The sequence below is a fragment of the Empedobacter sp. UBA7611 genome (genome assembly GCF_002484365.1).
Lineage (GTDB): Bacteria > Bacteroidota > Bacteroidia > Flavobacteriales > Weeksellaceae > Empedobacter > Empedobacter falsenii_B.
Window position 1 is genome coordinate 1 of sequence record NZ_DLJR01000062.1, and the last position, 57,671, is coordinate 57,671.

Here is a 57,671-nt window from a genome sequence, read left to right on the forward strand (position 1 = left end):
CTTTCAGCGGAGAGTGAGGGATTCGAACCCCCGGAGGTGTGACCCTCAACAGTTTTCAAGACTGCCGCATTCGACCACTCTGCCAACTCTCCAATAACGCAGTCTACTGCGGTATTGCGAGTGCAAATATAGAACGCTTTTTCGTTTTTCCAAATTCTAAAAACAATTATTTTTAAAATAATTTTTAACAAAATGATTCTCAATAGAATATTTTTATTGTTTTTTTTGAAAAGAGTCGTTTATATCTTTGTCTAAATTAATTATAGTCATGATTAGAAGAATTGAAGAAGTAGATTTTCCGAGATTGAGAGATATTTGGGTAAGTTCGGTTAGTAACACACACCATTTTTTAGCAAAAGAAGATTTTGAATATTATAAAGAAAATTTACCTAATTATTTTCCGCATGTTACTTTATTTGGTTACGAGATTGAGAATAAATTGGTAGGATTTGTCGGTGTCGCAGAACAAAATCTCGAAATGTTATTTATTCACAATGATTTTCGACGAAAAGGAGTAGGGAAGGCGTTGTTGGATTTTTCTATTCAAGAATTGCATGTAAAATCTGTCGATGTGAATGAACAAAATCAGCAAGCAATTGATTTTTATTTAAGTCAAGGTTTTAAGGTTATTTCTCGTTCTGAAAAAGATGGTGAAGGAAAAGCTTATCCTATTTTGCATTTGAGTTTATAATTTCGGGAGAGTAGCTTAACTTTGCAAATCATTTTTTAGCCATGCATTCATCAACAGAATTATCATCAACTCAAAAAAATCGCATTCGATTCGCTGTTTCGCTCTTCTTTTTTTCGCAAGGTTTAGCTTTTTCGTCTTGGGCAAGTCGTATTCCGACGATTAAATCAGATTTAGGAATTTCAGAAGGACAATTAGGAACTTTGTTGTTGATAATGCCGATTGGTCAATTGTGTACAATGGCACTTTCCGGAAAATTAGTAGCGAAATTTGGAAGCAAAAATGTCTTACGAATAGTTGTTTTAATTTATCCTTTGATCCTTTGTTGTATTGGTTTGGCTCAAAATTTTTATCAATTAGGTGCTGTCTTATTTTTCTTTGGAGTAATCGGAAACATGTGCAATATTTCGGTGAATACGCAAGGCGTTGAGGTTGAGAAAATATATGGAAAATCGATTATGTCATCTTTTCATGGAGCGTGGAGTATTGCGGGTTTTACTGGTGCTTTGATTGGATTATTGATGATGAATTTGCATGTGAATACATTTTATCATTTTGTGATTATTTATGGCTTAATTATTTTGAGCTGGTTCATTAATAAAAAATATTTAGTCGATTCTACATCAACTCCAGCGAAGGAAAAGAAATCTATTTTTTCAAAACCAGATACTGTTTTGGTTCAACTAGGAATTATAGGTTTTCTAAGCATGGCAACAGAAGGTGCGATGTTCGATTGGAGTGGTGTTTATTTCCAAGATATCGTAAAAGCACCTCAAAATTTGGTTGTCGTTGGTTATGCTTCGTTTATGGTAATGATGGCAACAGGACGTTTCGTTGGTGATTATTTTATCAGTAAATATGGAAAACAACGCGTGATGCAAATTAGTGGAATTTTGATGTTTTCTGGTTTGATGCTTTCAGTATTTTTTCCTCAATTTATTGTGTGTACAATTGCATTTATGATGGTTGGATTGGGTGTTGCGTGTAATGTGCCAACGGTTTATAGTGTAGCGGGAAAAAACAAAAATGTAAATCCAGGCGTTGCATTGGCAATGGTTTCTAGTATATCTTTTTTAGGATTTTTGATGGGACCACCACTGATTGGTTATATTGCTGAAGCTTTTGATTTGAGATATTCTTATGCGTTATTTGCTTGCTTTGGATTGATTATGGTTTTTATGGTTGGTAGAATGAAAATCTTTAAAAACCTTAATAACTAATTTATAGCTTTTCAAAAAAAAAGTAATGATTAACTTGTAAGAAGTATACATAATTATAAATTTGCCTTTTTAATTATTATGAAACAAATATGTTTCGAATTTTAGTCAATAATAAGTTTTTTAACGTAATCCTTTCAATATCGTACACATTAGCTATTATAGCATTATTGGTAATGTTTGGATTTGGATTTCCGGTTGTTTATAAACTTTATATAAACATTTTTTTTATCATTCTACTATCTGTCGGAATTTTAAGAACAATACTTAAATATGTTTATTTTAAAGAAAAAATTATTCCGCGAGTCATCATTTTTGATATAGTAAGTATACTATTTATTCTTTATTGCATTAAAATGCAAATAACCGATTATAGTTGGTTTTTTGTCAGCAAATATTTGCAATTTGCTATTGTTTTAAAATTAGTAAGAGAAATTGCTACACCTAACCTTAATTTCAAACGTTCTGTAATTACTCCTCCCCAATTATTTATTTTCAGTTTTTTTATTTTAGTTTTTGGAGGAGCTTGTTTACTTATGTTGCCAAAAGCAACATATCATCCAATTTCTTTTCTAGACGCACTATTTACAGCGACGAGCGCAGTTTGTGTAACAGGATTAACTTCTGTTGATACTTATATAACTTATACGCCTGTTGGTCATTTTATTTTAATGTTATTAATACAAGCAGGAGGTTTAGGTATTTTGACATTTGCTGGATATATTGCTTATTTTTTCAAAGGAAATAGTTCTTATGAGAATCAAATAGCATTAGGAAGTATTGCAAACAACGATTCTTTGAGTGAAGTTTTTTCTTTTGTAAAAAGGATTATCTATTTAACTTTTGGTATCGAATTCGTAGGAGCTGTATTAATTTATATTTCAATTGCACCTTATAATATTAGTATTGTTGACAAATTATTTTTTAGTATTTTTCATTCAGTTTCGGCTTTTTGTAATGCAGGTTTTTCTACATTGCCAAATGGATTAATGAACAAAGGTTTTGTTCACAATTATGGATTTCAATCTGTTCTAATCACATTGATATTCTTAGGAGGAATAGGTTTTCCTATCTTGATTAATATTCTACGTTATACAGATTATTTAATCAGAAAATTAATTTCAAAAATTCTCCATAATAAAAATAATCGTAAGAATTGGGTTTTTACATTAAGTTCTAAAGTTAATTTAATCACCTCATTAACAATACTAATTATTTCTACAATCATATTATTCTTCGAAGAATATTATTCTACATTAGGACAACATCAAGGTTTCGGAAAGTTTATTTCAGCTTTATTTATCGCCATAACGCCTCGTACAGCAGGTTTTAATAATATAGATTTTTCTCACTTACAATTCTCTTCCATACTTTTGGTTATTTTGTTAATGTGGATTGGTGCTTCACCAGCATCAACAGGAGGAGGAATTAAAACGAGTACTTTTGCAATTGCAATTCTTAATTTTATTAATATTGCACGCGGAAAAAATAAAATCGAAATTTACAAAAGAGAATTAAGCCCTATCAATGTACAAAAAGCTTTTGCTACAATGACCTTATCTTTTTTAGTCATTGGAATAGGAATATTTTTAATAACAAAATTTGATAATCATTTACATCTTATTGATGTTGCATTCGAAGCTTTTTCAGCTTATTCTACTGTTGGTTTATCATTAAATTTAACACCTACATTATCAGATCCAAGTAAAATTGTTGTCATTACAATGATGTTTATTGGTCGTGTTTCAATGATTACAATTTTGATGGCTTTTTTTAAGAAAACTGTTTCATCTAATTATCGTTATCCATCAGATGATATTTTAATTTAAAAGAAAATTATGAAAATAATAATTATAGGTTTAGGAAATTTCGGCGCGGCGCTTGGTAAGAAAATGGTAAAGCTTGGTCACGAAATTATCGGTGTTGACAATAATATTCAACGTGTTGAAGCTTTGAAAGATAAGTTATCCTATACCATTTGTTTAGATGCAACAGATGAATTATCAATTAATAAATTACCACTAAATAATACAGATATTGTAATTGTAAGTATTGGGGAAAATGAAGGTGCCAATATTATGGCTACTGCTATTTTTAAAAATAAAAATGTAAAACGTTTGATTAGTCGTTCTATCAATTCTTTACACGAAAATGTTTTGCAAGCAATTGGAGTTACAGAAATTATTCGACCCGAAGCTGAATCTGCAGAACGTTGGACAAAAAAACTAAATGTGAAAGGAGTTGTAGATTCTTTTGAATTAAACAAAGAGTTTAGCATTATAGAGGTTGTAACACCAAATGAATTGGTTGGAAAAACATTTGATGAAATCCAATTCAAAAAGCAACATAATATTTTGGTAATGACGATTATTAAAAATAAAGAAGAAGCAAGTTTCTTGGGTCAATATAAAATTGTGCCAGAAGTACAAGGTTTTCCGTCATCTAATACGGTAATTACCAAAGATGATGTGTTGGTGATTTATGGTGCAAATCAAGAGATTTATAAGTTTTTGAAGAAATTTAATATTCAATAATCTTATGCTCATTTTTTAAGAGATAAGGCTTATGGAATTTTAAGTAAAAAATAATTCCGATAAAATAGCAGACAACATCCAATATATCTGCTGTGTAATTTGAAGAAAATTTTGGCATAAGAAATTCTAACAAAAAACTGAGAACGAACGCTGTAATGACCAAATAACTTGTAGGGTAAATATATAATTGATTGTTGTATTTTACTTTCGAAATGATATAACTTCCCAAATGTGTCATTGCAGGAACGGCAAAAATATCTGTCAAATAATGGTTGAGATACTCAATTTCTATGGAATAAATTCGTGTAAGTTTGATGAAAATCCAACTCAGAATATAGAAACTAAAATAAGTATCAAATAGTTTCATTTTTTAAACCACAACAAGAATTATTAACACACAAAAAGCTCCAAGAATCATCAAGAATAGGAAGAAAGCGTCGTCTATTAATTTTTGAGAGGTACTTCGTTTGTCTTTTTTTTCTTCCATTTTTTCATTCTTTCAAGCAAAAGTATTTAATTCATTTCGAATTGCATAAGACGAATGTCATTGTAAAGTTTTTAAAATTGGATAGATTGAATCTTTAAAATATTTTCATAACTTTAAAACAGTAAATGATTGATAATGAAAATACTTTTATTCTTTCTTTTTCCAATTGCTCTTTTTGCGCAAGAAGTTGCTCAGAATGATAATTTAAAAAATAAATTGTTGATGAATTTTGCTCAACAATCTGGCTATTTTGATTTTAAGTATTCGCAAGATTTATCGCTTGAAAAGAATAATGAATTGATGGAAGATTATTTTAAAAATTATTCAAATAAACAACAAGATGTTTCTCCTTTAAAGCCAGTTGAGAAAAGAATTCCTTATGAATATGATGATTCAAAAACATACGGACAAAACTTAATAAGAAGTGTTGTGCATGAGATATTTTTTAGTAAACCACTGAAATTAGGGAAATAAAAAAAGCCCAATCCTTGAATTGAGCTTTAAAATACTATAAAAATATATAAAAATTCTGAGCTTAGAATTTTATATCCTCTGTTGTTGCGATTAAATCTTGAATTGTTTCGCGACGACGAATTAAATAATCCTTATCGTCAATTAATAAGACTTCTGCAGGTTTGAAACGCGAATTGTAGTTCGAAGCCATCGAGAAGCAATATGCTCCCGCATTGTGGAAACACAACACATCTCCTTCGCTAATTTCATTTATTTTACGATTCGATCCAAATGTATCTGTTTCACAAATGTATCCCACAACTGTGTAATAACGGCTACGACCTTCTGGATTCGAAATATTTTCAATTTCGTGATGAGCACTGTAAAACATCGGACGAATTAGATGGTTGAAACCTGTATCAATTCCAGCAAAAACAGTAGAAGTTGTTTGTTTCACAACATTTACAGTCGCTAAGAAAGATCCTGCCTCAGAAACCATATATTTTCCTGGCTCGAACATTAATGTCAAAGGTTTTCCGTACGCTTTCTCAAATTCATTAAAACGAGCAGATAAACGCTCACCTAAATATTCAATATCTGTTTCGTCTGCGCCTGGATAGTAAGGAACTTTAAATCCTGATCCAAAATCGATGTAAGATAAATTCTTGAATTCTGCTGCAACTTCAAATAAAATTTCAGCTCCTTGCAAGAAAACATCAATATCTAAAATATCAGAACCTGTGTGCATATGAACACCGTCCAAATGTAAACCTGTATTTTCTACAACACGTTTGATATGTGGTAATTGGTGAATAGAAATTCCGAATTTTGAATCAATATGTCCAACCGAAATATTTGCATTTCCACCTGCCATAATATGTGGATTAATACGCACACAAACTGGATATTTAGGAAAATCTTGACCAAATGTTTCTAAAACAGAAAGGTTATCGATATTGATGCGAACACCTAAATCAATTGCTTTTTTAATTTCAGCATACGAAACACCATTTGGCGTATAAATGATTTCTTTAGGCTTGAAACCCGCCATTAATCCCAATTCTACTTCTTGAATAGAAACCGTATCCAATCCTGAACCAAGTGATTTGAAATACTTTAAAAGATTAAGATTTGTGTTCGCCTTACATGCATAATTTAACTTTAAACGTTTGACTGTAGAAAATGCATTTGTCATCTTTTCATATTGCGATCTAATTTTGTTCGCATCATATACATACAAGGGCGCACCATATTTTTGCACCAATTCCAATAGACGTTCTCTATTCAGTTCCATTTTGTTTATTTTTTTGTTTAAAGTTAAATTTCAGTTGCCAAAATTACGGAATACAAATGGTTTTCTGAAGATAATTCAGAATAAACTTATTATAAATCAATAATTTCGAATATTGTTTAAAGATTTAAAAAATATTTCGAATATTATTCGGGAATAAATGTTTTAATCCCTCCACCATTCTTTGAAGTTGAAGACAGAATCGTTCAAATTTAGTGGTTCACCAATCATAGGCGTCAAAATATCGAGCTTATTTTGCTTACCATTCTCTATAATTTTTTCCAAAGGTTCGTCCCAAGCATGTTTTGCCAAAGCAAATTTTGCAGCATGTACAGGAATAATATGTTTTGTTTTCAAATCGTTGATAATTACAGGCAAATCTGTTGGTAAAGCATGAATATATTTCCACGCATCATTATATTGACCATTTTCGAGAATTGCAAAATCAAACGGACCATATTTTTCTCCAATTTCTCTGAAATGCGTATCATAACCGCTGTCACCACCTAAAAATATTTTTTGCGTAGGTGTTTCCAATACATAAGAAGTCCAAAGTGTTGTATTTCGTTTAAATTTTCTACCAGAAAAATGACGAGCTGGTGTAAAAGTAATTTTTAAGTTATTTTTTAATAAAACGCTTGTGTTCCATTCTTCTTCGATTAATTGTTCTGGTAGATAATTCCACTTCTCGAAATGTGCGCCAACTCCAAGCGGAAGAATCACTTTCTCCACTTTTGGACGTAATTCTTTCACTGTTTCATAATCCAAGTGATCGTAATGATCGTGTGAAATAACCAAATAATCAATCTTTGGGAAATCTTTTGCGTGATACGTATTTGCTCCTTTAAATGCTTTATTGAAAATTGGTAAAGGCGAACCGTAATCACTAAAAACAGGATCGATTAGGAAATTAACACCATTCAATTGAATATAATAAGACGAATGTCCCAACCAAATAAATACATTTTCAGATTTATCAATAGATTTGATATCCGTCTGAATATGCGGAATAGAATCTTTCGGATTGAGTTTTGGATTTTTAGCACCAAAGAAAAAATCCCACATCACTTTTTTGGTATCAAAACCTTCTGCAAATGCAGGTGTGTGATGAATATTTTGAAATTGTCCATTTTTATACAACTTTGATTGTTTCATTCGTTCCAATCGTTTTCCAGTTGCATCAGCACCAAAAGTATCCATTTGTAGAATAGCGAAAGTTGCAATTACAAGAATTACAATCAAACTTAATAGGAAGTAAAGCATTCGTTTAAAAACTTTTCGTTTATTGATTTTTTTCATTAATGATCAAATGTATAAAATTCTTGGATTGCTTTTGAAATAATATATCTTAAGTAAACTGTAACATTTGTAACTTTCATTTTAATTTTGATTTACCAACTTTGTACACGTTTTAGAAAAAATACAAAATGGAATTTATCTTACAACCTTGGCCATGGTATATTGGCGGACCAATAATCGCAATTGTAATGCTTTTATTGATTTATTTCGGAAAAAGTTTTGGATTTTCATCAAATTTCAGAACTATTTGTTCAGCTTTGGGAGGAGGAAAATCATGTGATTTTTTCTCGTTTGATTGGAAAGCTCAAAAATGGAATTTATTATTCTTAGTTGGCGCAGTAATAGGAGGTTTTGTTTCGATACATTTTTTATCAGATAATCAAATACCTGAAATTTCAGAAGCTACAATTGCAAAATTGAATGCAATGGGATTTGAAAGTGCAGGAAAAGCATATTCTCCAACCGAAATTTTTGAAACGATGTCTGTTAAAAATATTGCTTTATTATTTGTTGGTGGATTATTAATTGGTTTTGGAACGCGCTACGCTGGTGGTTGTACATCTGGACATGCGATTTCGGGTTTAAGTGATTTGCAGTTACCTTCATTAATCGCTGTTATTGGCTTTTTTATCGGTGGACTTTTGATGGTTCACGTTTTGTTTCCTTTAATTTTTTAATTTCATGAGAAGTTTAGTTTATATCATATTAGGCGTTATCTTTGGTGTAACCATGTACAAGGCAGAAACGGCCTCTTGGTTTCGCATTTTTGAAATGTTCAATTTTCAATCTTTCCACATGTACGGATTTATCGGTTCGGCTTTGGTTGTAGGTTTGATTGGAATACAATGGATGAAAAAGAAAGAAGTAAAAGATATCGATGGTGAAAAAATTGTGATTCAACCCAAAACAAAATCAATTGCTCGTTATTTGATCGGAGGAATTTTCTTCGGATTAGGTTGGGCGTTAGTTGGCGCTTGTCCTGGACCAATATTTGTGTTGTTAGGGGCAGGAGTTTATCCAATTTTAATTACAATTGTAGGTGCATTAATCGGTACTTTTCTTTACGGAAAAATTAGAAACAAAATCCCACATTAAACATGATAAAAGAGAAAATAGAAGCAACTTATCCATATCAATTTGAAGAAGAATTATTGAATGAAATTGATGAATTAGGATCTTTGATAGAATTTAAAGTGAATGATGTAATGATTGATTTAAACCAATTTATCAAAGGAATGCCCATTCTTTTAAATGGAGCAATTAAGATTATGCGTGAAGATTTTGACGAAGGAGAATTGTTATTATATTTTCTCGAAAAAGGAGATACATGTGCTATGACGATGGCGTGTTGTTTGGGTGATAAACAAAGTAAAATACGTGCTGTTGCCGAAACTGATGGAGAATTGGTAATGATTCCGATTGTAAAAATGGACGAATGGTTAGCAAAATATCCATCGTGGAGACGTTTTATTTTTGATAGTTACAATAATAGAATGGAGGAAATGTTGGTAGCGATTGATAATTTAGCTTTTAATGATATGAACGAACGTTTGAAAAAATATTTGTTAGATGTCGCAAGTATCAATAAAGGTAAAGTTGTGTTAAAAACGCATCAAGAAATTGCTTATGAGCTCAATACTTCTCGTGTTGTTATTTCTCGTTTATTAAAAGCTTTAGAAAAGGAAGGTTTCCTTCAACTGAATAGAAACGAAATCACGATTAAGTAAGTAATTATTAAAAAATATAAAAGGAAGCGCATTGTTAAGCTTCCTTTTTTTTTGTTGAAACAATTTATAATAGAAAATTTTATAAAAATAATATCATTTGTAACAAATGTTACAATCTATTTTGATACGGTCAATTACTTTTGTTTTTGTATTTCATAAAACAAATGATTGCCCGTATAGTTTATTTTGGATTGTTGCTATTTACTTTTTTTCCTTTTGTAGAGTCGTCTGTGGCGTTACTTTTAGGGATTGGTTATGGTTTAATTTTTCAGAATGAATTTGGGAATTCTCAAAACGATATTCAAAGAAATTATTGAATATTGCAATCATTGGTTTAGGGTTAGGTTTGAATCTTCACGAGGCAGTTTCGGTAAGTAAAGATGGATTTTTTCTCACTTTTATTTATGTGTTAAGTGTTTTTACATTAGGATTTGTATTCTACCGATTATTAAAAATCAATAAGAATACATCGCTGCTGATTACTTCAGGAACTGCTATTTGTGGAGGAAGTGCCATTGCCACAATTTCTTCGGTTTTACAACTAAAAGCGAATCAAATTACCATTGCTATGGCAGTTGTGTTTGTGTTGAATGCGATTGCATTAATGATTTTTCCGTTTATTGGACATTATTTTCAGTTATCGCAATATCAATTTGGTTTGTGGTCGGCAATTGCAATTCACGATACAAGTTCTGTTGTCGGTGCAGCCAAACAATACAGTGAACAAGCTTTAGAAGTTGCAACTACTGTGAAATTGAGCCGAACATTATGGATTTTTCCGTTGGCTTTATTAATTGGTTATTTCAACAAAAAAGAGAACTCTTCTTACAAATTTCCTTATTTCATTATTGGTTTTATTACAACAATGCTTATCGCTACTTATTTTCCTCAAGGCGAAAAAGTCTATCATATTTTACAAGGAATTTCGAAACAATTAATGGTTGTTGCTTTATTTATGATTGGCTCGTTGATTAACTTACAATCCATCAAACAAGCAGGTTTTAAAACCTTATCATACGGAATATTACTTTGGATTTTTATTTCCATTTGATCTTTGGTTTTGGGTTTGAATTATTTTTAAAATCTTTATTCTCTCTATTTTAAGTCTGTAACATTGGTTACTGTCGATTGTTTTTTAGCAACTTAACTTTGCTTCAACAAATTAGAAAAGGTTAAACCATAAAAATATTATCATATGTTTTTTCAACACATTTTTGAAAAGTCATTGGCACATTCAAGTTACCTTGTAGGTTGTCAAGCAAAAGGAGAAGCAATTGTAATTGATCCAAAAAGAGATATTGATACATACTTAAAAATAGCAGAAGAAAATAAGCTGAAAATTACGCATATTGTCGAAACACATATTCATGCTGATTATCTTTCTGGTAGCCAAGAGTTGGCTTATGTAACAGGTGCGAAGATGTATTTGTCTGATGAAGGCGGAGAAGATTGGCAATACGATTTTGAACATGTCGGATTAAAAAATGGCAATAAAATAGAAGTTGGAAATCTAATTTTTGAGGTGATGTATACACCAGGTCATACGCCAGAAAGTATTAGTTTTTTGTTGACAGATACGCCTGCGACGAAAGAACCAGTTATGATTTTTACTGGAGATTTTGTTTTTGTAGGAGATATTGGTCGTCCAGATTTATTAGAAGCAGCAGCTGGATTAATTGGTACTAAAGAAGTAGGAGCGAAGCAGATGTTTGAATCGTTGAAAAAATTTCAAGCATTACCAGATTATCTACAAGTTTGGCCCGCACATGGAGCAGGTTCTGCTTGTGGAAAAGCTTTGGGAGCTGTAGCTAGTACAACGGTTGGTTATGAGAAAATCAGAAATTGGGCGTTGCAATTTGATTCGAATGAAAAAGGATTTGTTGATTATTTGTTGGCAGATCAACCCGAAGCGCCAGCTTATTTTGCAATGATGAAAAAGCTGAATAAAACAAAACGTCCTTTATTGATTGAAGTTCCGAAATGGGCTAAATTAACATACATCGAATTTGAAAAAGCGAAAGATTTTGGAATGAAAGTGATTGATGCGCGTATCAAAACAGATTTTTCTCAATTCCATTTACCAGGAACATTAAATATTCAAAACAATAAAACATTCAATACATGGATGGGTTGGATGGTAAATTATCAAGAGCCAATTGTATTGATTGTAGAAGAGGATGAAGTAGAAGAAATGACACGGAAATTGATGCGAATTGGTTTGGATAATGTCTATGGTTATATTACTCCAACTGATATATTGAGTAATTTTAGTTCTTTACAATCTTCTATTTTAATCGATGCAGATACAATGGAAAATTACATTGGAAATGATGAGGTTCAGATTTTAGATGTTAGAGGAGAAGCAGAATTTAAAGAAGGTCATATTGAAGGAGCGAAGCATATTTTTGTTGGTTATTTACCAAAAAGATACAATGAATTAGATCCAATTAAAAAAATTGCTTTGCATTGTCAAGCTGGAGATCGAGCAACGATTGCACAAAGTTTTTTGGAATCGAAAGGTTTTGAAGTTGAAAATTATAGTGGAGGAATTGCTGACTGGAAATTGAATCAAAAACCATTAGTTAAATAATATGTTTTTCAAAAGGATTTTAAAAATGTTGACATCAAATTCGAATGTAGAGAACTATCTACAAGAAGGTGCTTTATTGTTGGATGTTCGTACAAAAGCGGAGTTTTTGGCGGGACATCATGCAGGTGCGGTGAATATTCCGTTGCAAGAATTAGAAGTAAGATTAAAGGAATTACCAAGCAAAAAAATTGTAACAGTTTGTAGAAGTGGAGCTCGTAGTGCGCAAGCAGCAACAATTTTAAATAAAAATGGATTTGAAGCAATAAACGGCGGTCCTTGGCAAACAATAAAATAAGTGTAATAATATCTAAATTTTAAAATGGATTTATTGGATAAAATACAAGGAAATAATTTTTATTTGATTGATTTTTATGCAAATTGGTGTGCTCCATGTCAGTTACAACTTCAGTTTTTAGAAAATTTGAAAGAAAAATTTTCTGATAATGTAGAAATTATAAAAATAGATGTAGATAAAGAGAAAGTAAGTACTATTCAATTTGATGCAATGTATCAAGTAAATGGTGTACCAACTTTGATGCTTTTTCATCAAGGAAAGCTACTTTGGAAACATTATGGAGTAAAGTTTGAAGATGATTTACAGGAAATTGTAAAACAATTTTTGATATAAAAAAAGACAGTAGCTGCTTAATGATTCTTCTTAGAATCAAGTGCAACTACTGTCAAATTATTTTCTTTCTCTTACTTTTTCTTCACGTATTTTTTTGGATTTTTTTTGAATTCAACTTTACAGCTTTTACTACAAAAACCATAAATTTTCTTTTGATAAATTGCGGTATCTGTTAAGAATTGTGCGGTATTCATTCCACAAATAGGATCTTTCTCGTTTACAACTTTTACTTTTAGTTTTTGTTGAGCAAAAATTGAAAAAGAGATGATGAAGAATGTTAATGTTAATATTTTTTTCATTGTTATTGATTTTTAGATTGAAATAAATTGTAATTAAAAAAGAAACCTATTCTGTTTTTTACTTCGATTTCTCCCGAATTTAAATCAGAAAGTATAGGTTGAAAATATTCTATACCAAAATTAAATTTTCGAGCAGCTGCTTCTAATCCTAATTTCGCAAATTGAGCTTTTCCCTTAGATTTTGGAATCGTCTCCCCAAATTGTTCATTTTTATAATAAAGTTCGTTTTGAAAACCGACTTTTCCAAGTAATTTTAATTCATTGTTAATGAAAAGGTGTTGTAATTGAATTAATTGATTCCATTGATCTCCAAATTTGTATTTCTTCTTATTCTCTCCTTTCAAGTTGTAGTCTGTTACTAATTGTAAAGTCGAATTCTTATAAGCTAATTGGTAATTTATTGCAAACTGAGTATCCCAACTTCCTGTACCTAATTGAAAACTAGGATTGGTTGTTTCAGCATTTGCTTGATTAAATTTTGCGATTGGAATTTTTAAACCTATTGCAGCACTTAATCCATGTTTTAGCTCATTAGAACTTGTATTTGATTTAATGACTTTAACAATTCCCATCATATTTAAATCTCCAATACCAGAAATAGAAGAAGAGTTTTTACCTTCTTTATTATGAAAATGGTAAGGAATGCTAGCATTGATGTCAATTCTATTATTTATTGGAATTCTTGCCCATAATTGAATGGTGTTGAATTGTTGTTTTTGTGTTCTTTTATTAGAAAAAGCATCTTCTTTAGCTTTATAAGATTGATGAAGGTAACGAATACCAACGAAATTTGAATTTATAAGATTTTCAATTCCATTTGAGGTTGAAGTTGCTGAACAACCACAAGCATCACAATCTAATTCTAAATCATATAAATGAGAGATTACAATAGAATCATTATCAGTATGTGCAAATAATGAAATGGGAGTAAATAATATAACGAAAAATAAATTGATATATAATTTCATTTGAATAGATTTAAAATTCTGCATAAGCAGGGTTATTAATAAATGAGTAATCAGTTAATGTTTTTAGAAAAGAAATAATTGCCTTTTTTTCTTCTTCTGTCATAGGAATTCCAATTCGATTATTTTGTTTGAGTTGAGAATCCAAATATTTATCATTTTGTACACCTTCTGAATAAAAATTCAAAACAGCTTCTAAACTATAGAATCGACCATCGTGCATATAGGGTTTGGTCATTTCAATATTTCTTAAACTTGGAACTCTAAACTTCATAAAGTCAGTCGAATCTAATGTTACACGATATAAACCTCCATCTTTGTATTGTTTATTATAATACATTCCTGTATTTCGAAAAGACTCATCTGTAAAAAGTGTTCCTTTATGACAGCTTGAACATTTCTGTTGAAAAAGTTGTAAACCTTTTTTTTCGGTTTCGTTTAAATCTGCCTCTTTCCTTAAATATTGATCATATTTAGAATCTTTTGATACAACTGAAGCCATAAACTGTCCTAATGCGCTGAGAATACGATTTGCATCTATTTTATCATCTCCAAAAGCATTTTTAAACATTTTTCGATAAGAAGAATCTGATGATAATTTCTTAATAATTTCGGGAAAAGTTGTATCCATTTCTTCTTCAGCTGTAATAGGAGAAATTGGTTGTTGAGCTAAATCATGAATAACGCCATCCCACATAAATCGATTTAGAAAAGCTAAATTTTGAATAGGAGGAGCATTTCGAATTCCTAATCGATCATCAATTCCATGACTAACAGGATGTCCGTGGTGAGTAAAGGCATTTTCTTGAATATGGCAAAAAGCACATGAAATAGTATTATTTCTAGATAATCGACCTTCATAAAATAGTTTTTTTCCTAACTCAACACCATTCTTAGTTAACGGATATTTATCTGTATCAAATGTTATTTTAGGAAAATAAGAAGGAATTTCTAATTGATAAGGTTCATCAACGATCTGTCCATAATCAATATCATCATCGTTACAACTTAGCAAGATGAATAAACTGAAAATGATTGTTATTATTTTATTCATTGTTTGTAGAATTATGCGGTGTTTATAAAACACCGCTATAAACTTTATTGATTTTTTTCGTCGTTATGTACATGATCAACTCGAAACATATTTTGTATATTTTCTGTTACCAATTGTGCAAAGTTGGAAGATCCCATAATATTATTGTTCGACTCATCTAATATCAATTTATGATCACCACTTAAATAGGTATTCAAATTTGCCATAATATGAATAGAAGGCTTAATCTTAGAAGTTACTCGTGCAGATGTAGGCAAATTTAATGTTACTTCTCTATATAAATCTTGAACATTATTTTTGTTAATATCTCCCATATTTCCTGTGTGAGTTAAAAAGAATGTATCAGTAGTAGTTTTGCCATAAAAACCTTCTATTTTAAAGAAAACATAACCAGCAGCCCAAGCCCAAGTCATTCCATTTTTCTTTGCTTTTTCCCAAAAAGTAGCTTGCCCAGTCTGTCCTAATAAATAAGCTTTCTGAGATACACCAAGTCCGAAACGTACTTTTGTATATTTATTTTGAGGGATATTATCCAAATTTAAATAAACGACATTAGCTATAGCAGAATCTTGATTAATAACAAAAGCGCCTTTGTCTGGATCGTTTTTATGATAATCAAATTCATTTCCTTTTTCGTCAATTAATGTGATGTTAGAAATGATATATTTTAATGTTGTTAATTTATGTTTTTGTCCGTTTGATGAAGTTTGCGTTGTTTGATCTAAAACAATTCCTCCCAAATTATCAAATCCATTTTCAAACTTTAATTGAATTTTACCTGTTTCGGTAGATTTAATTTCAGAGAAATCATCATCGTTGTTGCAGGAAGTAAATAAAGTAAGTAATGCAATAAATGATAAGTTTAAAAAATATTTGATTGTTTTCATTGTAATAATTGTTTAATTTTTTTGAATAAAAATGCTGTTGGAAAACAATTATTGTTCTCCAATACTGGATATTTGTTCTATTAATTAAACAATTGGAGGTTTTAGATATTTAAAAACCCAATCGATAGAATAGGATGATTGCCAAAAGAATCGATGTTTTATTTTTACAATAAAATCTTGAATAAATGGAATAGCTAAGCATTCGAAATGTATATAGATTTCTGCAAATCGAATATTCTTTACTAAAACTGAATCAGATTGTTGTTCTGTTTCTTTTAGTTGCTTCGATAAATAACATTTTCCATTGCATTGCATTTCTGGTCGCTCTTTATTGATACAATATTCATCAATAATCTTCTCCTGAGTACTAATGAATACAGTAAAAGGAATTAATGATCGAAAACCAATTAAAAGCACGAACAATGCAATCAATAAACAATTGAAACTTTTGACAAATCTTATATGAAATGTCAATTTGATTAAATGTTAATGAGATAATAATTTGATAAATAGGGATTATTTATCAAATAGGAGGCTGAAGTTGTTGATCCAATTGATATTGAGTTTCGAAAGCTAATTCGAAAGTCGAAACTTTGTTAATAGGTTTTATAAAGGTAAATGTATAGATTTCTAATTTAGCTTGATAAATAAAATAATCTATAGTACGTAAAGAAACTTGAATTTTATTATCATCATTTTGTTCATCATGAATAGTTTTGGAAATTTGTTCTTTCAGATAACAAACTCCATTACACAATAATTCTGGACGCTCTATATTAACACAATATTCTTTAGAAATCTTATCATAATTTACCAAATAGTCAATAACTGGTAGCAATGGTCTACAAGTTATTAGAACAACAGTTAGTATGAAAAGGTAAGATTTCAATTCCTTAAAATTTTTATAAAATTAGACAGTTTTTATTTATTTTGAAAATGAAGATTATCAGTTTTTTCAGAAATTGAATTCAAGTTCCTTTTTATTGAAATAATCTTAAAAGGTTTATATTTTTTAGATTGAGAAAGATATCGTAACTTTGAATTAATCATTTTAGAATCAATTCATGGCAAATTTTATTGACATCTATAGAAGAAACAACCAATCGTGGTTGTTTTTGTCGTTGGCATATTTGCATGATGATACTTTCTTAAGAAGCTCGAAAGAGTTTATCAACTAATCCCTGTTACGACTCGAGACAGGGAACCTTCTATTTCTTTTCAATTATCAATTATTTTCAATTTTCTGTAAGGAGATTTGTATCAAATTTTAGCGAATTTTATTTTCGGTCATTTGATATTTGAGTCTTAGAGAATCTTCTTCGAATGATTGAAAGTTTAACTAAGAATTTATCAAAATGACAACAAATATTATTTTAACAACAGGATTATACGATTTAATTAAAGACCATTTAAGAAGAAAAAAAGTAACAGCAGAACAAGAAAATATCTTGACAAAAGAATTGCGTCATGCAGAACAAATTTTGAGAAGAGATTTGGCTGATAATATTGTGACTGTTGGGAAAAAAGTAACAATAAAAGAATTAAATTCAAATCAAGAATATCAATTAAATTTTGTTAGCCCAGAAAAAGCAAAACCGAAAAAAAATCGCCATTCTATTTTAATGGACGAAGGTTTAGCAACAATTGGTTATAAAATTGGTGATGTAATTGAATGGCCAGCAAATGATGGTACAAAAAAATATGAAATTCTGAATGTAGAAGCAGTTTCATAATTTGTCCAAAAGCATAATAAAAAAACCGAGCATTAGCTCGGTTTTTTATTGGTATATTTTCTGGAAAAATATTTTAAACATCTAAATGTGAAGCAGTAATTTTCTGACCATAAAAAATTGTCGTATTTGCTTCAAAACTTTTCGCATCATCTGTCGTATAAAATGTAAGATGTCCATTTTTTGAGCATTGTGTTTCTACTTCTGGATGGCGATGTAAATAGTCAGTTAATTTATTCGCTACCAATTCTCCTTGCGAAAGAATTGTTACATTTTCTGGTACATATTGCGAAATCACAGGAAGAAGAAGCGGATAATGTGTGCAAGCCAATACAATTGTATCGATTTCGGATGATTGATCAAATAAGCGTTGAATATCTTTTTCTACAATATCGTGCGCAGCTTTGCTATCAATTTCATTATTCTCAACCAAAGGAACCCAAAGTGGACAAGCTAATTGAAAAACATCAATTGTTGGATGAAATTTGTTCATCTCAATTTTATACGATTCGGACAAAACAGTTCCTTGCGTAGCTAAAATTCCGACTTTGTTATTCTTTGTGTATTCATTTATCGATTCTGTTGTTGGGCGAATAACACCCAAAACTCTTTTGCCTTCGGGTAAATCATTTTGCTGAATTGTTCGTAAAGCCTTTGCAGAGGCTGTATTGCAAGCAAGTATAACCAAATTGCATCCCAAATCAAACAATTTAAAAACGCATTCTTTGGTGTATTCATAAACCGTCTCAAACGAGCGAATTCCATAAGGGCAACGAGCATTATCACCTAAATAGATATAATCGTATTGCGGAAGTTTTTTCTGTATTTCTTTGAAAACGGTTAATCCTCCATAACCTGAGTCAAAAACACCAATTGGTCCTTGCATATTCGCTTATTTTTGAAGCACAAATTTACAAAATGTATTAAGATGTTAGCGTAATAATTTGGTTTGAAAATTTACCTATGATTAATGAGTTTTAAAATCTTTATGAACCAACAATTTTTTTCTGCTTTCTTTTTTTATTTCGCCAAATAATAAAACCTGTAATGGGTAAACTTGCCACAATTATTGAAGAAGTAAAGGCTAATATTTTACCAAATAAACCTAATATTTGTCCTGTATGGATATCGTACATTGAGTTTGCAAACTTTTTACCATTTGATAAATTCTCATTCATTAATTTATAAACCTGAAATTGTTCCGAATCAAATTGATATTCGTCAACCGCATAATAGCGCAAACTTTTATGATACGCTCTTACGGCTAAAGGATTTTTATCAGGAACAGGTAAATAAATCCAATGCATTGCAGCTGTAGAGCTATTTTTTAAACTATAAGCATATGCCGAATCAACAATAGTGTAATTGTTTTCTAACATTTTTTTAGGCTGATAGACATATCCTTTTTCTTCATTAGGAAATGATTTTCCAAGATTAACAATTTGCGTATATGAATTACGAACAGGTTTGAAACTAAATGCAATACCTGATAAAGCAACAATAAAAGCAATACTAAAAGCATAAAATCCTAATACATTATGCAAATCATAATTGATGCGTTTCCATTTTGCTTTGTATTTTATCGTTAATCCATTTTTAGCTTGTTTTCTCTTTTTTGGCCACCAAAGTATTAATCCACTTATCATAATCATGATAAAAATAACAGTCGAAAAACCAATTATATTTTTTCCGATATCACCTAATAAAAGATTCATATGAATGTATTGTATCACCAAGAAAAAATCTTGTTTCATATTTTCTTGATGTAAGATTTTCCCTGAATATGGATTGACATATACAAAGTAAGATTCTTTTTTATCATCCATCGTCATCACAACGGTTGATCGATCTTTATCCATATACATCACGCGAAGAACAACATGTTTAGGATTTTTGTCTTGTACTTTAAGAATAATTTCACTTGGTTTTATGAATGGTTGATGAACAATTTCAACTTTTCTATAATCAAACAGTGCATCTTTTATTTCATCTTGAAAACAAAAGATAGCTCCTGTTATTGCTACAATACAAACAATAATACCTGTAAATAATCCAAGCCATTTGTGAATAAAAAGAAAATATTTTTTCATTAATAAAATTAATTTAGAATAAATAAAAATTATATTTGCAGCAAATATAAATTATTTAAAAACACACTATGAAAAAAAATATCATCTGTTTAACAATTTTATTTGGGAGTGCCTCGCTGTCATATGCCCAAACGAATGATAGTATATCCACAGATTTGAATGATGTTGTGGTAGTTGCTTCAAGAAAACCTACAAAAATATCTGATTTGGCAGGAACTGTTTGGGTGATCAATCAAGAACAAATTGCGCAACAAGCTAAAAATGGTGTTCCATTAAAAGAAGCTTTAGCGATTATGATTCCAGGGATGGATGTTGGTTCACAAGGAAGATCAAATTATGGTCAGAATATGCGTGGACGTTCGATGTTGGTGATGATAGACGGTGTTTCCTTAAACAGTATCCGTAACATAAGTCGTCAATTGGATGCAATAGATCCATTTAATATCGAAAGAGTTGAGGTTTTATCTGGTGCAAGCGCAATTTATGGCGGAAATGCAACAGGTGGTATTGTCAATATTGTAACGAAAAAAACGCTAAAAAATGGAATTAGTGGCGAAACAGAACTTGGTTCACGTACAGGTTTTTCAGGAAGTGATGATCATGATTGGCGTGCAGCTCAATCTATTGGTTACAAAGATGATAAATTTACTGGACGTTTGGCTGTTGCTTTTCAACAAAATGGTGGAGCTTATGATGCAGATGGTGATCAAATATTTGCAGATATTTCGCAATTAGATTTACAATATAATCAATCTATTGATGTGTTGGCAACAGCGGGTTACAAATTCAATCCGAAACATCAAATCAATGGATCTGTGCAATATTATCGTTCAAAATATAATGGAGATCGTAGTTTATATTTAGGTGAAAATATTAGTGTTTTAACCAAAGGAGATGCTTCTGTTTTGGAAATGCGAGATGGTTTTGATACGGATAAAAATCCAGGAACAGAGCGTGTAATGGGAACATTGAGTTATAATGGAACGAATATTTTAGGAGGGCAAGACGTTTATGTTCAATTTGCTTCTCGTGTTGAGAAATTAGGATTTTACCCATTTCCAGGTAATTTAACGTTGCCTTCTGGGACAAGTCCTTATATGTCGGCTTCTCAACAGGATACGTATTATTCGGGTCTAAAAGCTGTTTTGGTAAAAGATTGGGGGAAATTGAAATTAACATATGGTGTAGACGCTGACTTTGAAAAGTTTGAAGGTCAACAAAATGTATTTGATTCTCAGAAATCATTATCAAGTGGAGGAATGATTAATCACACTGTTTTAACAATTGATCGTTATCCAACCAATCATTCTACAAGTTTTGCAGGATATGCGCAAGCTGAGTATGATATTTTACCTCAATTGAAAGTTTCGGGAGGAATTCGTTACCAAGATATTTCGATTAAGTTGGATGATTTTGTTGGTTCTACTCAACAATTGCAAATCGCAAATGGTTATGGAAACAGCGCCGATTATATTCCAGGCGGAAAAAGTAGCTATAATATGACGATGCTAAATGCTGGTTTGTTGTATAAAATTAATGAATTGAACCAAGTTTGGACAACTTATTCACAAGGAGTTTCGTTGGCTGATCCATCAAAATTTTATGGATATGGAAATTATAAATTTAATTCTGCAACCAATAATTGGGATTTAAGTTCGAGTGTCAATGTAAAAGATTCTCCTCTTTCTGGTGTGAAAACAGGACAATTTGAACTTGGTTATCGTTTCAGAACAAATAATGGATTTAAAGGACAAATCTCTGGATTTATCAGTAATTCCGATAAAAATATTGCTTTAAAACGTGATGGATTAAATCTTTGGGTAGAAGTAGTTGATCAGAAATTAAGAAATATGGGCGTAGAAACAGAGGTTTCTTACACGAACGGAGGATTTTATGTTGGAGCAAATACATTGTTAATCAAATCTGAAGTGGAGAAAAATGGTGATTGGCAAAAACAAGACGTTTCAACTTCTGGACCTTCTAAATTTACAGCTTACGCAGGTTATGGATTTGATAATTGGAATTTTAGATTTCAAACTTTACAAAGTTTCAAATACACAGATGGTTTGGAAAATGTGATTGATTCATACAATACATCAGATTTAATGATTGCTTACAAATTACCTTTCGGTAAAATTAATTTAGGTGTTCAGAATATTTTTAATACCGATTATCAAACAATTTGGAGTGCAAAATCACAAGTTTTGTATAGTGCATATAAAGTTCCAGAATTGTTTTATTACGCTGGACGAGGAAGAACTTTTAATCTAAGTTTTACATACAATTTTTAATTTATGACAAGCGAATCTTTTGATTCGCTTTTTTCTTGAAAATATTTTTTAGATAGGAAATATTGAAAACTGTACTAGAAAGTTTTGTGTATTTCATTTATAAAGAAAACTAAACAAGAAAATGTATTAAAACCTTTTCAAATATGGTTATTGGCTTAATGATTGCAATTGAATTTATAAATAAAGTTTCTCACAAAAAGAATGAATTATGAAGCAATTAAATAAAAAAATGATCTCAGGTTTAGCGTTAGCAGGTTTGGGAGGGTTGACTTATGCTTGGTTGAATTGTCGAAAAGTTAAAATCCCGGATTATGTTACAGCGGTCGAAAATTTTGATCCGCAACAATACATGGGAAAGTGGTATGAAATTGCACGATTAGATTTCAAATATGAAAAAAATATGAGTCATGTAACTGCGACTTATTTTTTGAATAAGAAAGGTGTAATAGAAGTTCATAACAGAGGTTTTGATGATAAAGAAAACCAATGGACAGAAGCTCATGGAAAAGTTAAGTTGAACGGAGAAGAGGGGAAAGGAGCTTTAAAAGTTAGTTTCTTTGGACCATTTTATTCAGGATATAATGTAGTGTTGATGGATCCTAATTATGAAACAGCTTTGGTTTTTGGTGAAAGTCATGATTATATGTGGATTTTATCACGACAAAAAACAATTTCGGAAGAAACAAAACAAAAGTTTCTTTTGTATGCAGAAGAAAAAGGATATGCGATAGAGGAACTTACTTGGACTGTACAAGAATAAGTTGATAAATATAGTTTCATCTCAAAGGGCTAATTTNNAAATTAGCCCTTTGAGATGAATGATGAATATATTATTCTGCTAATGGATTAATTTGATCTGCTGTAGGAAAATCTTGCCCTGTATTACCGATCGTTTTGTTTAAATCAAATTTTGCAGCATCAGACATATTAGCACCACCCGCTAATTTTGCTTTGTCTAATAAATCGAGTGCTAATTTTTCTTCTTCACGTTGTTCAGCAACCAACCATTGTAAGAAATTCCATGTTGCCCAATCTTCTTCCTCCATACTCATTTTTACAATTTTGTAAATGGATTCGGTATTTTCGATTTCTTGTTTTAAAACAGCTTGAAAACACTCTAATACATTTTTAGGTTCAGGTCCAGGTTTTTTTATGGCTTCAATTTTTACAGTTCCACCACGTTCTTGAACATATTCTATAATTTTAGCCATATGTACGCGCTCTTCCTGAGAGTGTTTCATCATAAAATTTTTGACTCCGTCCAATTGATTTTCATCTGCCCAACATGCAAGCATTAGATAAATTTGTGCCGAAAAAGCTTCTAATGTAATTTGATCATTTAGTGCTTTTTGTAATGTTTTAGAAATTCTTGTTGTATTCATTTTTAAGGGTTATTTAAGTTGAGAATATTGAATGGAATTTTCGCACCAAACCCAATTTTTGAATGTTAATACTTTCTAAAATGTTGATATTTAGATTCGTTTCAAATATTTTGATAACATTAAACCTTACTTCTTATTATAAAAATTAATTTGTAGTTGAATTGTTTTTTCGGTTTGAATAATGTCTAATATTAGAATTTTGATGGTTTCTTTTTTGTTCTTTTCTGTTTCATAAAAGTTGGAGTATAAGAAATTCATGAAAAATTCTGTTTTGTTCTTTCCATATTCTTTAGCGTATTTTAAAACTTGTAATTTCTTATTATAAATTAAATAAGCTTGGATTTCCTCTGTCTTTTTTATAATCATGAGTCTATATTAGTTTTTTACTAATTTAGTCTACGAAGATGTGACGTATCCACAAAATTGTAAAAATCGTGCAGCTTAATGTTGCGCATAAATCCAAGCCAATTGTTCTTGTTGAATGCTTGTTTTATTTCTCAATTGATTAGGCGATTGACCTGTAATTTCTTTAAAATCGCGGATAAAATGGGATTGATCGGTATAATTATTTTGGTAAGTGATATGCGTAAGTTTTTCTTTTTCGAAATGAAGAATAGAATCTAGCGCTTTTCTAAATCGAACTGTTTTCAAAAAAGATTTAGGACTTTGCCCAATTTGATTCATAAACAGGCGATATAATGTCGATTCGTTTATCGAAAGTTGTTTGGCTAAAGGACTAACTTTTAATTCATCTGTTTGTTGAATGAGATATAAGATTTCTTTGGTTTTAGTATTTAAATAATCTTGATTTAAGTTTTTCAATAGTATATTTTCGAGCATTGAAATTCTTTTCAGCGAATTCTTTTCCTCAAATAATTGTTCTGTAAAATCTGTAGCAGATTTTGGGAAAATCATTTCAAAAACTTCATCACTTTTAATTAATTCATCGTACGAAATATTCGTAAATAAGCGTAGCGCAGCTGGATGAAAAATGATGCAAATTTCATCTAAAGTAGCGTCAATGCTTACATTAAGATTAGATTCATGAAATCCTGATAAATAACTTTTGTATGTAGCATATCCTTTTAAGGTAAAAAGATGTTTGCTTGTTTTATTTTGTTCGAGAATGATTTTATTCTGCTTGTAAATGGCAAGACACAAATTGGTGTTAGGGAAAGTTGAATACTCAACTTTTTCATCCTTTTCAGATTTGAAAAGGATGAAATACTGAACAATATTTTTTAATTCAGGATGATGAGGTTGTATAATTTCGGTTTTCATAAACGTACACGTAATAAAATCAATTTGCGCGATTAACACGTTGATAACGTGTTCTATTCTATAGACGCTTTTGCTTGATGTATGTTACGTGTAAATTCGAATTATTTTTAATCTTCCTCCACAAATTTAGGTTGAGAAGCTTTTATTCCAAAAAATGTTAGGATCATCATGCAGAACATTAAAAAGTATAATGAATAGCTCCAAGTAGAATCGATATCATATAATTTTCCGAAAATAGGAGGTCCAAATGCCGCAATTAAATAACCAACAGATTGTGCCATTCCCGAAATTTTGATTGTTCCAACCATTGTTTTTGTTCTTAATGAGAAGAATAAAATAGAAAGACTAAAGGCAAATCCTCCTGCAATTCCAATTAAAATCGCACTCAAATAACTGAATTTCGCTTTGAAAATTAGCAATGTTATGATTCCAATAAAATATAAAATGGAAGTTATGTAAATCATAATTTTTGGATTTTTCATGCGTGAGGCTAAAACTGGACTTACTAACATGGCGGGTAACATGGCAAGTTGTAAAACCGAAAATACCCAACCTGCATTGTTTTTTGTCATACCAAAATCTATTAGTAATGTAGGTAATAATGCAACCAAACAATAATAAATCAACGATTGTAATCCCATAAAAATACTAATGTTCCATGCTTGTTTTGATTTGAAAATATTGAATTTTACATCCTCTGATTGAACAATTTTTTGTTGAGTTGCTGTTTTATTTTTTAAAGAATCAATACAGACAATTATAAGTGCAGCTATAGCCGCTACAATCCAAACTCCAAGAGAACCTTTCCAACCTAAATTTGTCCAATTTCCAATTGCAATACTCAATCCAGAAGCTAATGCGGCGATTAAACTCATCGAAACCGAAAAAATACCTGTCATAATTCCAATTTTTGTTGGAAACGTATTTTTTATATACGCTGGTGTCAAAACATTTCCAATACAAATTCCCAATCCAATTAATAACGAACCGATATATAACATCGAAATATTGCCGTAAATACGGACGTAAATCCCGATAATTAGAATGATTAAGGAATAAATTAATCCGTGTCGAATGTTAATTTTTGCAGTGGCTTTACTCACTAAAATTGAACAAAATGCAAATACGAAAAGTGGAATAGAAGTCAATAAACTTGCTTGAAAATTATCTATTTTTAAGACAGATTTCATTTCATCTAAAATTGGACTAACAGCTGTAATTGGAGCTCTTAGGTTAGTTGAAACTAAAATGACAACTGCAATTCCAATCCAAATATTTTTATTTTTTTCCATTGACTTGATATTTCTAATTCGGTTACAAAATTAATCATGTCGTTTTTATTAATTTTGCCATATATTATATTTAAAACGACAAATAAAATTAACTTCTTGTACATATTGAATTAAAATTCGTCAGTTCGAGTGATTTTTAGAAATGAAATGAATAAAAATTGTATCGAGAATTAAGATGAATTTTTATCTTCTAAAACTTTATTCTCGATACAAAATTCTTGCAGAATTTCACTCGAACTGACGGTTTTATTGCTATAATTAGCTAAATGTATAAAAGAGAAAATTAATTAATTTATGAAACAAATTATTGGAGAATATTCTGATCATATGAAGACCAATACTTATGTTTGGTACGAGAAGAATCGCAAAAATGCGGATGAGGTTCATTCGCACGATTATTTCCAATTGAATTTTGTTGAAGAAGGTTACCAATATTTTCATATCGAACAAAAGATTTATTTAGTCCCTCAAAATCATGTGATTTGGATTCCTGCAAATAAGCTACATCGTACGACTTCCGAGGCGAAAACCGTCAATCCAATGTTGATTTTGTTTAAAGAAGTTTTTAAGGATGATTTTTACAATGATATTCATGTTTTTGTTGCGCCGCCAATTCTAAAGGAAATGATGTTATATGCCTCAAAATGGAACAAATTTTTGGTAGAAGAGAAGGAGCAAAAGATTTTCTTAAATTCAATGTTGTATAGTTTGCCTCATTTTTGTGATGAAAACCATAATCTAGAATTACCAGTTCTTGTTGATACCCGTTTAATTCCGGTGAGTGAGTACATTCATTTTCATTATTCGACAAATTTTAATTTGAATGAATTGGCAGATAAAGCGAATATGTCTGCTCGAAATTTGCAACGAATTTTCAAACAAGAAACAGGAATTACACTTCAGAAATATATGCAACTTGTCCGAATTCTAAAAAGTATTGAATTAATAGATACCAATAATTTTACATTGAGCGAAATCGCTTATAAAGTCGGTTACAAAAGTTTGTCTGCTTTTACAGCGTCTTATTTTACTGTCACGAAAACAAAACCTAAACGAAAATAATTCGTTTTAATTTCGATCAATTTTTACTTTTCTTAATTTAATTTTTTAACAAATTGAGTTGATTGATAATGTTTTAACATCTCATTTTTTTATCAGAATTAGAACATGAAACTCGATTTTTATCATTCTTCAATAAATTAATTTAGAATAAATAAAAATAAATTAAAAAATTCGTTTACATTTGTCTTATTAATTATTAGACTAATTCTAAATAATAAAATTAAGGACAAATGAAGAGGCGCTTTTTTCTACTAAGCTTACTTACAACACTAACTCTACAGGCTCAAGAAATTAATTCGTTTCCAAAAGATTCGACGATTAATTTGGAACAAACCGTTATTTCTGGGCAATATAATGCACAATCGGTTAAGAAATCTATTTACGAAGTAAAAGTAATTTCGCAAGAAATGATCGAGCGACAAGCAGGAAATACATTGGCAGATGTTTTAAATCAAACATTGAATATGAATATTATTCCGAGTTCTTCTACAGGAAAATCGACGGTGCAAATGTTTGGTTTGGATGCGCAATATTTCAAAATTTTGGTGGATAATATTCCATTAGTTAACGACGAAGGTTTAGGAAATAATACCGATTTAACGCAGATCAATTTAGATGATATTCAGCAAATAGAAATCGTAGAAGGTGCGATGGGAGTTGAGTACGGAGCTAATTCTATTGCGGGAGTAATCAATATTATTACTAAAAAAGGAGGGAAGAATAAATTTGATATTTCTGCGACTTTGCAAGAGGAAACAATTGGTGACGAATACAATTGGAAAAATAAGGGAAGACATATACAATCCTTGAAAATCGGGCATAAATTTTCAGACAAAATCTACGCTAATTTAAGTTTTTCACGTAATGATTTTCAAGGATTTTTTGATGATAAAAAAGGAAAGAATTATCCTAATAATGATGGATTGAGAGGATACGAATGGTTGCCAAAAGAGCAAAATGCAGCAAAAGCATTTGTTCAATATAAAAAAGACAATTATCGTTTGTTTTATAAATTCGAATATTTCAACGAAGAAACCAAGTATTACGATCCCAATCCAATTGCTTCAACGAATGCGCCAACTGCGACAATTGATTATTTTGGAAAAGATAGAACGTATACAACAGATCGTATTTACAATCACTTAAATGTTTCTGGGAGATTTAGAAAATCAATTAATTATGATGTTTCGTTTTCATATCAAGAACAAAAAAGAAAATTGAAATCGTACAATTATGAAATTCTTGAAGGTATTGAACATGATGTAAACAAATTCGAATATGAAAGTCGAAAAGTGTATTATTCTAAAGGGATGTTCAGCAATTTTATTAATAAAAATGATTATTTCGATTTTCAATTTGGTTATGAAATCGATCAAACAAAAGGTTTTGCTTCAACTTCGGCAGGAGAATTTTTCCAAAAACCTATAGAAAGAAAATTAGGAACGTATGATTTTTTTGCTTCTTCTGAAATTAATCTAAATGATAAACTTTCGTTTCGTCCAGGCGCTCGCGTGATGTTTTCGGAGCAATTTGATAAGCAGTATGTGATGAGTTTGAGTGCGAAATATCTATTTGGAAAACAATGGGAATTGCGCGCGATTGTTGGTACTTCACCACGTTTGCCAAATTATGAGGAAATGTATTCGTATTTCGTAGACGTCAATCATAATGTGCAAGGAAACGAAAATCTGAATCCAGAAAAAGGAGTTTCTGCTTTTGTTCACTTAAAAAAGAATTGGTATATCGGAGAAAATAATTCATTAGAGCAAAAAGTATCGTTGTGGAAAATTAATCTGAAAGATAAGATTGATTTGATTGTTGTCGAAGAATCTCCATTGAAATATCAATATCGTAATATTGATAATTACGATGTACAAGGTATTACGTATTTGAATCAATTCAAAGTCCATCAATTTTCGGGAGGAGTTGGTTTTACGTTGACAGGCATCAAGCAAGATATTGATGAAGCAGTTGCTGTAAATTCAGTTAAAAATAAATATTTCTATTCAACGCAAATCAATGCAAATGTTTCGTACACTTTGCCAAAAACCAATACAATTTTCTCACTTTTCTATAAATACAATGGAGCTCAAGAGCAATTTGTCTTGAAAAATAATCCGTCAAATACAAGTGAACAAATTTTAGTAAAAGGTAAACAAGAAGCTTTTAACTGGATGGATGCGTCAATAAGACAAAGTTTTTGGAACAAAAAACTTAGTTTAACAATTGGTGCAAGAAATCTTTTTGATGTAAAGTATTTGAACAGTTCATCTGGAAATGATGGTGCGCATAGCCAAGGTTCTACAAGTATTTTGTATGGATATGGACGTTCGTATTTTGCTAAACTTACCTTCAATTTAGGAATTAATTAATCAAAAAATCATGAAAAAAATATTTATATATATCCTATTGTTTAGTCTTTCTTTTTTGTGGTCATGTAATGATGAAAACAATCCAATTGGACAAGATTTTGTTGTTGCTTTTAAGGATGCAAGCATCGATTTTAGTAAGATTGATAATGAGAAAACAATAAATCTAATTTATTCTAAAGTTGCAGAACAAGATGGACAAATTCATATTAAAATAACCGAAGATAAAGCTACTTATAATGTTGATTATTCAACTTCTGTTGCAGTTACAAATCAAGAAATTATTATACCAATCAAAAAAGGTGAAACGTCAACAAGTTTTACGTTTAAGAATTTGATTTATCCATTTGATCGTTCTGATAAAACGATTCAGTTTGAAATTACAAAAATTGATTATCCATCAGCGATTATTCAAGGATATTCGTCAACAAAAATCTCTTTCGAAAATTCGATTGGAGGAACAATGGATGTGGAAATTGGCGGACCAAATGAGCAATATCAAGTTTATGTAGACTTAAGTAAAGGAACGCAAACAAAGGTAAAAAGAGATTCTTGGGATTTAGGGTTTTATAATGGAACAAATTTCCGCGTGATGTTAAATACTTCTATTTATATGGCGGTAAAAGCGTTGGACGAAACCGATTTGTCGAAAGTAACAAAAGCATCGGTTGGGAAATTAATCAACGAAGTTGCGGTAGGTACATTTACAGATTCGAACAAAGAATATGTTGACGATCCTACTGGAGATATTTTGAAAACGGCGATTGCGGAAATTAAAGAATCGGATAATCCAGTTTATTTACTGAATTTGGGTTACGAAGTGGGAACTTCAACGCCTGCTGTTGGTTCGGCTGCTGTTGCTGGGAATTCGCGTGGTTGGAAAAAAGTGAAATTCATCAAAAAAGACGAGCAATATGTGATGCAATATGCAGATTTGGATGATACGACTTACAAAGAAAAAGTCATTGCAAAAACGACAACGCACAATTTTGTTCACTTCAGTTTTACGACGAATGATATTGTAAATGTTGAACCTTCAAAATTAGAATGGGATTTAAATTTTACAGTTTTCACTAATCTTATTACAGGAAATGGTTCGTATGGATATTCGGATTATGTGGTCAATAATTTGAAAGCGGGTGCAAAAGCCTATCGTGTAGATGTAACCAATGAAATTACCTACGAAAAATTTAATGAAACGATGATTGATGAAACAAAATTTTTAGACGATCAGCGTGCAATTGGTGATACTTGGCGACAAGTTACTGCACCTCAAAAATTATTTTCGGATCGATTTTATATCATCAAAGATGCAAAAAATAATTATTACAAAATTAAAATGTTAGCTTTTCTGAATGCTTCTGGTGTGAGAGGTTATCCAAAATTTGAATATAAACTTATCAAATAAATTTATCATAAACATACTCATTATTAGTGGTTAGAATGCGTCAATCCGAGTCATACGGGTCAGAGTGTAATCTCTCGGATTGACTGTTCTAATTCTGAATAACAATTAAAAAATTATTATATCATGAAAAACAAATTTACACTTTTAGCAACAATCATTCTAACATCTGTTGCAATAAATGCACAAACGATAAAAGGTGAGGTCACAATGGGCGCTGCTTATGCAAATGATGTTTATTATGGATTGGCAGACCAATCAACAAATTCTGTAAATAGAAGCGATTGGGATATTTCATTTTATCGAAAATCGAATATGTCAACAGGAATTCGAGTGAATGATGGTGCAGGAATTCAGGTGTACGAAGCATCAAATGATTTGTCGAAATGGAATGCAATTGATGTAGCAAATTTATCGTCTTGGACTGCTTTGTATAATTCGGATACAGATTGGCAAGACGGGGCTTTCAATAATGGTTCTGCGACATATGGTTGGGGCGATTATAGTATTGCGAATCATTATGTAAACGGTTCTATCATTTTTGTATTGAAATATGCAACAGGAGAATATGTGAAATTGAAAATAGATAATTTAGCAGCTCCTTTAGGCGAATATAATTTTACGTATTCTAAATTGACAAATGGAACTTGGTCTGCTGATACAAAAGTTACATTAGCTCATAAGACAAATCCAAACAATTTGTTTAATTACTATAGTTTATTGACTGATAAAGCAGTTACACCAGAGCCAGACCAAAGTAAATGGGATCTAAAATTTACAAAATACATTACGCCTCTTACAACAAATGATGGTGATGTTGTGATGTATACGGTAACGGGAGTTTTGCAAAGTGATTTGATCAAAGTAGCGAAAACAGAATCTGGAAATCCTACTGATGAAACGGCTTATGTAGCAGATATTAATGCAGTTGGATATAATTGGAAAACCTTATCGGGTTGGTCTTATGTAGTGAATCCTACGAATCATTTTATCAAAAATACATCTACAAATCAGATTTATAAATTGGTTTTCAAAACGTTTGAAGGAACTTCTACAGGAAAAATAACATTCGATTACGAAAATGTAACAGCTAATTTAGGAACAACAGAATTAGCCAAAACAAAGTTTGAAATTTATACCACTTCTCAACCTAAAACAATTGGTTTAGTGTACAATTCGCAAGAAGCGAAATCGTCTCCATTAAATATTCAGATTTATGCGATAAATGGACAATTGGTACATCAAGAAAGTTATCAACCAACTTCATCATTTACAAATAAAACAATACAATTAAGTAAACTTTCGGCTGGAATTTACATCGTAAAAGTACAATCTGCCGATAAAGTTGAAACGAAAAAAATAGTTTTGAAATAAAGTTTTGAGTACTTTATTTGTCTCTTTGTGTGAGGTCGTCTAGAAAGACGACCTTTTTTTATTATGTGATTTTATAATGCTATAAAAAAATGATAAGTTAGAAAGAATTATAAAGTTGGTTATTAGATTTTACTTTCGCAAATTTTAGACTAATCAAAAATGAAAAAAGCGTAAATATTTCTGAAAAAATAAATATCATTAATGGTTCTATTAACTCTTCATTCAGTAAGTATTTTGAGATGGTAAGTTGAAGTAAAAGTAAAGGTGTTATTGTACAGAATAAAACTAAACGTGTAAAATTTAATTTATTATCAAACACTAAGTTTTGAAAAGAAAATTTGAATAAATAGGCAAAAACATATATGAATCCAAATATAGCTGGAACAATAAAATCTACAATAAATAGATCAATATGATCAAGAAAGATGGTTTTCAGAAGAGTAAAAAATAGTGTAAATCCTACTGAAAAAATCAACATACTTAATATATAAGGTTTGAAAATGAATTTTATTTTTTCTTTTGTCGTTAGCATAATCAAATATATAAAACTCTTGATGAAAGACTAAACAATAGTACATTAAAAAAACCGATTAACATTTCTATTAATCGGGTAAAATATTTAGTGTGAAAGTATAAGTTAGGTTAGATTCTTATTATTTCAATTCAGCAACAATCTCGCGCCATTGCTCCAATTCAGGAATACCTGGTTTTCTTTTTCCAAAGAATTGAACAATAATTTCGCCTTTATCGTTAAAAACTTCAATCGCTGTTACAATACCGTCTTCAGTAGGTTTTCTAACAATCCAAGTAGAGGCAATTTTTGACATATCCAAATGCATATTAAAATCTGGATCTAAAATATTGAACCAGTTTTCGTGCCACATCGTACGTTTAATTTCGCCTGTATGAATCTGAATATTTCCTTTGTTTCCTGTGAAAACCATGATTGGCGTTTGTGTTTCGGCAGATTTTTCTAAGAACTGAACAATTGCTTTATTCGAAATTTGTTTTGCATGATAATCTGTCGGAGCCAAACGCAACGCTTGCGTACGTGTAACGCCGAATTTGTGCAACATCATAAAGAAATTGTGCGTGTCTTTCAACTCAACCCAAGCTTGTTGAAAACCTTCAACATCAATCTCGTTATCAGGTTTTTCTGTAACATTATTTTCGATGATTTCTGTTGCAGGAATAGTTTGTTGATCTTCGTCTTTGTATTTCTCAACCAATGCATCAAAGACTTCTACATTACTTTGCGGAACCAAATATATTTTGTGAATTGCTTCGCCATCTTTTCCGAAAAATTGTAAACTTTTGCGTTCTCCATGTTCAGATTTCTCTACAACTGCAAAAGCGGTTTTCCAGTGATTCAAGAAAATTCGCATATCAATATCTTCCCCAACAAAAAGTTGTGCGTGAGGTGAAGAAAAATCAGGATTTAGGTAAATACCTTTGCGTTCGTGTACACATTCGTTGTTGCGCGTCAAAGCCATCACTTTTCCAAGTGATTCTATTTCTTGTAAAATCGCAGCAAATTCAGGTTTTAATTTTGTGACATTATCGCCTAATTGTGTTGCTAAAAGTTCCATTTCGCTAACGCTAAGTTCTTTCGCTGCGTTACGTATTCTAATTTTAGGTTGATTTGCTTTCAAATCTTTCCATTGTTGTTTTAAATCTGTAAGTGTGTTCATTGTAATTGTTTTTTTACCGAATAAAATAAGTGGTTTTTGGTCGATTGGATTTTTACAAATGGTACAAGGAAATCTATAAATTTTGGAAATGATTTCTGATTGGAAAACCTTTTCTGGACTATCTTGATAAACAATTTTTCCTTTGTTCATTAAGATCACTTCATCAGCAAACTGAGAAGCCAAATTAAGGTCGTGCATCACCAAAATTACTAAGTTTCCTTTTTGTTTAAAATCATTTAGAATTTCTAACAAATTAAATTGATGAGAAACGTCCAAATTATTCAAAGGTTCGTCTAATAATAGTAGTTTTTGATTGACTTCATTTTCCAATTGCACAAAAACGCGCGCCAAATGTACACGCTGTTTTTCGCCACCAGAAAGATGAATGTAATCCCTGTCTTTTAAATGATTGATATCGGTTTTGGTCATCCAATAATCAACTGAATTGATGTCTTGTTGTTGAGGTGAATTTTGGAAATATGGATAACGTCCCATCAATACAACTTCCTTCACTGTAAGCGGAATATCAGTTGGTTGATGTTGCGAAAACTTTGCTTTATGTTGCGGTAAATCTTCTTTTTTCCAATTTTTTAAGGCAACGTCTTTTAGTCGAATTAGATTAGCATTTGGTTCAATTTCATTCGCGATATAGCTCAATAAAGAAGATTTTCCTGCACCATTTGGCCCAACGATTGCAATCATTTTTCCTGCTTTTGCATCAAACGAAATCGTATCTAAAATCTTGAATGATTTGTGTTGATAATTAATATTTTCTACCGCTAACATTACAATGATTTTTTATAATTCATTAAAATTGAAATAAAAACTGGCGCGCCCATTAACGAAGTTAAAATACCGATTGGAATTTCGGATGGAGCAACCAATGTTCGACTGATTGTATCTGCAACAATGACTAAAATTGCACCTAAAAATGCAGATAAAGGAAGAATGATAACATAATTCGATTTGAAGATTAAACGTAAAATATACGGAACGATTAATCCTACAAATCCGATTGTTCCTGTAAAAGAAACAATTGTACCAACCAATAAAGCTGAAAAAACGATGATTTGTTTTTTTGTTTTCTCGACATTAATTCCCAAATGTTCAGCATCTTTTTCGCCCAACATCATCGCGTTTAATATTTTTCCTTTTCCAATTAAAAAGTAAAAACTGATGCTAATAACAATTCCTAAAATTAAGATTTTGTCCCAGTTAGCACTTGCAATGCTACCTAATGTCCAAAATGTTAGATTGCGTAATTCTTCTTCTGTAGATAGATATGTTAAAAGTCCTGTTGCAGAACCGCAAAGCGCAGAAATTGCAACACCAGCCAATAACAAAATGGTGATATTTGTTTTTTGATGATGCGAAGAAATTTTATACACAAAAACTGTGGAACACATAGCGCCGACAAATGCCATCAAACTAAGCAATGAGTAATGGATAATTTCTGGAACAAAATCTTTGATATATCCTCCCAAAACAATCGTAATTGCAGCAAATAAAATACTTCCTGATGTAATCCCAATCAAGTCTGGAGATGCCAATGGATTTTTGAAAATACCTTGTAGACAAGTTCCTGCAACTGCCAAACCAGCACCTACCAAAATAGACATAATAATACGTGGTAATCGTAAATCGAAAAGCACATAATAATCGCTGTCGTTAATGGCAGTTCTATTGGTAATCGCTTTATTGATGATGGATAGGATGGATTCGTTAAATTGATAAACACCCAAGAATAATGCAAGAATTGCAAGACCAAAGATGCCTAAACTTAACAAAGAAAGATGTATTCTGATTTGCGGATACATATTGTTTTAGACTTTTTTATTTTTGAAGTAATTGATTTAATTGCGCTGCTGCTTGTCCAACACGTGGTCCAAATCCAGAAACCAATTGACCATCCATCGCGATGATTTTTTTGTTTTTTCCTGCATTTGTAGAAGCTACACCTTCTAATTTTAGTACGCCGTCAACGCCACCAATACTTTCTAAGCCTTTGTCAAACATCAAAATATAATCAGGATTTGATTTTACAACTGCTTCTGGCGTTAATGGTTTGAAATCTTCAAATTCTGTAATGGCATTTTGTCCACCAGCAATTCCAATAATTTTTTCCATTGGTGTGTTTGTTCCAGCAACCATCAAGTTTCCTGCTCCACGAGCGTAAATGAACAATACTTTTGGTTTTGTAGCTAAAGCTTTTACAGCTTTTAAATCTGTATCAATTTTAGTGTTAATAGCATCAAAATCTTGTTTGTTTAGCGAAGTTGCAACTGTTTTTACTAACTCTTTCGTTCCTTCAACTGAATAATCTTGTTTGATAATTTCAGTTTGAATTCCAGCATTTTTTAGTTGTGCAATTTGTTCTGGATTCAAGTCTTTATCTGTCGCATATACTTTTGTTGGTTTCAAAGCCAATAAAGCCTCGATTGACAAAGAGCGAGTATGTCCCAAATCTGTCGCTTTTTCCTTTACAGAAGAAGGGTAGGTACTTGTTACATCAACACCAACAAGGTTATTTTCTTCTCCTAAATCAGCTAAAATTTCAGTAATTGCTCCATTTAAAGAAACAATTTTTTCGTTCGAAATTGTGTTCTCTGTTTTTACCTCTTCAGTCGATTCATTTTTTGCATCTTTATTCGTGCAGCTTGCTAATAAAGCTAATATTGCAGTGGAAATAAATAGTTTCTTCATTATTATTTGTATTAAGTCTAAATTAAAATACAAATATTAGGAAAAAGATTTAGTTAGGCAATATTTATTTAGAATAATTTAAAATAAATATTGCGATTATAGATAACTGATTAATTGATAATGATTTTATTTGAAGGTTTGTCGCTAACAAAAAATAGAATGTGATGTTGAAACGAGTTCAACATGACAATGTTATGTTTTAAAGAGGAGAATATTTCCCATCTTTAGAGAGGTTAGGGGAGTGTTAATAACAGAGTTTGTATGTCAAACTTTTAAAATTCCTCTAAAACCACGAGCTGCATAATAAGATTGCGCACCGTTGTGATAAATAAAAACAGTTCCGTAACGATAATCGCCAAATATAGCGCCGCCTAATTCTCTAATTTTTTCTGGTGTTTTTAACCAACTTGACGTTTTTTGATCGACAATTTCTACAGCTTGCAACAAATGATATTCTTCTTCGGTAAGCAACTCAATTTTCATACTTTTTGCGACATCTATCGCATTATTTTTTGGTTGATGTTCTTTGCGAGATGTCTGTTCTTCGTAATCATACGCCAAACTTCTACGTTCTTTCGGACTTTCTGCCGAACAATCTACAATATAATACTCGTCTGTTTTATCATCGTAAAAAATAACATCAGGTTCACCTCCTGAAATTTCCATTTGATGTAATGACCAAATTTTTTCAGGTTGATTAATGATTTTTTTTTCAATTTTTAGCCAATCCAAATCTTTATGTCTGTGCATATTTTTCTCAAAGCGTTCTTTCAAAATCTGAATGCAGTTTTGTTGTTCTGCTGGAGTTAATTCGTTTTTTGTCATAGAATTTATTGTTTTGAGAAATTATTTTTCTAATCAAATATATTCAAAAACCAGATGATTTTGGTAATTCATTTATCAAGAATAGGTTAATGAAAAATGATTAATCTGAAAATTATATACATCATCTTCCAAATTGTATAATCTTTTGAAATGAAGTTGTACGAAATTTGTAACATAAGATTTTGTAAATTTAAGTGAATTAAATCGCTCAATTTCGAAGAATATATTATGGAAAATACAAGTAAATTATTTATAAAAAATATGGTTTGTCATCGCTGTAAAGTAGTCGTTGGACGAATTTTGAAGATGAATAACATCGAAGCAAATCATATCGAATTAGGAGAAGTTGAATTGAAAAATTCGATTGATACTGAACAATTAAATTTGATTCGAAATGAATTGGAAGAGGTTGGTTTTGAGTTGATTGATGATAAACGAAGCAAGTTGATTGAACAAATAAAAACCTTGATTATTCAAGTTGTTCATCAAGAAAATAACGAGCTGAAAGTCAATTTATCTGATTATTTGAGCGAACAAACGAAGTTAGATTATAAATATATTTCGAATCTTTTTTCGGAAATGGAAGGGCAAACAATTGAGAAATATTTTATTCAACAAAAGATTGAAAAAGTCAAAGAATTAATGATTTATGACGAATTATCGTTGAGTGAAATTGCGTTTCAATTAAATTATTCGAGTGTAGCACATCTTAGCGCACAATTCAAAAAAGTAACTGGTTTGACACCATCTGTTTTCAAGCAATTGAGCAAACATACGCGTCGACCAATTGATAAAATCTAAATCAAACATCATGAAAAAATATAGTTTTTTAGTTATCGGAAGTTTTCTTGCTTTTACGACAAATGCACAGTTTAAAAATCAAGAAACAAAACAATTTCAAGTGAAAGGAAATTGTGCAAATGCGAAAGAATTAATTGAAAAAGCTGGTAATCAACTACGAATTTCGAAAGTAGATTTTGACGCGACGACTCAAACAGCTTCGATTTCGTATAATAAATCAAAAACAAATTCGAACGAAATCTTGAAAAATATTGCGCTAGCAGGTTTTGATAATTCAGAGTATATGGCGCCTGATGAAGCTTATGCAAAATTGGAAAAAGATTGTCAATATTCTCGGGATAAAAAAATGTTGATGAACCATCAAGAAATGGGTCATTCTACTCATAATCAAACTGAAAATTCTCAACAAAAAAATCAATTATCACAAGTTTTTGATACTTATTTTTCATTGAAAGATGCCTTTGTAAAAGCAAATGAAAGTGAAATTTCGAAACAAATTACAGCATTTTCTCAATCACTTTCTGCTGTAGAAATGGGTAAACTTTCGCATGAATCGCATATGGTTTGGATGGAAGTTTTGAATGATTTAGAAACAACTTCGAAACAATTATCGCAAGAAAAAAATATTGAAAAACAACGTACAACTTTTGCAAAGTTGTCACAATCAATGTACAAATTAGCTCAAAAAGCAAATCTTGGTTACACGGTTTATTATCAAAATTGTCCTATGTTTAATGGTGGTTCGAATTGGTTGAGTAAAGATTCGGATATTAAAAATCCTTTCTACGGAAATATGATGTTGACATGCGGAAGCACAATTGAAGTATTGAAATAATAATTAAAAAATAGAATGAAAATGAAGAATTTAAAGATAGTTTTAGTGGTTTCAATATTAAGTGCTTTTACATTAACATCTTGTCAAAATAAAACAGAAGAACCAACAGTTACTGCTCACGAAGAACATATGTCAGATATGATGCAACCTTCACAAACAATGGCTTACAATGTGGGAGATAAAGTTCCGAATAAGCAAGTTTGTATGGTGAACAACGCTTATATGGGCAAAGATCAGTTCGAAGTTCCTTATGATGGAAAAACGTATTATGGATGTTGTAATATGTGTGTGGAACGTATTCCGAATGATGAAACTGCACGGAAAGCAACGGATCCTTTTACAGGAAAGGAAATTGATAAAGCGAATGCATATATCGTTTTGAAAGATCAGCAAGGAAATGTTGATTATTTCGAAAACGAGGAGAATTATAAGAAGTTTAGTCAATTATAATATAATCATTCACATGAGGAAATTACTTTGTTTATTTATTGTTCCATCAGCGATTGCTTTACATGCGCAAAAACGTGTAGAATATGATTTATATGTACGTGATACCATTGTTAATTTTTCTGGTAAGGATAAAAGAGCTATTTCAGTAAATGGTCAAATTCCGATGCCAACTTTAGAGTTTACGGAAGGTGATACGGCGGTTATTCGTGTGCATAATAAATTGAAGGAAGATACTTCATTGCATTGGCATGGTGTGTGGTTACCAAATAAAGAAGATGGTGTTCCGATGTTGACGCAGATGGGAATCAAGCCAGGTGAAACGTACACGTATTCATTTCCGATTATTCAAAACGGAACGCATTGGTATCACAGTCATTCGGGGTATCAAGAACAAATCGGGATGTACGGTTCGATGATTTTAAAGAAACGAGAAAATGATCCAACTTTTCGAAAAGGAATTGATGATTTACCTACAATTCCTGTGATGTTGAGCGAATGGACAGATCTTAATCCAAAAAATATTCAACGAATGTTGCACAATGCAAACGATTGGGCGGGAATCAAAAAAGGTTCTACGCAAAGTTATGCTGAAGCAATTCGTGAAGGTCATTTCAAAACAAAAATTACCAACGAATGGAAACGTATGCTGGCAATGGATGTAAGCGATGTTTATTACGAAAAATTCTTGATAAATGCGCAGAATGAAAGTCAACTGAAACAATTCAAAGCTGGTGATAAAGTACGTTTACGAATTTCGAACGGTGGTGCATCCACTTATTTTTGGTTGCGTTATGCAGGTGGCAAAATTACGGTTGTAGCAAATGATGGAAATGACGTAGAACCTTTAGAAGTTGATCGTTTGATTATTGGCGTTTCCGAAACGTACGATATCGTAGTTACAGTTCCCGAAGGTGGTTTGTCGTATGAATTTCAGGCTACTTCTGAGGATAGAACGGGTTCGGCTTCGTTGTTCATTGGTGAAGGAAAGAAACAATTGATGGAACCACTTCCGAAATTGAAGTATTTTGAAGGAATGAAGATGATGAACGACATGATGAATATGAACGGAACAATGAACGATATGGGAATGAAAATGAGCTTACAGCAAATGGACATGAACACCGTGATGTATCCTGAAATTTCTGGCGAAGCGAAAAAGAAATCCAAAAAATCAAAGAAAGATTCTGTTGAAAATCATTCAGAAATGGTTGAAATGGATCATTCTTCGCACGGAAATACATCCTCAAACATTACCACTTTAAATTACGGAATGCTAAAATCACCTGAAAACACAACACTTCCGAAAGATGCTCCAATAAAAGAAATGCGTTTCGAATTAACAGGAAATATGAATCGTTATGTGTGGAGTATGGATAACAAAGTGTTTTCGGAATCGGATAAAATTCCAGTCAAAAAAGGTGAGATTCTGCGTATTACCTTATATAACAATTCGATGATGCGTCACCCAATGCATTTACATGGTTTCGATTTTCGTGTCATTAATAAAAATGGTGAATATTCTCCGCTGAAAAACGTGTTGGATATTATGCCGATGGAAACAAATGTCATCGAATTTGAGGCAAATACAGAAGGTGATTGGTTTTTCCATTGTCATATTTTGTATCACATGATGGGCGGAATGAATCGCGTTTTTGAGGTTGGAGATTATCAAAATCCTAATTTACCAAATAAAAAACATGCTTATAAAATGTTGCAAATGGAAAGTAATATGAAGCATGTTATGGTAGAAAATGATTTCGCTACAAATGGTTTAGATGGTATGTTGATGGTGCAAGATGCACGTTGGGCTTTTACTTCGGAGTGGGGAATTGGTTACAAACCAGAACACGGTTATGAAGTAGAAACACATTTGGGACGTTTTATTGATCGAAATCAATGGTTTCAAGTTTTTGTAGGTTTTGATTGGAATCAACACAAAATGTTAACAGACCACGGAATTGTAGAAAAGAATATTTTTGGTCAAAAAACAGATAGAAACAAAGGATTATTCAGTGCTGGTTTTGTGTATAAATTACCAATGTTAATTGATTTTCAGACCGAAATTTATCAAACAGGAAAAGTTCGTTTGCAACTGATGAGAGAGGATATTCCAATTTCAAAACGAGTTCGCGCTGGTTTTATGTGGAATACAGATAAAGAATATATGGGCGAGTTGAGCTATATCTTGAACAGAAATATGCACATCAGAACTCATTACGATAGCGATATGGGATTCGGTGTAGGATTGAGGTTAGTTTATTAGAAATATAAATAGTATAAAACATAAAAAGCTTCGAGAATTTTCTTGAAGCTTTTTGTTTTTAGATGATGTTGAATGATTAATCCATCGCTTTCAGTTCATTTAAGAAATCAACAATATCTTGTCCAGAATAATCTGCCATACCCATTGTTGTATGTGCAATATTTCCTTTCTTGTCCAAAATAACAGTCGTTGGTAACGAACCATTAAAAAATTCAGTTGGAATAGATGAATTCGGGTAAACTACAGGCAACGATAATTTTTTACGTTCCATAAATTTTGTCACTTTATCACGTTTTCCTTCTACTTCAACCGTCAAAATAACGATTTCGTTATCATCTTTTACTTTATCATAAAGTTTTTGAATTGATGGCATTTCCGCAATACAAGGAGGACACCAAGTTGCCCAAAAATTCATGAAAACAACTTTACCTTTCAAATCTTCCATATTAATTGCTTTTCCATCAGCATACACCATTTCGAACGTATAGTTTGCTTCAGATTTTGGTTGAGTTGTTGGTTCAACTTTTTCTAATTTCGGTTCAAATAAGCCTAATTTCATTAAACCTTGTTGCATCATTGCTTTTGCTTCTGGCACAAGAAGTAAGACCAAAGCTAGTGCTCCTATGATAATTGTTGAATAATTTCTTTTTAACATTGCTATAAATTTGTTATTGTTTGTTCCCATTGTAATCCGCTTATATCGGTTAAAACTACTTTGTGAATTTTGTCTGAAATATCAAAATTCAGATTTGCTTTCGCACCCAAAGGTAACACCAAACTGTGTTTGTGCGGTGTAACTTTTGCTACATAATAATTTGAAATTTGTTGTTTGTCCAAATTGGATAACTCTTTCATATCCAAACTTTCAATTATTTCATTTTGATGATTATGAAAATCTATTTGAATTAAAAAAGAGCCATAAACATCAGCGCCTTCTATTCGCATTACATCAAATGAAACCTTGTTTTGATATTGTTTCAAATTAGATATTTCTACTTTTGGTTTGACAGATTTATTGTGCAAAGTCCCGTAAACTCCACCATGAAAAACCTGATTTGTAAACAAAGTAACGAATAAAATAAAAAAACTAAGACCTACAAAATAAGGTCTATACTTTTTGATTGAAATTGAATTCCAATTATTTTCTTGTTGAATAAATTGATTTTTATTGAAAAAATAATCCAACGAAATTTTTCCAGAACCAGCCTGAAATAGCGTAAAACCTCCAGCTAATCCTAAAACACCAATTTGCCATTCATCCAGACAAGTTGTACCAATCCAGCCCGAACCAAGTAAAATTCCCATTGCCAAAAAGAAAACGGCAATACTCATGATTCGTGTTTTGTAACCAAGTATTAAAAGTAAGCCAACAACGCCTTCTACGATGGTGAAAATCCACATATTCCAAAGCAACGCTTCAGGATTTTCGACTAAATATTGAATAAGTGGCTTGATAAAAAGGGCATTTGGTAAAAAATGATTGAATTTTTCGCCAATATAACCCGCAGCTTCTGGATCAAGTTTATTTTCTAAAATTAAACGCCTCCAAAAGGCAGAAAAGTACGTCCAACCAATGACTAAACGTAACGCCAATACAGCATTACCCATTGATAAAACAGATTTATTTTGCATGAATTTTTATATAAGTGATTGAATATTGTTGTCTAAATTAATTGTGAAAAATTAAGATATCAACGAATATTTCAATTGCTTATACAACAGATAAAAAGGTATTTTTGGTGATTGAATTTCATTTCGATCAATATCTTCTTCAATTAATGAAGAACGTGCTAACCCAATGAAATGAATCGGTGAATTTGGTAAATCGAAATTCGGAACATCAAGATTCTTTGTTGATTTTTTAATAGTTTCAAACTTAACAACAGAACATGAATTCGAATGATTTTGATTGATTTTGACTTGAGAAGTTTTTGTTTGATGAACATTTTCTACTTCCAAAATCGTATGAATAGAAGCTTTGATGCTACATGGCGTAAGTAGCACAAGAATCGAAGAGATAATTAAAATGAAACTTCTAAAATTCATGAAACGAAACTAATCATTAATTTTCAATAAAAACCAATTCACAATTAAACTTTAAGAAATTATTAGAATTTGTTATGAATTAAAAAAATAAAAGAGGCTTAAAAAAATAGCCTCTTTTATTTATTTATTGTAATAATAGTTTGTTACATCAGTATCATTTGTGTTTGAATCTTTATAGACTTCTGTACTTTTAGTAGGAAACTTTTTATCATTATATTCATAAGTATATTGATATGTTCCATTTGAAGATAAATCACTCACTTGGCTTGTTGTTATTGGATTATTTTTAGAAAAAGTTATTTCATCATTAACACTAATTTCCTTTACTCCTTTAATATTTATATAAGGATTATTGTAAGTATCGTATGTAGTAGAATAGTAACCATTAGAATATCCTGTTTTTTTAGTTAAATTACCATTTGTATAGTAGTACTCATATGTATGAGAAGAATTATCATTAAAAGTTGTTTTTTCTATTAAATGATCATCATTTATCCATTGATAGGTAGAAGTAGAAACATATTTAGTTCCAGTTTTATCCCATTCTGTTGTTTTAGATGTAGCAATTTTTCCGTTTTTGTATGTGAATTCTTTTATTAAATCTTCTTTGTTTCCATCATAAGAAATAAATTTAGAAATGTAATTACCATCGTATTGAAAAACAGTCTTTTCTACATAATTGTTTTCTTGAGGATATACTGTACTAATTTCTTTTAATTTATTTCCATCATAAGTTAATGTTGCTGTACTACTATATTTACCTTCATTGTATGTAGAAACAATCTTTATTGGTAAAATAGTTTCTGAATTGTTTTCTCCATTTCCACTACTGTCATCGTCAGAGCAACTGAAAATTGATCCCATAAAAAGGGATGCTAATAAAATTTTTTTCATAGTTATTGGTCATTTAAAGTGTTTAAATATAGTTGATTAATTTATATTTACAATAATTTGTAAACAAAAATTTGATAAACAATAATTCTGATGAAATTATTAGAATTTCTATCTTTGTCTTGATGAAAGAAAAACCACTATTTTTTGTTTTAATAATTCTAACACTTTTACTTTTTGTTTTGAGTTTAAGCGTTGGAAAACTCTCGATTTCTTTCACCGAAATTTTTAATGTATTTTCTGGTCATTCAGATGAAATGTTGCATAATCTTGTCCTTAATTTTCGTTTACCAAAATCATTAACAGCTTTATTGGTCGGAATTTCGTTACCAATTTCAGGTTTTTTGATGCAAGAATTATTCAAAAATCCGTTGGCAGAACCTTCTGTTTTGGGAATAACTTCGATGGCAAGTTTAGGCGTTGCGATTGTTATTTTTCTTTTTTCGATGATTGGTTTAGAAGAATTTCTTAACAATCCTTGGATTACAATTATAGCATCATTTTTGGGCGCAATTGTTGCCTTGTTTTTGGTGATTTCGTTATCATTTCGAGTCAAATCATCGGCATCTTTGGTGATTATCGGGTTTATGATTGCTGGTTTAGCAGGCGCATTAATTGGCATGATGCAATATTTTGCTCCTTCCGATAAAATAAAAGCGTATTTAGTTTGGGGATTCGGCTCATTGAGTGGTTTATCGTGGGAACAATTAGGCGTTTTTGGTTTATTTGTTTTGAGTGGAATTATCGTTTCATTATTTACTTTGCGAGGAATTACATCCTTATTATTAGGCGAAAAATATGCACAATCATTAGGAATTAATATCAAAAAATTACGTTTTACAATTTTAATTTCAACAGCTTTATTAACGGCATCAGCAACGGCTTTCGCAGGTCCAATTAGCTTTATAGGATTGGCAGTTCCACATATTTGCAGAACATTGTTACGAACAGGAGATATGAAAGTTTTGTACCGATGGATTTTCGTTTCAGGTATATTTTTTATGTTATTATTTTCGATTTTGACAGAAGTTTTTCCGTTCGGAACGTTACCGATTAATATCATTACCGCGTTGTTTGGAGCTCCAATTGTCATTAGTATTTTGTTGAACAATAAAAACGAAGTGCGATGAAAAATACCGTTTTGAAATTAGAAAATGTTTCGGTTGGATATGGTTCAAAAGAAATTGTTTCAACCATAAATGCGGGTATAAATTCGAATGAATTAGTTGCTGTTTTAGGTAAAAATGGTGCAGGAAAATCAACATTGATTAATTCGATTTTAGGTTTTCAGAAAACACTGAATGGAGAAATTTATTTAGAAAATCATTCAATCAAAAAATTATCTTCTCAAGAAATTGCGCAGCAAATTGCAGTCGTTTTACCACGTTTGTCAGTTGTTCCAAAAATTAAAGTTTCGGAATTGGTTGCGATGGGACGTTTGCCTTATCACAAGGTTCTGAAAAAGATTTCTATTGAAGAACAAAACTTAATTGATGAGGTTTTGGAATTGGTTGGAATTTCGAATTTAGCGAATCAATTTGCGAATGAAATCAGTGAAGGTCAATTGCAATTGGTGATGATTGCGCGTGCGTTGTGTCAAGATGCGAAATTGGTTATTTTGGATGAGCCAACTTCTAATTTAGATTTAGCGAATCAATATCGTATTTTCAATTTGTTGAATGAATTAAAATTGAAAACAGATAAATCGTTTTTGATGATCACACACGAAGTTGATTTTGCTTTAGAGAAAGCAGATAAAATTTGGTGGATTGAAAATGGAAACCTTTTCGAAAATATTCCAGAACAAATGGCTTTTGAGCATCAAATTATTCAGAAGTTATCCAATCAAAATCTGATATATGATGAAAAAAATAATCGCTTTTCGACACAAAAATCATTTTCTAAAACGATTGGTGTAAAAGGAAATTCGGAATTGGCTTTTTGGGTAAAAAATGCCTTAATTCGTAATGGAATTTCTGTTGAAAATAATGCGGAAAATCATATTGAAATCACAGAAAATAACATCATCTTTGAAGGAATAAAGTTTGAAACGATAGAAGAAATTGTAAATTTTGTACAACACTATGAAAAATATAATTGTAACGGGAGCGAGTAGAGGAATTGGTTTTGAATTGGCAAAACAACATTTGGAATTAGGAAACCGAGTGTTGACAGTCTCTCGAAATGTAGATAAATTGAAGGAATTAACGGCGTTTGCAAAAGAAAATCAATATCAGTTTATCGGTGTTGATTTGTCTAATTTTGATGAGATTTCAGAAGTTTTGAAAGCTGTGGAATCTTGGAATAAAGTAGATGTTTTGTACAATAATGCAGGAGTTTGTATCAACAAACCATTTATAGAAATGCAACAAGAGGATTTGTTAACTTCTTGGCAAATTAATTTTATGGCACCATACCGATTGATACAAGTTTTGATGCCAAAATTTGATACATCTTCTCATGTAGTTAATATTTCGACAATGGGAGCAGTACAAGGTTCAGTGAAATTTCCAGGTTTGTCTGTTTATTCGTCTTCAAAATCTGCAACGGTTAATTTGACTGAATTGTTGGCAGAAGAATTGAAAGACCACGGACCAAGAATAAATGCAGTAGCTTTGGGAGCGGTACAAACAGAAATGTTAGAAGAAGCGTTTCCGGGATATATTGCGCCTTTACAACCAGATGAAATGGCCGAATATTTGGTCGATTTTGGATTGAACGGTTGGAAATATTTTAACGGAAAAATTCAACAAGCTTCTATTTCTACGCCATAAAAAAACGTAATAAGAATCTTTAAAAAAGATATAATCTGCATAAAAAAATAAGTTTTTATGCAGATTTTTTTATTTGATATAAATGGAATATCCTTAAAACTAAAACCTTATTTTTGTAGTATGCATATTTTAGTAGTAGAAGATGATCAAAGAATGTCTGAATTAATTCGAAGAGGATTAATAGAAAATGGATTCGAAGTTACTGTAGTTTATGATGGTGAAATGGCACTTAAATTAGCTCTTCGCGAAGAGTATGATTTAATTGTATCTGACATAATTTTACCTAAATTAAGTGGATTAGATTTTTGTCAAGAAATCAAAAAACAGAAACCTTTTCTTCCTATTATTATGTTAACAGCTCTTGGAACAACAGATGATAAAGTAGAAGGATTTGATGCTGGTGCAGATGATTATATGGTGAAACCTTTTGAAATGCGAGAACTTGTTGCTAGAATAGGGGTTTTATCAAAAAGAAATTTTAATCATAATTCACAATCCTTTTTATTAAAATATGATACTTTAGAGATGAATCTTCATACTAAAATTATAAAAAGAGAAGAAAAAGAAATTGATTTAACACCTAAAGAATTTCGATTATTACAGTATATGCTAGAAAATAAAGAACGAGTTTTGTCTAGAAATGAAATTGCAGAAAATGTTTGGGACACACATTTTGATACAGGAACTAATTTTATTGATGTTTATATAAATTATTTAAGAAATAAAATTGATAAACATTTTTCTACAAAACTAATTCACACAAAAACAGGTCAGGGATTTATATTTAAAAAAGATGAAAATAAAAGTTAAACTGACGATTTTATTCACTTTGCTTACAGCTGCAATACTTTTCTTTTTTGCTTTTATTATTTATTATTCAGCTAAAAAAGATAGAGAAAAAGAGTTTTTTGAATTATTGAAAAAAGAAGCAATTACAAAATCAAATCTTTTTCTTAAAGCTAAAGTTCCTTCAGAAGTTTTACATAATATTTATCATAATAATAGACAAACAATCAATGAAGTAGAAGTTGCGGTTTATAATCAAAACAAAAAACTACTTTATCATGATGCTGTTGAAATAGATTTTGTAAAAGAAACTGACGAATTATTTGATGAAATACAACAAAAAGGATTTGTAATTTTTTATCAAGATAAATGGCAAGTGGTTGGAATGAATTATGTTGTAGATGGCAATCATTACATTGTAACAGCGGCTGCTTTAGACGAATATGGATACAGTAAAATGAACAATTTATTGAAAAACATCATACTGATTTATATTCTTTCTTTGCTATTAATTATTTTGTCTGCTTTCTTTTTTACAAATAAAGCAATCAATCCAGTAAAAGAAATAACAAATAAAGCCAAACAAATTTCTGCTTCGAATTTAGATTTGAGAATTGAATTGAAGTCAAAAGGAGATGAGTTAGCAGAATTAACAACAACAATTAATCAAATGTTGCAACGATTAGAAAACTCTTTTGATGCACAAAAAAACTTTGTTTCTAATATTGCACATGAACTTCGTACACCTTTGGCTGCAATTATAACAGAGTTAGAAATGGCTGTAGATAAAGTGCATACTAATGAAGAGTATCAACAGTTAATCCAATTTGCATTGAATGATACGAAAAGAATTGTTCGTCTTTCAAATAGTTTGCTTGATATGGCAAAAGCAAGTTATGATCCTTCGGAAATAAATTTTAAAACGATTCGGATTGATGAAATACTTTTAGATTCTGTTGCGCAAATTCAAAAAAGCAATAAAGAGTATAAAGTAGATTTAAATTTTATTAGAATACCAGAAGAAGAAAACGAAGTTGCAGTTATAGGAAATGAGTATTTATTAAAGGTTGCTTTTACTAATCTAATAGAAAATGCTTGCAAATATTCAATTAATAATAGTTGTATTGTTCAAGTTGATTTTGATGATAAAGACGTGAAAATTAATTTTATTAATAAAGGAGATAAAATTGATCAAGAAGAATTAGCATTGATTTTTAAACCTTTTTTTAGAAGTGATAAACATAAAAATATTCAAGGACAAGGAATAGGATTACCTCTGACAAAGAAAATTGTCGATTTACATGATGCTCGTTTAGAATTATATTCTGAAGAAGGAAAAGAGACTATTTTTCAGATCGTATTGAAGAAGTCATAATAAAACTTAAATCATTAAAAAAAAAATAATGGAAGCCTGCTATTTAGCAGGCTTTTTTTGTTCTAATAAAATTCTAATATTCTTCTAAAGGGTTTCTAACAGCAGTAGCTTTTGATGTATTGTAAATTTGCACCAGAAAAAAATATAATGGAAACAGATTCCCAATTTGTCAAACAATAAACCTAAGATTCATTTATAACTGCTTTTGAGATAATTGAAACTTTGGTTTGTCTTAAAAAAGGAAATAAAATGAATTTAATGAATTTTACAATGCAGCTAGGATTAGCTTTTCTATTAGGAGCTGCAATAGGTTTAGAGCGAGAATATCGTCAAAAAAGTGCTGGATTAAGAACAAATACTTTAGTATGTGTGGGTTCAGCAGCGTTTATATTAATGTCTTATTCTATCGGAGGTGATGCAGTAGGACGAATAGCTTCATATGTTATCAGCGGAATAGGTTTTTTAGGCGCTGGAGTAATCATGAAAGATGGATTAAGTGTAAGAGGATTGAATACTGCCGCTACCATTTGGTGTTCAGCAGCAATTGGGTTATTTGTCGGTTCAGGACTTTCAATAGAAGCAGTTATACTTACTTCAATTATAATGTTAGCGCATCTACTATTAAGACCAATTAGCAATCACATTTATCGTTATTCTTTCAAAAATAAAAACCACAAGGATACTGAATATTTATTGGTAATAAAATGTAGAAATGATGTAGAAAATCATTTGAGAGTATTACTAATGCGATCAATAGAGAATAATGAAAATCTTATGATGAAGTCTCTTTCAAGTGATGATGATTTAATAAATGATTCTGTAATGATTTCAGCAGAAATATCAGCTTTAAATCAACAAGATAGTCTTTTAGAAAAAATAGCAAGTCGATTAACAATTGAAAAAGATGTCCAGAAAATTCGTTGGGAAATTATAAGTAACGAAGTGTAAAAATAATAAACAGTAATAAGAATATACAGAAAAAATATCTCATGAAAATAACAAGATTAACTCATTTTATACTGCTTTTAGTAGGAAGTGCAATGTTTTTGACGAATAGTTGTAAAAATAAAACAGATCAAACTGATAATCCAGATTTTTATTGGGTAAATAATGAAATAGAATTATCAGAAAATTCTCCAATAGAATCTAAATTGAAATTAGAAACATCAAAACTTCAAACGATAGAATCGGAGTTAAGTTCGACAGGAGTTGTAAAAGCAATTCCTGAACGATTTGCTCAGGTAGCATCGCCTTTTGCAGGACGCATAGTAAAATCTTTCGTCACATTGGGACAGTATGTGAAAAAAGGCTCTCCCATTTTTGAAATAAAATCTTCAGAATATTTTTCAGCTCAGCAAGAATATTTTTCAGCTCAGCAAGAGTTAAAACAAGCAGAAATGAATTTGAAACGTCAAAAAGATTTATACAATCATGCTGTAGGTGTAAAAAGAGAATTAGAGGAGGCTGAGACAGATTACAAGTTAAAGAAAATAGCAACAGATCAAACTGCTGCATCATTGAAAGTTTTTAATTCATCTTCTAGAGTAGGAATGGGGCAATCTTTAATTGTTCGGTCTCCTATTTCTGGACGAGTTGTAAGCAGCGATTTAGTTGTTGGTCAATTCATAAAAGAAGATCATGAAGCTTTAGTTACAGTAGCAGAATTATCAAAGGTATGGATTTCGGCACAAGTAAAAGAACATAATTTAGGCTTCTTAGAAGAGTTAAAAAATATAACATTTACAGTTGATGCTTTTCCATCAAAAATATTCGAAGGAAAAGTAATTAATATAGGACAATTGCTAAATGAAGAAACGAGGAGTGTTGATGTGCTTATAGAAACGAATAATAATCAATTTGTTTTAAAACCAGGAATGTATGTTAACGTAACATTGAATAGTCTAGATAAAGAAGAGATAATCCTTCCTGCAAAAGCTGTTTTTCAAGAAAAAGAAAATCAATATGTTTTTGTGAAAATAGGTGATAGAAAATATCGAAAAGCAAAAGTAAAAGCAATTGGAACTTCAGAAAATAACGATTTTGTTCGTGTTACAGATGGTTTAAAAGTAGGAGAAAGAGTAGTGATTGAAGGAGGTATTTTTTTAATGGGAGCAAAATAAATAAGCTATTGTGATGAATAAACTAATAGAAATGGCGATTGCCAAAAAATGGTTAATGGTAGCTTTGTTTTCTTTGGCTGCATTATTTGGATATTATTCTTGGAAACAATTATCTATCGAAGCTTATCCTGATATCGCTGATGTAACTTCGCAAGTTGTAACTCAAGTTCCTGGGTTGGCTGCGGAAGAAGTAGAACAACAAATAACAATTCCAATAGAAAGAGAGCTAAATGGTTTACCAGGTATGCATGTTATGCGTAGCAAAAGTACATTTGGATTATCTATAATTACGATTGTATTTAAAGATGGAGTAGATGATTATTGGGCTCGTATGAGAATTCAAGAACGATTGAATGATATTGAGTTGCCGTATGGAGCTGAACCAGGATTAGATCCTTTAACATCTCCTATTGGAGAAGTGTTTCGTTATATTATTGAAAGTGACACAAAGAGTTTAAGAGAATTAACAGATTTACAACGCTTTGTTATTGTACCAAGAATTAATCAAGTTTCAGGAGTTGCAGAAGTAACAAATTTTGGAGGAATCACAACGCAATATCAAATAGAAATAGATCCAAATAAATTAACTCAGTATGATGTTTCGTTAAATGATATTGTAGAAACAATAGAAAAAAATAACATTAATGCAGGAGGAAGTACATTACCTCAAGGAGATATAGGATATGTGATTAGAGGAATAGGTCTTGTAAAAGATTTAGAAGATTTTGGTAAGATTGTTATTAAATCAGAAAAAGGTGTACCTGTTTTATTATCAGATATAGGCGAATTAAAATATGGAAACTTAGAGCGAAAAGGAATTTTAGGTTATAGCGATAAAAGCCGAAATCATAGTGACGGAATTGAAGGGATAGTTCTATTGTTAAAAGGAGAAGATACTTCTGTAGTTTTAGAAGGTATTCATGAAGCTGTAGATGAATTGAATAATGATTTGTTGCCAAAAGATGTAAAAATACATGCATTTTTAGATCGTACAGATTTAGTCGATACAACACTTAATACTGTTTCGTACACATTAATGGAAGGTATTTGTTTAGTCGTTATTGTACTTATTGTATTTCTTGGAAGTTGGAGAGGAGCTCTTCTAGTAGCTATAACAATTCCTATTTCATTGCTTATAGCATTTATATTAATGCATTTTACATCCATACCAGCTAATTTACTTTCGTTAGGAGCTATAGATTTCGGAATTATTGTAGATGGAGCTATTGTGATGATGGAAACCGTTTTGAAAAAAAGAGAGGAAAATCCTAAAGAAGAATTAAAGGAGAAAACTATTTCAACGGTTGCAAAGCAAGTAGCAAAACCAATATTTTTTGCAACACTAATTATTATAACAGCTTATTTACCATTGTTCGCTTTTGAAAGAGTAGAACGTAAACTTTTTACTCCGATGGCTTTTACTGTTGGTTATGCATTACTTGGAGCTTTATCAGTTGCACTTTTATTAATCCCAGGATTAGCATTTGTAATGTATAAAAAACCAAGAAAAATTTATCATAATAAATGGTTGGAAAAGCTGACGAAATCTTATTCAAAGGTTATCAAAAAAATAATTGCTAAACCCAAAAAAGTTATTCTACCATTACTTCTAATTCTTGCTAGCGCGACAGTATTATCTATTTCTGTTGGAAAAGATTTTTTACCAACATTAGACGAAGGTTCTATTTGGTTACAAGTAGAATTACCTCCAGGATTATCGGTAGAGAAGTCAAAAGAAATGAGCGATGTATTGAGAGAACATACAATGAAATATGACGAAGTTACCTATGTAATGGTTCAAGCTGGTAGAAATGATGACGGAACAGATCCATGGACAGCATCTCATTTTGAAGTTTCAATAGGACTGAAACCATATAAAGAATGGCCTAGAGGAAAAACTAAGAATGATTTGATTCGAGAATTAGAATCAGAGTATGCTAGTATGCCAGGATATACAGTTGGTTTTTCTCAACCAATGATTGATGGCGTTATGGATAAAATTTCAGGAGCACATAGTGAGTTGGCTGTAAAAATATATGGGAAAGATTTTACTGAAACACGCAAAATAACTGAGAATATCATGAAAGAATTAAAAATGGTAAAAGGTGCTGTTGATGTATCAATAGATCAAGAACCGCCTTTACCTCAACTTCAAATTCATGCTAATCGAGATAAAATTGCACAATATGGATTGAATGTTTCTGATGTTTCAGAATTAATAGAAGTCGCAATTGGAGGAAAAGCTATTTCTCAAATATTTTCAGATGATAGAGTATATGATTTTACTTGTAGATATAAAGAAGATAGTAGAAATACACCAGAAAAAATAAGACAATTAACTTTGACAAATGTAGATGGTATAAAAATACCATTAGCGCAAGTTGCCGATGTAAAACTAAATACAGGAGAAAGTACAATTACGCGTGAAATGAATAAACGTCATTTGACAATAAAACTGAATTTGAGAGACCGTGATTTAAGTTCTTTCCTAAAAGAAGCTCAAAATAAAATAGAACAAAACATTGATTATGATCATAGTCAATATCATATTAAATGGAGTGGACAGTTTGAAAATCAAGACAGAGCTTATAAAAGACTTTCAGTTATTATTCCAATTGCAATATTAGTCATGTTTATACTTTTATATGCAGCATTCGGTAAATTGAGACAAGCTTTGCTTTTAATAGGAATTATTCCTTTGGCGATATTCGGTGGAATGTTAGCTTTAAATGTAAGAGGAATGACGTTGAATGTATCTTCAGCAGTTGGTTTTATTGCATTATTCGGAGTTGCAATTCAGAATGGAGTGATTATGATTTCTCAAATCAATTTACTGAAAAATAAAGGAATGGAACTTTCTCAAGCTGTTATAGAAGGAACAAAAAATCGTTTCAGACCTGTTTTGATGACAGCCACAGTTGCGATTCTAGGATTATTACCAGCTTCATTGGCAACAGGAATAGGATCAGATGTTCAACGTCCATTAGCAACGGTTATCGTATACGGATTATTATTCTCAACAATCATTACACTTTTTGCCCTTCCAGCTTTGTATTATATGATCGAAAAGAAATGGGGAAAAGATTCAGTAGAAAAATCAGTTAATCAAAAACAAGATTAAAATGAAAAAATATTGGTTATTAGTTGTGTGTAGTTTGTTTATAGTAAATACTAAATTAATTGCTCAAACAACAAGTGAAAGCGAGTTAGATTATAAAAAATTTATAGAAACAGTTCAGGCAAATAATATTTCTTATACAGCAGAACGCTTTAATGTAGATATTGCCGAAACAGAAATTTTAAGTTCAAAAGCATTTGCGGATCCCGAGCTTCAATTTGAATATTTTGATAATGGAGAAGCCAAAAGAAAAATGGGACTTGGATATTCAGCGGAAGTTGGATGGGTTTTAGAATTAGGAGGAAAAAGAAAAGCTCGAATTAATTTAGCTAAAAGTGAATTTGAATTAACGAAATTAATTCTTTTAGATTATTTCAAAAATTTAAAAGCAGACGCAACATTAGGATTTCTTCAAACAATCTATCAGAAAGAAATGTTGAATGTAAAAGAGAATTCTTATAACATGATGAATCAGTTAGCAAATTCGGATGAAATAAGATTCAAATTAGGAGAGATTTCTGAAACTGATGCAAGACAAAGTCGATTAGAAACTCAGTCATTAAAAAATGAAATAATACAAGCAGAAACAGATTTTGCTACATCAAAAATTCGATTGTCAACTTTTATGGGAATTGATCAATATGCAGATTTATTTTCTACAGTAGGAGATTTGAAAACGTTTCAACGTGATTTTGATTTAATCAATTTGACTGAAATGGCCTTAAGTAATCGAACAGATTTATTAGTAGCCTTGCAAAGTAAAGATGTTAGTCAAAGAATGATTGATTTAGCCAAAGCAAATCGTGCAATAGATTTGGGACTGATTTTAGGATTAGAGCATTCAACAGCTGTTAGAAATTTGATAGCAGAAACTCCTCAGTTCACACAAATTAAAGGAGGAGTAAATATTCCATTGAAATTTTCGAATAAATATAATAATGAATTGAAGGTTGCTAAAATGCAATTTAAACAAGAGGAGCTAAATTATAAACAAATAGAATTAGAAATTAAATCTCAAGTAAAAGAAGCATATGAGTTGTATGAAGGTTATAAAAAACAGTTGAAACAATTTGAAATAGATATATTAAAAAACGCGAATTTAATATTAGAGGCTAAAAAATACAGTTACAAAAGAGGAAATTCGTCTTTGTTAGAGGTTCTAGATGCTCAACGTACTTATAATGAAACTCAAAATCAATATTTGGAAACTCTTTATAATTGTGCTTCAGGTCTTATTGATTTAGAAAGAGTAGTAGGAATTTGGGATATTGATTTTTAAATCTTTACTAACTCTAAAGATTTATGAATTATTTTCGTGATGATTTTTCAATTAAATGTCTAGGACATATTTCAACGGAAAAATTCAACAAGCTTCTATTTCTACGCCTTAGGAAAAAATAGAATTTAGATGAAATAGTAAAAGTCGTTTTAGTGCGACTTTTATTATTGATTTAAAACTCGTTTTCTAAAAATGTACATTAACGGAAAACTGCGTAAAAACATCCAAATTCCGAATGCAATCCAGATTCCATAAATATTTAAACCAAAGTAATCTGCAAGATAAATGGTTGGTAGAAAACCAAAAAATGTTGCGACAATTAAGTTGTTTCGCAAGAGTTTAGCATCGCCCATTCCTTTGAAAAATCCATCAAAAATATAAGCTAATGTATTGATTGGTTGCATCAATAAAACCATCCAAAATACCGAATTGAAAATGGTCAAAACATTTGGATCTTGATTGAAAATTTGCCCAATTTGATTGTAGAAAATGAAACAAATCGCAATTAAGATACACGCAATTAAAACTGAATATTTGGAAATATCTTTGCTTAAAATCCAAAGTTTAGGATAATTTCGTTCGCCATGTAATCGTCCTGCCATTGCATTTCCAGCGCCAGCATATCCATCGATAAAAAATGAAAAGAACAACCAAATATTCATCAAAATACTTTGAGCTGCGATATAATCTTTTCCATAATCGGTGGCATAAGAATTGGCAAGAAAAAATGCAACATTTAGCGAAGCTGTTCGTAAAATAAAATTGAAACTTAAGTTGATATATTTCTTAAAAAGTGGATGAATGGTTTTTCCTGGATTTAATCCAAATGAAGTTTTCGTGAAATAGTAGTAAAACGCCATAATTACCATAATCAATTGTGCAATAAGACTTGCATAGGCAGCGCCTTTGATATGATAAGCAGGAATTATTCCATTTACTCCAAAAATTAAAATATAGTCTAAAAACACATGAACAAAAGCAGCTGTTAAACTACATTTCATTGCCCAAACGGTGTTTTGCATTCCTCTAAATGCTCCAAAAAGAGTGAGCGAAATAAGTGTTAATGGAAAACCAAATGCTCTGATTTTGTAATAATCGACCGAAAATTGAAGAACCAAATCTTTTGCATTGTATAGTTCGAATAGATTTTGTGCAAAAAAATACGTTGGGACAAAAATAAGTAAACTCAAAAATAGATTGAAATACAACGCTTGCGGAACTAAAGTTTTGAGACTTTCCAATTTATTTGCTCCAAAACTTTGCGAAACCAAAGACGAAATAGAAGTTTTGGTTTGGGCAACTATCCAAATAATTCCTGA

At 30.8% G+C, this 57,671-nt stretch carries 55 protein-coding genes, 1 tRNA gene and 1 pseudogene (1 of these 57 running past the window's edge); 32 read left to right on the plus strand and 25 right to left on the minus strand.

Annotated elements, in window-relative coordinates; genetic code table 11:
- Positions 1–7: 7 nt before the first annotated feature.
- Positions 8–92: transfer RNA gene (locus B3R94_RS10455), tRNA-Ser, on the minus strand.
- 176 nt (positions 93–268) lie between these two features.
- Between B3R94_RS10455 and B3R94_RS10460 the strand changes: the two genes are divergently transcribed.
- From B3R94_RS10460 to B3R94_RS10475, 4 genes are all read left to right on the plus strand, one after another.
- Complete coding sequence (locus B3R94_RS10460) at positions 269–691, plus strand: GNAT family N-acetyltransferase (RefSeq protein WP_291100683.1); 423 nt, start codon at positions 269–271, stop codon at positions 689–691.
- A 41-nt stretch (positions 692–732) separates the two neighbouring features.
- Positions 733–1,908 (plus strand): MFS transporter, encoded by a 1,176-nt coding sequence (locus tag B3R94_RS10465; protein ID WP_291100686.1) that lies wholly within the window; start codon positions 733–735, stop codon positions 1,906–1,908.
- 353 nt (positions 1,909–2,261) lie between these two features.
- Complete coding sequence (locus tag B3R94_RS10470) at positions 2,262–3,734, plus strand: TrkH family potassium uptake protein (RefSeq protein WP_244958011.1); 1,473 nt, start codon at positions 2,262–2,264, stop codon at positions 3,732–3,734.
- A 9-nt stretch (positions 3,735–3,743) separates the two neighbouring features.
- Positions 3,744–4,439, plus strand: a complete 696-nt coding sequence (locus B3R94_RS10475; protein WP_291073103.1) for a potassium channel family protein — start codon at positions 3,744–3,746, stop codon at positions 4,437–4,439.
- On the opposite strand, the gene B3R94_RS10480 is transcribed toward B3R94_RS10475, so the two are convergent.
- Entirely contained in the window at positions 4,426–4,806 is a 381-nt protein-coding gene (locus B3R94_RS10480; protein ID WP_219034543.1) for a hypothetical protein, read from the minus strand. The two genes, B3R94_RS10475 and B3R94_RS10480, sit on opposite strands and share 14 nt — an antisense overlap.
- A gap of 255 nt (positions 4,807–5,061) precedes the next feature.
- Here B3R94_RS10480 and B3R94_RS10485 point away from each other — a divergent pair, with 255 nt between their 5' ends.
- On the plus strand, positions 5,062–5,400 hold the full coding sequence (locus tag B3R94_RS10485; protein WP_291062817.1) for a hypothetical protein: 339 nt from the start codon (positions 5,062–5,064) through the stop codon (positions 5,398–5,400).
- 61 nt (positions 5,401–5,461) lie between these two features.
- Here the strand turns inward: B3R94_RS10485 and lysA are convergent, their stop codons facing one another.
- Positions 5,462–6,673: a diaminopimelate decarboxylase gene (gene lysA / locus B3R94_RS10490; protein ID WP_180906035.1), complete on the minus strand. Its 1,212-nt coding sequence runs from the start codon at positions 6,671–6,673 to the stop codon at positions 5,462–5,464.
- Between the two features lie 162 nt (positions 6,674–6,835).
- Complete coding sequence (locus B3R94_RS10495) at positions 6,836–7,969, minus strand: MBL fold metallo-hydrolase (RefSeq protein WP_291100690.1); 1,134 nt, start codon at positions 7,967–7,969, stop codon at positions 6,836–6,838.
- A 128-nt stretch (positions 7,970–8,097) separates the two neighbouring features.
- Between B3R94_RS10495 and B3R94_RS10500 the strand changes: the two genes are divergently transcribed.
- From B3R94_RS10500 to B3R94_RS10530, 7 genes are all read left to right on the plus strand, one after another.
- On the plus strand, positions 8,098–8,646 hold the full coding sequence (locus B3R94_RS10500; protein WP_114999312.1) for a YeeE/YedE family protein: 549 nt from the start codon (positions 8,098–8,100) through the stop codon (positions 8,644–8,646).
- A gap of 4 nt (positions 8,647–8,650) precedes the next feature.
- Positions 8,651–9,064: a YeeE/YedE family protein gene (locus B3R94_RS10505; RefSeq protein WP_291100693.1), complete on the plus strand. Its 414-nt coding sequence runs from the start codon at positions 8,651–8,653 to the stop codon at positions 9,062–9,064.
- A gap of 2 nt (positions 9,065–9,066) precedes the next feature.
- Positions 9,067–9,696: a Crp/Fnr family transcriptional regulator gene (locus B3R94_RS10510; RefSeq protein WP_291100697.1), complete on the plus strand. Its 630-nt coding sequence runs from the start codon at positions 9,067–9,069 to the stop codon at positions 9,694–9,696.
- A gap of 277 nt (positions 9,697–9,973) precedes the next feature.
- Positions 9,974–10,747 carry a YeiH family protein gene (locus tag B3R94_RS10515; RefSeq protein WP_407933551.1) on the plus strand — a complete coding sequence of 258 codons (774 nt, stop codon included), beginning with the start codon at positions 9,974–9,976 and terminating at the stop codon, positions 10,745–10,747.
- 144 nt (positions 10,748–10,891) lie between these two features.
- Complete coding sequence (locus B3R94_RS10520; RefSeq protein WP_291100701.1) at positions 10,892–12,286, plus strand: MBL fold metallo-hydrolase; 1,395 nt, start codon at positions 10,892–10,894, stop codon at positions 12,284–12,286.
- 25 nt (positions 12,287–12,311) lie between these two features.
- Complete coding sequence (locus B3R94_RS10525) at positions 12,312–12,581, plus strand: rhodanese-like domain-containing protein (protein WP_280062497.1); 270 nt, start codon at positions 12,312–12,314, stop codon at positions 12,579–12,581.
- Positions 12,582–12,605: 24 nt separating this feature from the next.
- A complete protein-coding gene (locus B3R94_RS10530; RefSeq protein ID WP_291069845.1) occupies positions 12,606–12,914 on the plus strand; it encodes a thioredoxin family protein in 309 nt (102 codons plus the stop codon).
- Positions 12,915–12,985: 71 nt separating this feature from the next.
- Here B3R94_RS10530 and B3R94_RS10535 read toward each other — a convergent pair whose 3' ends face one another.
- The 6 genes from B3R94_RS10535 to B3R94_RS10560 all read right to left on the minus strand — a co-directional run bounded on the left by B3R94_RS10535 (position 12,986) and on the right by B3R94_RS10560 (position 16,957).
- Entirely contained in the window at positions 12,986–13,213 is a 228-nt protein-coding gene (locus tag B3R94_RS10535; protein ID WP_038334051.1) for a YHS domain-containing protein, read from the minus strand.
- Between the two features lie 2 nt (positions 13,214–13,215).
- Positions 13,216–14,181, minus strand: coding sequence for a hypothetical protein (locus B3R94_RS10540; protein ID WP_291076732.1), 966 nt, complete (start codon positions 14,179–14,181; stop codon positions 13,216–13,218).
- A 10-nt stretch (positions 14,182–14,191) separates the two neighbouring features.
- A complete protein-coding gene (locus tag B3R94_RS10545) occupies positions 14,192–15,232 on the minus strand; it encodes a cytochrome-c peroxidase (RefSeq protein ID WP_291066406.1) in 1,041 nt (346 codons plus the stop codon).
- A 44-nt stretch (positions 15,233–15,276) separates the two neighbouring features.
- Positions 15,277–16,119 (minus strand): MbnP family protein, encoded by an 843-nt coding sequence (locus B3R94_RS10550; RefSeq protein ID WP_125350617.1) that lies wholly within the window; start codon positions 16,117–16,119, stop codon positions 15,277–15,279.
- Between the two features lie 84 nt (positions 16,120–16,203).
- The gene (locus tag B3R94_RS10555) at positions 16,204–16,593 is read right to left on the minus strand and encodes a hypothetical protein (protein ID WP_291100704.1); all 390 of its coding nucleotides are present in this window, start codon (positions 16,591–16,593) and stop codon (positions 16,204–16,206) included.
- Positions 16,594–16,642: 49 nt separating this feature from the next.
- Complete coding sequence (locus B3R94_RS10560) at positions 16,643–16,957, minus strand: hypothetical protein (protein ID WP_291100706.1); 315 nt, start codon at positions 16,955–16,957, stop codon at positions 16,643–16,645.
- A gap of 517 nt (positions 16,958–17,474) precedes the next feature.
- Between B3R94_RS10560 and B3R94_RS10565 the strand changes: the two genes are divergently transcribed.
- The gene (locus B3R94_RS10565; RefSeq protein ID WP_038334079.1) at positions 17,475–17,852 is read left to right on the plus strand and encodes a GreA/GreB family elongation factor; all 378 of its coding nucleotides are present in this window, start codon (positions 17,475–17,477) and stop codon (positions 17,850–17,852) included.
- A 73-nt stretch (positions 17,853–17,925) separates the two neighbouring features.
- Here B3R94_RS10565 and murI read toward each other — a convergent pair whose 3' ends face one another.
- Both murI and B3R94_RS10575 read right to left on the minus strand, forming a co-directional pair.
- Positions 17,926–18,735 carry a glutamate racemase gene (gene murI, locus B3R94_RS10570; RefSeq protein ID WP_221856312.1) on the minus strand — a complete coding sequence of 270 codons (810 nt, stop codon included), beginning with the start codon at positions 18,733–18,735 and terminating at the stop codon, positions 17,926–17,928.
- Positions 18,736–18,835: 100 nt separating this feature from the next.
- Positions 18,836–19,939 (minus strand): PepSY-associated TM helix domain-containing protein, encoded by a 1,104-nt coding sequence (locus B3R94_RS10575; protein WP_291100709.1) that lies wholly within the window; start codon positions 19,937–19,939, stop codon positions 18,836–18,838.
- A 68-nt stretch (positions 19,940–20,007) separates the two neighbouring features.
- Here B3R94_RS10575 and B3R94_RS10580 point away from each other — a divergent pair, with 68 nt between their 5' ends.
- On the plus strand, positions 20,008–22,230 hold the full coding sequence (locus B3R94_RS10580) for a TonB-dependent receptor (RefSeq protein ID WP_038334089.1): 2,223 nt from the start codon (positions 20,008–20,010) through the stop codon (positions 22,228–22,230).
- A 208-nt stretch (positions 22,231–22,438) separates the two neighbouring features.
- A complete protein-coding gene (locus B3R94_RS10585) occupies positions 22,439–22,990 on the plus strand; it encodes a lipocalin family protein (protein ID WP_038334090.1) in 552 nt (183 codons plus the stop codon).
- A gap of 70 nt (positions 22,991–23,060) precedes the next feature.
- Here the strand turns inward: B3R94_RS10585 and B3R94_RS10590 are convergent, their stop codons facing one another.
- The 3 genes from B3R94_RS10590 to B3R94_RS10600 all read right to left on the minus strand — a co-directional run bounded on the left by B3R94_RS10590 (position 23,061) and on the right by B3R94_RS10600 (position 26,185).
- Positions 23,061–23,612, minus strand: a complete 552-nt coding sequence (locus B3R94_RS10590; protein ID WP_038334091.1) for a ferritin — start codon at positions 23,610–23,612, stop codon at positions 23,061–23,063.
- A gap of 441 nt (positions 23,613–24,053) precedes the next feature.
- Positions 24,054–24,893: an AraC family transcriptional regulator gene (locus B3R94_RS10595; RefSeq protein WP_291100712.1), complete on the minus strand. Its 840-nt coding sequence runs from the start codon at positions 24,891–24,893 to the stop codon at positions 24,054–24,056.
- 107 nt (positions 24,894–25,000) lie between these two features.
- Positions 25,001–26,185, minus strand: coding sequence for a CynX/NimT family MFS transporter (locus tag B3R94_RS10600; protein WP_114999342.1), 1,185 nt, complete (start codon positions 26,183–26,185; stop codon positions 25,001–25,003).
- A gap of 294 nt (positions 26,186–26,479) precedes the next feature.
- On the opposite strand from B3R94_RS10600, the gene B3R94_RS10605 reads away from it, so the two are divergent.
- The 4 genes from B3R94_RS10605 (at position 26,480) to B3R94_RS10620 (ending at position 32,395) form a co-directional block, all read left to right on the plus strand.
- Entirely contained in the window at positions 26,480–27,247 is a 768-nt protein-coding gene (locus tag B3R94_RS10605; protein ID WP_291100715.1) for a helix-turn-helix domain-containing protein, read from the plus strand.
- 230 nt (positions 27,248–27,477) lie between these two features.
- The gene (locus B3R94_RS10610) at positions 27,478–29,619 is read left to right on the plus strand and encodes a TonB-dependent receptor plug domain-containing protein (protein ID WP_291100718.1); all 2,142 of its coding nucleotides are present in this window, start codon (positions 27,478–27,480) and stop codon (positions 29,617–29,619) included.
- A gap of 10 nt (positions 29,620–29,629) precedes the next feature.
- Complete coding sequence (locus B3R94_RS10615; protein ID WP_114999345.1) at positions 29,630–31,024, plus strand: HmuY family protein; 1,395 nt, start codon at positions 29,630–29,632, stop codon at positions 31,022–31,024.
- A 123-nt stretch (positions 31,025–31,147) separates the two neighbouring features.
- Entirely contained in the window at positions 31,148–32,395 is a 1,248-nt protein-coding gene (locus tag B3R94_RS10620; protein WP_291100721.1) for a T9SS type A sorting domain-containing protein, read from the plus strand.
- 653 nt (positions 32,396–33,048) lie between these two features.
- Here the strand turns inward: B3R94_RS10620 and B3R94_RS10625 are convergent.
- The 5 genes and pseudogenes from B3R94_RS10625 to B3R94_RS10645 all read right to left on the minus strand — a co-directional run bounded on the left by B3R94_RS10625 (position 33,049) and on the right by B3R94_RS10645 (position 37,614).
- On the minus strand, positions 33,049–34,086 hold the full coding sequence (locus tag B3R94_RS10625) for a hemin-degrading factor (RefSeq protein WP_291100777.1): 1,038 nt from the start codon (positions 34,084–34,086) through the stop codon (positions 33,049–33,051).
- Between the two features lie 81 nt (positions 34,087–34,167).
- A pseudogene (locus tag B3R94_RS10630) lies at positions 34,168–34,872 on the minus strand (heme ABC transporter ATP-binding protein); the annotation flags it as partial.
- Positions 34,872–35,903 (minus strand): FecCD family ABC transporter permease, encoded by a 1,032-nt coding sequence (locus tag B3R94_RS10635; RefSeq protein ID WP_291100724.1) that lies wholly within the window; start codon positions 35,901–35,903, stop codon positions 34,872–34,874. The gene B3R94_RS10635 and the pseudogene B3R94_RS10630, both read right to left, overlap by 1 nt.
- A 16-nt stretch (positions 35,904–35,919) precedes the next feature.
- On the minus strand, positions 35,920–36,789 hold the full coding sequence (locus B3R94_RS10640) for a heme/hemin ABC transporter substrate-binding protein (protein ID WP_291073075.1): 870 nt from the start codon (positions 36,787–36,789) through the stop codon (positions 35,920–35,922).
- A gap of 264 nt (positions 36,790–37,053) precedes the next feature.
- Positions 37,054–37,614: a DUF4256 domain-containing protein gene (locus B3R94_RS10645; RefSeq protein ID WP_291100728.1), complete on the minus strand. Its 561-nt coding sequence runs from the start codon at positions 37,612–37,614 to the stop codon at positions 37,054–37,056.
- Positions 37,615–37,842: 228 nt separating this feature from the next.
- Here B3R94_RS10645 and B3R94_RS10650 point away from each other — a divergent pair, with 228 nt between their 5' ends.
- Genes B3R94_RS10650 through B3R94_RS10665 form a run of 4 tightly spaced genes read left to right on the plus strand, consistent with a single transcriptional unit; the run spans position 37,843 to position 41,963 of the window.
- Positions 37,843–38,415, plus strand: coding sequence for a helix-turn-helix domain-containing protein (locus B3R94_RS10650; protein ID WP_291100730.1), 573 nt, complete (start codon positions 37,843–37,845; stop codon positions 38,413–38,415).
- Positions 38,416–38,425: 10 nt separating this feature from the next.
- Positions 38,426–39,250: a DUF3347 domain-containing protein gene (locus tag B3R94_RS10655; protein ID WP_291100732.1), complete on the plus strand. Its 825-nt coding sequence runs from the start codon at positions 38,426–38,428 to the stop codon at positions 39,248–39,250.
- Between the two features lie 21 nt (positions 39,251–39,271).
- The gene (locus tag B3R94_RS10660) at positions 39,272–39,700 is read left to right on the plus strand and encodes a hypothetical protein (RefSeq protein ID WP_407933550.1); all 429 of its coding nucleotides are present in this window, start codon (positions 39,272–39,274) and stop codon (positions 39,698–39,700) included.
- 13 nt (positions 39,701–39,713) lie between these two features.
- On the plus strand, positions 39,714–41,963 hold the full coding sequence (locus B3R94_RS10665; RefSeq protein ID WP_291100737.1) for a multicopper oxidase domain-containing protein: 2,250 nt from the start codon (positions 39,714–39,716) through the stop codon (positions 41,961–41,963).
- A 76-nt stretch (positions 41,964–42,039) separates the two neighbouring features.
- On the opposite strand, the gene B3R94_RS10670 is transcribed toward B3R94_RS10665, so the two are convergent.
- The 4 genes from B3R94_RS10670 to B3R94_RS10685 form a co-directional block, all read right to left on the minus strand.
- Entirely contained in the window at positions 42,040–42,618 is a 579-nt protein-coding gene (locus B3R94_RS10670; RefSeq protein WP_291100740.1) for a TlpA family protein disulfide reductase, read from the minus strand.
- Positions 42,619–42,620: 2 nt separating this feature from the next.
- Entirely contained in the window at positions 42,621–43,595 is a 975-nt protein-coding gene (locus tag B3R94_RS10675) for a TQO small subunit DoxD (RefSeq protein WP_291100743.1), read from the minus strand.
- A gap of 51 nt (positions 43,596–43,646) precedes the next feature.
- Complete coding sequence (locus tag B3R94_RS10680; protein ID WP_291100746.1) at positions 43,647–44,009, minus strand: hypothetical protein; 363 nt, start codon at positions 44,007–44,009, stop codon at positions 43,647–43,649.
- A 120-nt stretch (positions 44,010–44,129) separates the two neighbouring features.
- The gene (locus tag B3R94_RS10685) at positions 44,130–44,873 is read right to left on the minus strand and encodes a hypothetical protein (protein ID WP_291100749.1); all 744 of its coding nucleotides are present in this window, start codon (positions 44,871–44,873) and stop codon (positions 44,130–44,132) included.
- 101 nt (positions 44,874–44,974) lie between these two features.
- Between B3R94_RS10685 and B3R94_RS10690 the strand changes: the two genes are divergently transcribed.
- The 9 genes from B3R94_RS10690 to B3R94_RS10730 all read left to right on the plus strand — a co-directional run bounded on the left by B3R94_RS10690 (position 44,975) and on the right by B3R94_RS10730 (position 56,352).
- The gene (locus B3R94_RS10690; protein WP_291100752.1) at positions 44,975–46,030 is read left to right on the plus strand and encodes a FecCD family ABC transporter permease; all 1,056 of its coding nucleotides are present in this window, start codon (positions 44,975–44,977) and stop codon (positions 46,028–46,030) included.
- Positions 46,027–47,016: an ABC transporter ATP-binding protein gene (locus B3R94_RS10695; protein WP_291100754.1), complete on the plus strand. Its 990-nt coding sequence runs from the start codon at positions 46,027–46,029 to the stop codon at positions 47,014–47,016. The genes B3R94_RS10690 and B3R94_RS10695 overlap by 4 nt, the downstream gene beginning before the upstream one ends.
- Positions 46,985–47,674 (plus strand): SDR family NAD(P)-dependent oxidoreductase, encoded by a 690-nt coding sequence (locus B3R94_RS10700; protein WP_291100756.1) that lies wholly within the window; start codon positions 46,985–46,987, stop codon positions 47,672–47,674. The genes B3R94_RS10695 and B3R94_RS10700 overlap by 32 nt, the downstream gene beginning before the upstream one ends.
- A 120-nt stretch (positions 47,675–47,794) precedes the next feature.
- Entirely contained in the window at positions 47,795–48,484 is a 690-nt protein-coding gene (locus tag B3R94_RS10705; protein WP_114999365.1) for a response regulator transcription factor, read from the plus strand.
- Positions 48,468–49,835: a HAMP domain-containing sensor histidine kinase gene (locus B3R94_RS10710; protein WP_280051316.1), complete on the plus strand. Its 1,368-nt coding sequence runs from the start codon at positions 48,468–48,470 to the stop codon at positions 49,833–49,835. Before B3R94_RS10705 ends, B3R94_RS10710 begins: the two co-directional genes overlap by 17 nt.
- Positions 49,836–50,084: 249 nt before the next feature.
- Positions 50,085–50,783: an MgtC/SapB family protein gene (locus tag B3R94_RS10715; RefSeq protein ID WP_219034440.1), complete on the plus strand. Its 699-nt coding sequence runs from the start codon at positions 50,085–50,087 to the stop codon at positions 50,781–50,783.
- A gap of 41 nt (positions 50,784–50,824) precedes the next feature.
- Positions 50,825–51,955, plus strand: coding sequence for an efflux RND transporter periplasmic adaptor subunit (locus B3R94_RS10720; RefSeq protein ID WP_291100759.1), 1,131 nt, complete (start codon positions 50,825–50,827; stop codon positions 51,953–51,955).
- A 13-nt stretch (positions 51,956–51,968) separates the two neighbouring features.
- The gene (locus B3R94_RS10725) at positions 51,969–55,076 is read left to right on the plus strand and encodes an efflux RND transporter permease subunit (RefSeq protein WP_291100762.1); all 3,108 of its coding nucleotides are present in this window, start codon (positions 51,969–51,971) and stop codon (positions 55,074–55,076) included.
- A 1-nt stretch (position 55,077) separates the two neighbouring features.
- A complete protein-coding gene (locus B3R94_RS10730; RefSeq protein WP_219034443.1) occupies positions 55,078–56,352 on the plus strand; it encodes a TolC family protein in 1,275 nt (424 codons plus the stop codon).
- Between the two features lie 164 nt (positions 56,353–56,516).
- On the opposite strand, the gene B3R94_RS10735 is transcribed toward B3R94_RS10730, so the two are convergent.
- Positions 56,517–57,671: the 3' portion of an MATE family efflux transporter gene (locus tag B3R94_RS10735; RefSeq protein ID WP_291100766.1), read on the minus strand. Its footprint extends 177 nt past the window's final position; 1,155 of the gene's 1,332 nt are visible here — the last part of the coding sequence; the start codon falls outside the window, past its right edge — the gene reads right to left on this strand; the stop codon is at positions 56,517–56,519.

Coding starts and splice junctions, on each gene's coding strand:
- B3R94_RS10590 (WP_038334091.1), bottom strand. CDS start 23,612: ATGAATACAACAAGAATTTCTAAAACATTACAAAAAGCACTAAATGAT.
- B3R94_RS10705 (WP_114999365.1), top strand. CDS start 47,795: ATGCATATTTTAGTAGTAGAAGATGATCAAAGAATGTCTGAATTAATT.
- B3R94_RS10660 (WP_407933550.1), top strand. CDS start 39,272: ATGAAGAATTTAAAGATAGTTTTAGTGGTTTCAATATTAAGTGCTTTT.
- B3R94_RS10525 (WP_280062497.1), top strand. CDS start 12,312: ATGTTGACATCAAATTCGAATGTAGAGAACTATCTACAAGAAGGTGCT.
- B3R94_RS10675 (WP_291100743.1), bottom strand. CDS start 43,595: ATGCAAAATAAATCTGTTTTATCAATGGGTAATGCTGTATTGGCGTTA.
- B3R94_RS10545 (WP_291066406.1), bottom strand. CDS start 15,232: ATGAATAAAATAATAACAATCATTTTCAGTTTATTCATCTTGCTAAGT.
- B3R94_RS10510 (WP_291100697.1), top strand. CDS start 9,067: ATGATAAAAGAGAAAATAGAAGCAACTTATCCATATCAATTTGAAGAA.
- B3R94_RS10500 (WP_114999312.1), top strand. CDS start 8,098: ATGGAATTTATCTTACAACCTTGGCCATGGTATATTGGCGGACCAATA.
- B3R94_RS10730 (WP_219034443.1), top strand. CDS start 55,078: ATGAAAAAATATTGGTTATTAGTTGTGTGTAGTTTGTTTATAGTAAAT.
- B3R94_RS10540 (WP_291076732.1), bottom strand. CDS start 14,181: ATGAAATTATATATCAATTTATTTTTCGTTATATTATTTACTCCCATT.
- B3R94_RS10480 (WP_219034543.1), bottom strand. CDS start 4,806: ATGAAACTATTTGATACTTATTTTAGTTTCTATATTCTGAGTTGGATT.
- B3R94_RS10685 (WP_291100749.1), bottom strand. CDS start 44,873: ATGGGATCAATTTTCAGTTGCTCTGACGATGACAGTAGTGGAAATGGA.
- B3R94_RS10495 (WP_291100690.1), bottom strand. CDS start 7,969: ATGAAAAAAATCAATAAACGAAAAGTTTTTAAACGAATGCTTTACTTC.
- B3R94_RS10475 (WP_291073103.1), top strand. CDS start 3,744: ATGAAAATAATAATTATAGGTTTAGGAAATTTCGGCGCGGCGCTTGGT.
- B3R94_RS10640 (WP_291073075.1), bottom strand. CDS start 36,789: ATGAAGAAACTATTTATTTCCACTGCAATATTAGCTTTATTAGCAAGC.
- B3R94_RS10485 (WP_291062817.1), top strand. CDS start 5,062: ATGAAAATACTTTTATTCTTTCTTTTTCCAATTGCTCTTTTTGCGCAA.
- B3R94_RS10575 (WP_291100709.1), bottom strand. CDS start 19,939: ATGAAAAAATATTTTCTTTTTATTCACAAATGGCTTGGATTATTTACA.
- murI (WP_221856312.1), bottom strand. CDS start 18,735: ATGCAAGGACCAATTGGTGTTTTTGACTCAGGTTATGGAGGATTAACC.
- B3R94_RS10710 (WP_280051316.1), top strand. CDS start 48,468: ATGAAAATAAAAGTTAAACTGACGATTTTATTCACTTTGCTTACAGCT.
- B3R94_RS10550 (WP_125350617.1), bottom strand. CDS start 16,119: ATGAAAACAATCAAATATTTTTTAAACTTATCATTTATTGCATTACTT.
- B3R94_RS10605 (WP_291100715.1), top strand. CDS start 26,480: ATGAAACAAATTATTGGAGAATATTCTGATCATATGAAGACCAATACT.
- B3R94_RS10680 (WP_291100746.1), bottom strand. CDS start 44,009: ATGAATTTTAGAAGTTTCATTTTAATTATCTCTTCGATTCTTGTGCTA.
- B3R94_RS10665 (WP_291100737.1), top strand. CDS start 39,714: ATGAGGAAATTACTTTGTTTATTTATTGTTCCATCAGCGATTGCTTTA.
- B3R94_RS10520 (WP_291100701.1), top strand. CDS start 10,892: ATGTTTTTTCAACACATTTTTGAAAAGTCATTGGCACATTCAAGTTAC.
- B3R94_RS10615 (WP_114999345.1), top strand. CDS start 29,630: ATGAAAAAAATATTTATATATATCCTATTGTTTAGTCTTTCTTTTTTG.
- B3R94_RS10535 (WP_038334051.1), bottom strand. CDS start 13,213: ATGAAAAAAATATTAACATTAACATTCTTCATCATCTCTTTTTCAATT.
- B3R94_RS10530 (WP_291069845.1), top strand. CDS start 12,606: ATGGATTTATTGGATAAAATACAAGGAAATAATTTTTATTTGATTGAT.
- B3R94_RS10460 (WP_291100683.1), top strand. CDS start 269: ATGATTAGAAGAATTGAAGAAGTAGATTTTCCGAGATTGAGAGATATT.
- B3R94_RS10625 (WP_291100777.1), bottom strand. CDS start 34,086: ATGAACACACTTACAGATTTAAAACAACAATGGAAAGATTTGAAAGCA.
- B3R94_RS10465 (WP_291100686.1), top strand. CDS start 733: ATGCATTCATCAACAGAATTATCATCAACTCAAAAAAATCGCATTCGA.
- B3R94_RS10470 (WP_244958011.1), top strand. CDS start 2,262: ATGCAAATAACCGATTATAGTTGGTTTTTTGTCAGCAAATATTTGCAA.
- B3R94_RS10655 (WP_291100732.1), top strand. CDS start 38,426: ATGAAAAAATATAGTTTTTTAGTTATCGGAAGTTTTCTTGCTTTTACG.
- B3R94_RS10595 (WP_291100712.1), bottom strand. CDS start 24,893: ATGAAAACCGAAATTATACAACCTCATCATCCTGAATTAAAAAATATT.
- B3R94_RS10720 (WP_291100759.1), top strand. CDS start 50,825: ATGAAAATAACAAGATTAACTCATTTTATACTGCTTTTAGTAGGAAGT.
- B3R94_RS10670 (WP_291100740.1), bottom strand. CDS start 42,618: ATGTTAAAAAGAAATTATTCAACAATTATCATAGGAGCACTAGCTTTG.
- lysA (WP_180906035.1), bottom strand. CDS start 6,673: ATGGAACTGAATAGAGAACGTCTATTGGAATTGGTGCAAAAATATGGT.
- B3R94_RS10695 (WP_291100754.1), top strand. CDS start 46,027: ATGAAAAATACCGTTTTGAAATTAGAAAATGTTTCGGTTGGATATGGT.
- B3R94_RS10565 (WP_038334079.1), top strand. CDS start 17,475: ATGACAACAAATATTATTTTAACAACAGGATTATACGATTTAATTAAA.
- B3R94_RS10585 (WP_038334090.1), top strand. CDS start 22,439: ATGAAGCAATTAAATAAAAAAATGATCTCAGGTTTAGCGTTAGCAGGT.
- B3R94_RS10650 (WP_291100730.1), top strand. CDS start 37,843: ATGGAAAATACAAGTAAATTATTTATAAAAAATATGGTTTGTCATCGC.
- B3R94_RS10635 (WP_291100724.1), bottom strand. CDS start 35,903: ATGTATCCGCAAATCAGAATACATCTTTCTTTGTTAAGTTTAGGCATC.
- B3R94_RS10620 (WP_291100721.1), top strand. CDS start 31,148: ATGAAAAACAAATTTACACTTTTAGCAACAATCATTCTAACATCTGTT.
- B3R94_RS10580 (WP_038334089.1), top strand. CDS start 20,008: ATGAAAAAAAATATCATCTGTTTAACAATTTTATTTGGGAGTGCCTCG.
- B3R94_RS10505 (WP_291100693.1), top strand. CDS start 8,651: ATGAGAAGTTTAGTTTATATCATATTAGGCGTTATCTTTGGTGTAACC.
- B3R94_RS10715 (WP_219034440.1), top strand. CDS start 50,085: ATGAATTTAATGAATTTTACAATGCAGCTAGGATTAGCTTTTCTATTA.
- B3R94_RS10700 (WP_291100756.1), top strand. CDS start 46,985: ATGAAAAATATAATTGTAACGGGAGCGAGTAGAGGAATTGGTTTTGAA.
- B3R94_RS10645 (WP_291100728.1), bottom strand. CDS start 37,614: ATGACAAAAAACGAATTAACTCCAGCAGAACAACAAAACTGCATTCAG.
- B3R94_RS10610 (WP_291100718.1), top strand. CDS start 27,478: ATGAAGAGGCGCTTTTTTCTACTAAGCTTACTTACAACACTAACTCTA.
- B3R94_RS10600 (WP_114999342.1), bottom strand. CDS start 26,185: ATGGAAAAAAATAAAAATATTTGGATTGGAATTGCAGTTGTCATTTTA.
- B3R94_RS10725 (WP_291100762.1), top strand. CDS start 51,969: ATGAATAAACTAATAGAAATGGCGATTGCCAAAAAATGGTTAATGGTA.